The sequence below is a fragment of the Cryobacterium soli genome, assembly GCF_003611035.1.
Classification (GTDB): Bacteria; Actinomycetota; Actinomycetes; order Actinomycetales; family Microbacteriaceae; genus Cryobacterium; species Cryobacterium soli.
On sequence record NZ_CP030033.1, the window covers coordinates 4326252 to 4383922 of the forward strand.

The window sequence follows — 57671 nt, forward strand, 5'->3', positions numbered from 1 at the left end:
TCGGCGCCGGCCTGTACGCCGTGCTCTACGTGGGCGTCATCACCTACCTCGGCACCGACACCACCGACCCGATGATCCAGGCGATCATCCACCTGGCCGAGCACAAGGTGCTGCCGTATGAGGCTGTCGGGGCCGGCGGCATCCTCGTCGTGGTGGTCAAGGCCATGCTCTGCAACTGGATGGTCGCGCTCGGCACGATCATGTTCTACACCTCCACCTCCGCGGCCGGCAAGATCCTCGGCATGTGGCTGCCCGTGCTCACCTTCTTCGGTCTCGGCCTCGAGCACGCGGTCGTGAACATGTTCGTCATCCCGGCCGGCATGCTGCTCGGCGCGAACATCAGCTTCGGCGAATGGTGGGGCTGGAACACCGGTCCCGTTCTGATCGGCAACTTCCTGGGTGCCGTGCTCTTCACCGCCCTGCCGCTGTACTTCTCGCACCGCAAGACCGTCAACCGGGCCGCCTCCGCGCACGACGAGGACACCCAGGCCGCGCCGGAGCTCACCGGCGCCCACTCGTAGACTGGCTCCTATGCGCATCGACATCGTCAGTATTTTTCCGGAATTCTTCGGTGTGCTGGACATCTCCCTCCTCGGCCGCGCCCGGCAGGCCGGTTTGATCGATCTCTCCGTGCACAATCTGCGCGACTTCACCCACGACCGGCACAACACCGTCGACGACACCCCTTATGGCGGCGGCGCCGGAATGGTGATGAAGCCGGAGCCGTGGGGGGAGGCGCTGGACAGCATCCTGGCCCAGTCACCGCTGAGCGCTGCGGGTGCCGTAGACGCCGAGTCGACGGATGCGCCGGCCGGCGACACCGGCCCTGTCCTCATCTTCCCGTCGCCGGCGGGGGAGCAGTTCACCCAGGCGATGGCCCGCGAGCTCGCGTTCGAACCGCACCTGGTCTTCGGCTGCGGCCGGTACGAGGGCATCGACCAGCGCGTGGTGGACCACTTCGCCACTCGCGGCCGGGTGCGGCTGGTGAGCCTGGGCGACTACGTGCTCAACGGGGGAGAGGTGGCCGTGATGGCCATGATCGAGGCGATCGGCCGCCTGATCCCCGGCGTCGTCGGCAACCCGGAGAGCCTCGTCGAAGAATCCCACGAGGACGGCCTGCTCGAGTACCCCAGCTACACCAAGCCGTCCAGCTGGCGCGGGCTGGACGTGCCCCCTGTGCTGCTCAGCGGCAACCACGGCGCGATCGCGGCCTGGCGCCGGGAGCAACAGATCGAGCGCACCCGCCTGGTTCGCCCGGACCTGCTGCCCGACGAGATGACCGCCGACGCCGGGCTTCTGCCCGCAGCGAACTCCAAGGCTCGGCGGGGCTCCCGCGGGTAATCTGGGCACTGTGATTCTCCGCAGGGTCTTCTACTACTGGCAGTTCGTGGCCGTTGTCGCGCTTCCGCTCTGGCTCATGGTCGCCGCATCCATCTTCGGCACCACGGCTTGGCAGGTGCTCGGCGCCACCTTCGGTGCCGTCGCCATCGGGTTCGGCCTGCTCGTGGTGAGCCTGCTCTTCCTGGCCCGACGGGAGGTGCGCCTGGACAAGGCTGTGTCCTGGGCAGACGTGGGCGTGCTCACCGGCTGGCACGTGCTCATCGTGCTGATGGGCGTGTACTCCGTCACCGCGCCCTGGCTCTCGGTCCTCGTTGTGCTGGTCGGCCTGGCCGCGTTCTGGTTCGCGCTCTGGGAGCTCTTCGACGCGGCCCGCAAGCGTGTCCGCGAGGCCCTGGTGTACATCGACGAGACGGCCAGATTCGGCACGGTTCCGACCGGTTCGCCCGCGTTCCCCACCATGACGAATCCGGCGGCGTCACGACCTGACGCGGCACCGGCAGACCCGAGCGTGATCATCATCCAGGAGAAGCACGACGAGCGCTAAGCGCCCAGTACTCGGCAGTGGAGTGACGCTTTTGGCGTGTGGCCCCGTTTAGTGGCAGAATAAGCGTTTGTGCCGCGGCATGTCTCTGCCACAGGGGAGCTGCATTCATATCGGCACGCACACACTCAATTGGTCGCCACCAACTCACAACACGTGAGCGGGCGGGGCGCCACTAAAACGTCCTCGACCTGTGGCGGGTACAGAGAGCGAAGAACATGCATATTCTCGACCAGGTCGACGCGCCTTCACTGCGTTCAGACATCCCCGAGTTCCGCGCGGGCGACACCGTCAAGGTCCACGTCAACATCGTTGAAGGCGCACGCTCGCGTGTCCAGGTCTTCCAGGGTGTTGTCATCGGCCGTTCGGGCGAAGGCGTCCGCGAGACCTTCTGCGTCCGCAAGGTCAGCTTCCAGGTCGGCGTCGAGCGTACCTTCCCGGTGCACTCTCCGGTGATCGACCACATCGAGGTCGTCACCCGCGGTGACGTGCGTCGCGCCAAGCTGTACTACCTGCGTGGCCTGCGTGGCAAGAAGGCCAAGATCAAGGAAAAGCGCGACTAAGCATCCCGCGAACCGGCACTGCCGCGCCGCCAGGTCTCAACCCTGAGCGTTTTCGCAGGACGCTGGATTTCCCCCTGAGCTCCTCCCCGCTAAACTGGGCGAGGAGCTCAGGCGGTTAAATGACAGACAACACTCTGCCCTCGCGATCGCATCGCCTGGAACCAGATTCGCCGCGCAAGAAGCGCGGCGTCGCGATCTTCCTTCGCGACCTCTTGATCATCTTCGTGGTGGCCCTGCTCATCTCGTTCCTGATCAAGACTTTCCTCGTGCGCTCGTTCTACATCCCCTCGGGGTCGATGGAGAGCACACTGCTGGTGAACGACCGCATCATCGTGAACCAGCTCGAACCAGGCCTCATCCCGGTGTCTCGCGGTGACGTCGTGGTCTTCCGGGACCCGGGCGGATGGCTGCCGCCCCAGGCGCCCATCGAGCAGAACCCCATCGTGGCCGCTCTCGACTGGACCCTCTCGGTAGTCGGCCTGTCCGCACCCGACAGCAACGACCATTTGATCAAGCGCGTCATCGGCCTGCCGGGCGACCACGTCGTCTGCTGCAACACGCTGGGGCAGATGAGCGTCAACGACGTTCCCCTGATCGAACCGTACGTGCTGCTGCCAGTCGGCCAGACGAGCGTCTCCAAGGACGCCTTCGATGTGGTCGTGCCGGAGAACTCGCTCTGGGTGATGGGCGACAACCGTTACGACTCGCTCGACTCGCGGTATCACCCCACCACCCCGGGGAAAGGCTTCGTGCCGCTGGACAACGTCGTGGGTCGCGCCCTCGTGATCAGCTGGCCGCTGAACCGGTGGAGCTGGCTGGACGACTATCCCGAGGTGTTCCGCGGGGTCGAGGACGCCGAAGAGTGACGCGTCGGTGATGATGGCCGTGGTTGAGCCCACCCTCGAGGTCGAGATGGCCATGCTGGCCGCCGGAGCGACCTGCGTCATCGGATGTGACGAGGTGGGCCGGGGCGCCCTCGCCGGTCCCGTGGCCGTCGGCGTGGCCGTCGTCACGGCCGATGTGGGCGCCTTCCCCGTGGGCCTGCGCGACTCCAAACTGCTCAGCGAACCCCGCCGGGAGCTGCTCGCGCCGCTGGCCGCGGCGTGGGTGCGGCACAGCGCCGTCGGGCTCGCCTCTGCCCAGGAGGTCGACGCCCACGGCATCATCGCCGCCCTCGGGCTGGCCGGCAAGCGGGCCCTCGCGCAGCTGCACGCCGCCGGCGTCGACATCGTCGGCGGGGTGGTCCTGCTCGACGGCAACGACGATTGGTTGAACAAAGCACTCGCCACCCCGTTGTCGGTCGTGACACGCGTCAAGGCCGACCAGGATTGTGCGTCCGTGTCGGCAGCATCCGTGATCGCCAAGGTGCACCGCGACAGGCTCATGATCGCGGCCGACCTCGGCACCCCCGGCTACGGCTGGTCAGGAAACAAGGGCTACGGCAGCGCCCAACACATGGCCGCCCTCGGCACGCTCGGCGCAAGCGAGCACCACCGGCTGAGCTGGCTCAAAATCGCGGGGTAGCTTCAGCGCGTAGGATTGTCTCACCATGGAAGAAGACGAATTCGAGGACTACGACCGCGAGGTCGAGTTGGCCCTATACCGCGAGTATCGAGACGTTGTGGGGCAGTTCCAGTACGTCGTCGAAACCGAGCGCCGGTTCTACCTGGCCAACGAAGTCGAGTTGGTGCGGCGCGATACCGAACATGACTTCTATTTCGAGCTGACCATGAAGGATGTCTGGGTCTGGGACGTCTACCGTTCCGACCGGTTCGTGAAATCGGTGCGGGTGCTCACGTTCAAGGACGTCAACGTGGAAGAACTCGCGTCGAAGGAATTCGAGCTGCCCAAGGAACTCGCACTCGACGAGTAGCCACCCCGGCCGGTCGCCCGGCTGCTAGCGTGTGCGGATGAACGCGCGCAGCACCCCACCGAGCACCCCCGCCCACAGTGTTTCCGGCGTCGAGGCCCAGGCCGCCGTGGACGCGGCCCTCGAACTTGCTCCACTCATCGACGGGCACAACGACTGGGCCTGGGAATGCCGCGAGAACCGCGGGTACTCCGTCGAAGGCCTGGACACGAAGCTGGACACCGACACCGACATCGACCGGTTGCGCGCCGGCCGGGTGGCCGGCCAGTTCTGGTCGGTGTACGTGGAGGACACCCTGGAGGGCCCCTCCGCCGTGCAAGGCACTCTGGAGCAGATCGACTGGGTGTACCGGCTCGCCGCCCGGTACCCGGACACCTTCGCGATCGTCACGAGCGCGGCCGGCGTGGAGGCAGCCCGGGCCGACGGGCGTATCGCCTCCCTGCTCGGCGCCGAGGGCGCCCATTGCCTGAACGATTCACCGGGTGTGCTGCGGATGCTCGCCCGACTCGGCGTGCGGTACCTCACCCTCACTCATGTACACAACACCAGCTGGGCCGACTCCGGCACCGACGAGCCGGTGCACGGCGGGCTGACCGCCCGTGGCGTGGAGTACATCCGGGAGCTGAACCGCCTGGGCATGCTCGTCGACCTCTCGCATGTGTCCCCGGCCACCGCGCATGCCGCGCTGGATGTGTCGAGCGCCCCGGTGATCTTCAGCCACAGCTGCTGCCATGGTGTCACGGCGCATCCGCGCAACGTGCCCGACGACGTGCTCGCCCGGTTGGCCGGCAACGATGGCGTGCTCATGGTCACGTTCGTGCCCCAGTTCGTCTCGGCGGAGTACGCCGCCTGGTTCGACGGCGATCAGGGCGGCCCGGCGCCGAGGGTGACGCTCGCCCAGGTGGCCGACCACGTGGAGCATGCCCGGGTGGTGGCCGGCATCCGCCACATCGGGCTCGGCGGTGACTTCGACGGTACCGACGAGTTTCCCGAGCAGTTGGAGGGCGTGGACGGCTACCCGGCCCTGCTTGTCGAACTGGCCGGTCGAGGCTGGAGCGCCGCCGACCTCGCGGCCTTGGCCGGCGCGAACGTCCTCCGGGTGCTGCGCGCCACGGACGTGGCCTTCGCCGGGGGAGGGTCGACGACCACCGGCCTCACCGTCTGAGCGGGCCGCACCCGTTCACGGCGTGCGCGGCTCGCAGATGACGACGGGGATGTCGCGGCTGGTCTTGCGCTGGTAGCCGGCGTAGCCGGGGTTGGCTCGCACGATGAGGGGCCACAGCTGCGCCTTTTCGGCCTCGCCGGCGGTGCGCGCCCGCATCGGGCGGGTCACCCCGTTCTCGGTGAGTTCCACGTTCGGGTCGGCGACCAGGTTGAGGTACCAGTACGGATGCCGCTCGTCGCCGCCCTTGGACGCGATCAACACCACCTTGCCCGGTTGGTAGACCGGCGCCGTGAGCATGGTGGATCTGCGGGCGCCGCTCTTCCGGCCCGTGGTGTGGAGTTCCACGACCGGCATGGGGCCGATCTTCCAGCCCAACCGGCCGCCGGAGAGCACCACCAGCGACCGGTGGGCGGCGTTCATCACGCGCATCATCAGATCGGTCGAACGGTGGGCCAGAGTCCTCGTCATGCGAACAGCCTACGACCGCAGGCGGTTGACACCCGGGCGGGGGGTGAGTAGCTTCCGCATCGAGCGCTGAGCGGACGCCCAGACCAGGCGGCCCGTCCGCGCCCGAACCAACCAGCCGCCCCCTACGAGCAAGGAGTTCCCATGTCTGACGATTCCGTCTTCCTCTACCTCGGCGTCTACCCCGACACGGCCACGGCCGAGGCCGATCTCGAGGTGGTGCGCGAGCTGCACTCCGACAAGGTCATCGGCACCTATGACGCCGCCGTGGCGACCAAGGAGGCCGACGGCACCGTGCAGGTGCGCCGCAAGACCAGTAAGCACGCCGGGTGGACCGGTGTGGCCGCGGGCGCCGTCCTCGGGCTCCTCTTCCCGCCGTCGATCATCGGTACGGCCATCGTGGGCGGCGCGGCCGGCAGCATCGTCGGACACTTCTGGCGGAGCCTGGACCGTGGAGACCTCAAGGAACTCGGTGAGATGCTCGACTCCGGTGAGGCCGCGCTCATCGTCGTGGGCAAGGACCGCCTGGAGGAAGAGTTCCGCAAAGCCGGTCTCGTGGCCCAGAAGCACATCCAGAAGGAGCTCAAGGTGGACGCCAAGGAGCTGGACAAGGAACTGGACCAGGCGTCGGCCGAGTTGCAGAAGCAGGCCCGCAACGACACCTACTGACCGGCCTGACCGGCGACCCGCGCCCGTCCTCCACAGGTAGCTCCGCCGCTCTAGTTCTGCACACCCTGCGCCCCGGCACCGCCGGCCGGCTGGGCACCTGTGCACCCTGGTGGCGGAGGTGCTCGTGGCACGCAAAGACGAAGTGGGCCGGCGCGGTGAGGACTGCGCGGCGGAATACCTGGCGCGGGCGGGCTACACGCTGCTGGAGCGCAACTGGCGGTGCAGCCAGGGCGAGATCGACCTCGTGGTGGCCAAGGACGGCGACATCGTGTTCGTCGAGGTCAAGACGCGTTCGGGCACCGGCTACGGGCATCCATTCGAGGCGATCACGGTCGCCAAGCTGGCGCGGTTGCGGCGGTTGGCCGGAGCCTGGTGCGAGCAGTCCGGGCTACGGGCCCGCCGGATCCGCATCGACGTCATCGCCGTCATCGCCCCGACTGGCCACGAACCCGTCGTGGAACACCTCGAGGGCGTCTTCTGATGGGGCTGGCCCGCACCCGGTCCGTCGCGTTGATCGGGCTGGCCGGCTCGATCGTCGAGGTGGAAGCCGATATCTCCAGCCAGCTGCCGGGCCTGCGCCTCATCGGGCTGCCCGACGCGGCGCTGGCCGAAGCCGCGGAGCGGGTGCGGGCGGCGGCCAAGAACTCCGGTTGCGCGCTCAACCCGCACAAGCTCACGGTGAACCTGTCTCCGGCCGCGCTGCGCAAACACGGTTCGGGGTTCGACCTCGCCATTGCCCTGGCCTGCCTCGCCGCGGATGGCGTCGTGCCGGCCGAGTCCGTTGGCGCCGTGCTGCACATCGGCGAGCTGGCCCTGGACGGCAGGCTCCGGCCCACCCCGGGGATGCTGCCCGCCGTGATCGCGGCGGCCCGTTGGGGTTACCGCACCGTGATGGTGCCGGCCGGAAACGCCGACGAGGCGGCGCTCGTTCCGGGCATCCGGGTGATCGGCGTCGCGTCCCTCCGGGACGCCCTGATCTGGCACGGAGCGCGGCTGGAGCCGATCACCGTGGACGTGCTGACGGCCCCGGCCGAGGAGGACAGCGTCGACGAGACCCTGGACCTCATCGACGTGGTGGGCAACGACGAAGCAATCCTCGCCCTGCAGGTGGCCGCCGCGGGCGGTCACCATGTGTTCATGCTCGGCCCGCCCGGTGCCGGAAAGACCATGCTCGCGGCCCGGCTGCCGGGGCTGTTACCTGATCTGGGACCCGCCGCCTCCCTCGAGGTGAGCTCACTGCGATCGTTGAGCGGCCGTCCGGTCGGGCGGTCCCTGATCACCCGACCCCCGTTGGAGGCGCCGCATCACACCATCACCGCTGCGGCCATGGTGGGCGGTGGCAGCGGCCAGATCCGGCCGGGCGCCGCGGCGCGGGCCTCGCACGGGGTGCTCTTCCTCGACGAGGCTCCCGAATTCGCCGCGGCCGTGCTCGATGCGCTGCGGCAGCCGCTGGAATCCGGCCGGATCAGCATCCACCGCGCCAATGCGGTCGCGCATTTCCCGGCCCGGTTCCAGCTGGTGCTCGCGGCCAACCCGTGCCCCTGCGGCCAGTACGGCACCGGGGACGACTGCAGCTGCGCTCCGAACTCGCGGCGGCGCTATCTCGCCCGCCTCTCCGGGCCCCTTCTGGACCGTATCGACATCCAGCTCGCCGTGAAGCGGGTGAGCGCGGCGGAACTCCGCCTGTCCGCCGATGGCGGGCGGCTGTCCAGCGCCGTCGCACGGGAGCGGGTGCTCGCCGCACGGGCCGCTGCGGCTGAAAGGCTGAAGGACACGCCCTGGACCCTCAACTCCGAGACGACGGGTCCGTGGTTGCGGGGACGTCAGACACGCTTGGCCGGCTCCGTCACGGCGCTGCTCGACCGGGCCCTGGAGCGCGGCGGCATCACCATGCGCGGCTACGACCGGGTGCTGCGGGTCGCATGGTCGATAGCCGATTTGACCGGAGTCTCCCGGCCGGGTGCGGACGAAGTGGGGCAGGCGCTCTACCTGCGGAAGGGAATGGCGTCATGAACCTGTTCGGCCTTGAGGAGAAACTCGTGCGGTCCTTGGCCGGCGGCGTGCGCCCCGGGGGTGCCCCAGTCGGCGGCGCGCCGAGCGGCGACGCCCGTGAACGTCCGGACGGTCATGACCAGGTGGACGGACCGGACCCGGCCGCACCGATCGAACTGGCTGCTGATGCGGAACTCTTCGCCCGGGCGGCGTGGACCACCATCGCCGAGCCCGGCGACGGCGTGGCCGGGGCCGTCGTCGAGCGGCTCGGGGCGGTGCGGGCGCTGACCGCCGTCGTGGAGGGCTGGTCGCCTGAGCGGCTGTCGGCGAGTCTTAACGTTGGCGTCGACGAGAACGGGGCTGGAGACCCGGCCGGCCTGCTCGGGGAGCTGTCGCAGGCGTTGTCCCGATGGCGCCCCCGGTTGTCGTCCGCCGAGGTGATCCGGTCCCTGCAGCAAGCCCGCCGCACACACACGGCGCTGCTGCTGCCGGGTGACCCGCTCTGGCCCGACGGCGTCGACGACCTGGGCCGGCACGCCCCGCTGGCCCTGTGGTGGCGCGGACGCCCAGAGGCCCTGGCCGCGCTTCGCCATTCGATCGCCCTGGTCGGCGCTCGGGCGGCCACCGGGTACGGCGAACACGTGGCCATGGAGGCCTCCGCCGGTCTGGTCGACCGCGGCCTGGCCATCGTCTCGGGCGCCGCCTATGGCATCGACGGCATGGCGCACCGCTCGGCTCTGGCCAGCAACGGAACCACTGTGGCGTTCCTGGCCGGGGGAGTGGACCGCTTCTATCCAAGCGGGCACGATGCCCTGCTCACCCGCATCGTGGAGGCCGGCGCGGTGATGAGTGAGCTGCCGTGCGGTGCGGCCCCGACAAAATGGAGGTTCCTGCACCAGAAATGCAAATCGTATGCGTGGGCTAGTGCGCTAGCTGCTCTCGAATGGATCGAGGGCTTCAGCCGCGCCGTGTCGGGGGCAAATCCAGACGACCATGATGCGCTCCGCGGCGATTGGCTCGGGATCAAGGATGGAGCCGCACTCGGGACACCGGGGCGCGGGAGGGAAGCCGTCCTCGTCGACCTCGGCGTCCATGGTCTAGAAGCCGAACTGGATCGCATCGTCGATATTGGCGTCTGTCCAGAACTCGGTGCGCAGAGCCGCGCGCTCGGGCACGGTGGACTCCGGGGCGAATCTCACAATGAACGCGGCTCGTTCGTCCTCGGGGTAACACAGAGTGCTCATGGCCATGAGGGTAGCGGCTTAGTGCCGAGGGGCAAGGTGTTTTCATGTTCGGCGAGCCGCCAGATTTCGCGCGCGTTAGTTTGGAAGGCATGCGTGACGCAAGGGGAGCGGTAGCGTCAGGGTGTGAACAATGACTGGGCGCTGTCGAAATTAGATGAGTTTCTCGCACTGAGTGAAATGGTGTGGAGAACACAAAGTGGTAGCTCGTTTCCGGAGGTTGCCGGAGGCGTTACGGCGGTTACCCAGTCCGCTCAGGTGGTTGAGAAGATCTTGGATCGCGTGACGCCCGCTTGGCGCAAAAGTCTTGTCAACGATGACTATGAACCATGGCAGCCCACTCGGCTCGCGGTTATGAGAGCGCAGTCTGAAATTAGGAACTCGGCCGAGGTCGCTCAAATGCTTGGCGAAGACGCACCCGCGATGAGGGCGGACGCGATGCACAGGTGGGCATGGGACGCTGCTCGCTCGCTCTGGCAGAGCGGCCATTTCGGCGAGGCAGTTCGGGCAGCCACAGTGAAGCTGAACGCGGAAATGCAGAACAAAGTTGGTCGCCGCGATGTAAGTGAAACGGCATTGTTTCAGCAGGCGTTCAGTGCTGATGCGCCTTCGCAAGGATCGGCGAGGCTTCGCCCAGTGGGGGATGACGGCGGCAAGACGGCGCTCAGCGTCCGCAGGGGCATCGTCTCCCTGGCGGAGGGCTTGTTTGCGGCAGTTCGAAACCCCGCAAGCCATGATGTCTCAGAGGGCATTCTGAGCGAACAAATTGCATTGGAGCAACTTGCGCTGGTGAGTCTCCTGGCCCGCTGGGTCGAGGGTTGCACGGTGGTTCGCGAGTAGCTACGTAGGGGTTTGTTCGGGTGGATCACCCACACTAGGACGCCAGCACAGAGCAACGGGACGAGTCCCGCCTCCAATGCCTGTAGATTGCGTAACGACAAGGGAGTGCCATGGGGGTTATCGAACACGAAGTCAATTCAACGACTGAATTGGTAGATTTTGTGTTGAAGTTGGGTCAAACAGACGACGGCCTCCGTACGCTGTGGCATCGCGGCCACAGGTCCGAGAATTATTCCTTGGTGCCCAGCCTCGTCAGGAAGCTGACGGAAGAAGAACAAATCTTCCCAATGGAGCGCAGATTGATTACGCGATTCCGTCAGCGTAGCCTCCCGTTTTGGCCTGCGGGATATCCGCAAAACGTGTGGGAGCACCTTTTCGCCATGCAGCATTTCGGAATCCCGACTCGGATGCTGGACTGGTCAGAGAGTCTTCTTGTAGCCCTCTACTTCGCTGCCACACCCGGCACTGGCCCGGTAGTTGAAGACGAAGAAACGCCTGCAATCTGGACACTTGATCCAGTGAAGTGGAATCGGTCAGCAGCCCAGTTCAAGGACGTCGAAGACGCAATTGAGATTCTGACAACAGATTCAGATGATTTGGCCGCTTACACTCCCAGCAGTAGCCCGAGTGAAGACTTGGTCCGGCGGTACAAAGTACCCCTTGCCATTTTTGGAACGCACAATTCAGCAAGGATCGTTGCGCAGCGAGGAGCGTTCACCGTCGGTGGGCGAAGCCTCGAGCCCATGGATTCTTTCGTCCCTGCCGATGGCGAGACGCTCTGGAAGATCCGGCTGGAATACAGCCGTCAGGAAATGATCGATGATCTGCAAACGCTGGGTTTCGCTGAGAGCATGATCTTCCCCGACTTGGTCGGGCTTAGTAAGGAAATTACCGCTTCGGAGGGATTACTGTGACACAAGAGAGCACGCTGGACGCCGAGATCGGCTCGGCGAGACGCAAGATCTCCACGGAAAGCTACCCCATGAGCATCGGGGAACTTACCAATCTCTACCGCGACGGTGAGCTCGTCATCCGGCCAGCATTCCAACGGCTTTTCCGATGGGACGTCGAGCAAAAGTCGAGGCTCGTTGAGAGCATTCTGCTCGGTATCCCACTGCCCTCGATATTCGTTTCTCAGACTGACGACGGGAAATGGGAGCTAATCGACGGGCTCCAACGAGTGTCGACGATGTTGCAAATGCAGGGGCTCCTACCCGACTACGAGCCGCTTGAGCTCCAGCCGACGAAATACTTGCCGAATTTGGGTGGCTTAGTCTGGGACGGAGCCGCGGGCAAGGCGCTGTCAGATGCACAGAAGTTGGATTTCAAGCGTTCGAAGATTGACATCAAAATTGTGCGCCGCGAATCCGACGTAACTACCAAATATGACTTGTTCCAGCGCCTAAATAGCTACGGTTCTCCGCTCACGGCACAGGAGATGCGACATGCGCTCTTGGTTGGTGTGAACGCAGACTTCGCATCCTGGCTGGAAGTTATAGCGCAACAGCCTTCATATCTGAATGCCATTTCGTTGCCAGACAAGATGCTGACGGAAAAGTACGCTGAGGAATTGGTCTTGAGGTTCATCTACCTGCACAAGAACCTGGACATCACGGCGTTCGCCCTGCGCGGTTTCAATCAGAAACTAGATGACGGTGCGGTCGCATTCGCTGAAGCTTTCCCCGGCGTATCTGCCGAGGTGGAAGCGACCTTCTCCAAGACCTTTGACTTGCTCAATGACGCCATCGGTGCTGACGCATTTCGCAAGTGGGATACTGCCAAGGGCCGTTTCGCGGGGGGCTTCCTCAACACCGCCTACGAGGTCATGGCGATGGGGCTTGGCTTCCATATTGCCAACGGCACTCCATATCGAACCGACATCTACGAAGTCGCGAGGGAGCTCTGGGCTCGCCCGGAAATGACCACAAGGTTTGCAACTGGAGTCAGCACTGAGAAGAGATTGAGCACCACGCTACCGCTGGGCCGCGAGCTCTTTCAGCCTAAATTGGCCACCGATTGACGGGAGTCTTTCGGTAGGCAAACCCCCAGACCCGCGCGCACAGGTAGCCGCTATGCCCCTCCGGTATGGGAGGCCCGGGGAGGGGGGAGGGTACCCCCACCCCTTGTCTCCACAAGGGGAGTGCAACCGCGCTCGGACTAGGCGCGGCCCGCGACGTCGCTGCGGCAGCGACAGACAGCATCGTTCGCGATTGCAACGCAGATGCACCCGGATCTGTTGCTCCAGGAAGAGCCTCGCCCCTCAAGTTGCGACAGCTAATTGGTCGCCACTGGAATAGTCGACCTGTCTATCTGGACACCCGTGTACCCGCGCCGGTCTAACAGCGCTGCCGCGACCTTGAGGCCCCTCAGGTCGCTTCCAGGGCCGTACCTTACTGATTTGATCGGCAGCTTCGCCGAAAAGTCCGTGGCCCATTTATTGCTGCCTTCGTTTGATGAAACCGGGACATATGGAACCAGACGTCCCCCTCTCACCCGGTACTCCTCCACGTCGCCCAAGTACGCCTTGCTGCTCAGAAAGCGAACCTCACGCTCGTCAATGAACGCCGGATGCTTCATGAGGGCCGCTGCGGTGAGCAGAAAACTTCGGGCAACCATCAGAGAGCTTCCCCAGTTTGCCCTCAGCTCCTCCGCCGTGTCGGGGCCGGGGGTGGTGTGGATAGTGTCGCTCAGTACGGCGGTGGCTTGTTCGTACTGCTTGGACTCGTCGTAAGTGACTAGCGACCATTGAGGCACGACGAACAAGTGAGATGGAGGCGTCATTGGATCGAATACCCTGACCATTCCAGCGGAGTTCGGCTCGGTGGTGGGAGGCGAGTCCGATGGCGACGACCCAAGCGGGCGTACAACCGAAAGCGGAGTCTCCATGTCGATGCCGACTGCGAAGCCATCATTCCCGGCGTAATTGCGCCACTGACTCAGGAGGTCGCCGTCAAGGCTCGCTGAGATGACAAAAAGGCCGTCGGCGGCAAACTCCTTGAACTTGAAGTCGAGTGCGAGGTCGGTGAACTCAACGCAAGTCTCAGGTATGCGTGACTTCTCCGCGTCCGCCCACAGCTTCTTGATTAGTTGCTCTCCGTACTCGACTTCGGAGGTGTCGTTCAAGGCGAGGGAAGCTGTCGCCCACAGTTGATCGGTTGTGAGCATCCCGAGCAGCCCGTATGCGTCGGTGTAATGGTAGGCAGTGCCCTCGCCGTGCTCCGGAGAGAAATGCATACGACGCCATCTGCCGGTTGCATCCTCCGGATGCCCCTCCTGCGGTCGCATAAGACTTTCAGAGGATAGATCAGGGAATTTCATGTCCAGAGCTTACGCCGAGCCGACTTGGCCGAGGGTAGTCAAGCTGAGTTCATGCCATGGACGTTCACGAGCCGTCGCCGTACGCGCTGGCGAGGACGAGCGAGCCGACGTAGCTGGTTTGCTGGCCGGTCGCCGCCCGCCTGATCTGGCCGATTTCTCGGTTGGTCAGGTACACGCCGGAGGTCTCGGAGAGGCCGACCGAATGGTCGCCCTGTGTCTCCTGATTGACGCCTCGCGGGTTTTCGTACTCGCGCCGGGCTGCCTTGAGAACGACCAGGGCGACGATCTTGGGGGCGTTGGCCTCCCAGGCGTACGCCTTGGCCGGGGAGACCTCGGCGAGAGCGAGCGTGGTGGCATCCTCGAGGGAGGCCTCGGCGCGTGCCTTGTCCTCGTCGGCGAGCGTGCCCGGGGGGAGACCGAGGCGGGCCTCGAGGTCGGTCACGCTGGGAGGTAGGGGGTTCATTCGGGCGCCGAACGCTGGCGCCGTTCAGCCCGTTCAGCCCGCTCATCGGCTCGACGTTGCGCACGAGCACCTAGCGGTGCGGCGCTCACGCGGAGGGCCGTGGTCTCGGCCTTGCGGGCGGCGGCAGAGTTTGGCGTGCGCTTATTCTTGCGGATCGGCATGAGTTAGCTGCCCTCGTATATCTCGAGCGCGATGGCCTTGACGTCGCGTTCCGCCTCGATCTGCGAGAGCACCTCGGCGCGCGCCAACATGAGGAGCGCGAGTGGCGTGAGTCGCTTGCGGTGGGCTTCCTGCTCGAGGTGGACGCGCTGGTCGTCGCTGAGGGTGTCGAGGGTGAGGGGAGACGTGGTGAGGACGCTCTCGACGATGTGGCGGAGGAGTTCGTCTCTATCGGTGAATGCTGCCATTGGGGCGCCTTTCGGAGATGGTGGTCGGGGTGAGGCCCGCTCGCGGTGAGCGAGCGGGCCTCTTGGATACCGCTACGCGGTGACTACGCGGATAACGCCACCGTGCTCGACGAGGTCGACGGTGCCGTCCTCGTTGTCGACGGCGAGCGGCATTGCCTGTACGCCAACGAACGCCGTCAGGAGCGAGGTGTCAGCGGCGATGTTCGGGTCGTAGGCCCGAATCAGGCGGAGGGCGAAGCCCGCTTCCTTGTCCTTGACAGAGGCGCCGTACGGAGCGCCGTCGGGCACGCGCGGGGCGCGCACGACAACGGCGAATGCGTCGCGGACGAACGCGACGATCTCGGTTGCCGCGAGTCGGGTGGACTCGTGCACCTCAATGCCACGCACACTCTTGCCGTCCGCGTCGAATGTTCCCGTGGGGGCGTCGAGGAGGGCCCCGTAAACGCTCGAGCCGACTGCCGCGTGGATTTTCACGTCAGCGGGCACCCCAGCGTCGCGGAGGGCCTTGCGGATCGCCGTGAACGCCTTGGCCGGGGTGGCTGCGGCGTAGGTGATCGTCGATGCGGGCGTTGCCTGCATGGCCGCGACGAGCGAGCGCTCGACGTACCGGGTCAGGGCGCGGGTCTGCGGGAGCAGGACCTGCACGCCGTAGTCCTTGATATCGAGGTCCAGGTCGCCGTCCGAGAGTGGGACGAGCGAGTAAGCCTCGACGTCGAGTGAGACCGCGATGCTCTGCTCGGTGATCGCGTCCTTGGTGAGGGTCGCGAGGGAGTTCACCGGGCGGGTCTGCGCGGGAACGGCGCCAGGGACGCGAACGCGGACGCTCGAGCCGATGGAACCGGCAAACTCGCTGTCGAGGTCGCGGTGTACCAGGGAGGCGAGGCCCAAGGTCCTGTCCGACGAGTGCGGCAGCGGTGGACGCGATGGCGTCCGGGGTGAGGAGGGTGTTGCTCATGGTGTTGTCTCCAGGGGAGTAGATGGCGCCGGGATTGACGCCGATTGAGTGGGGGAGACGCTCTGCGCGACCGTGCGCGCGTCGGCCTTGCCGTGGCGCGTTTGGTCAGGGTTGGGGTGGTGCGGTTGACGGCGCCGGACTACCGGGTTCGTCTGGTGGCGCCGAAGCGCCGGACCGGGCCGTGCGACGGCGAGACCTGCTCGCCTGTCGTGTAAACGGCCACGGAGGATTGTGGGCGCCGCGTTAGGCGGCGAGGGGGAGGTGCATGGCGCCGTTGGTGTGGGCGTCTAGAGCGGCGCGGAGCGCGCTCGTGGCGGAGGCCAAGGTGTCAGCGGCAACGGCCAGAGCAGACTCGGCGCCGTAGATGGAGGCGCGCAGGGCAAGGCGCCGCTCATCGAGGGCGATGTTGGCCGTGGGGTCTGAGATGCGACCTGAGGGGCGGCTCTCGCCGTCTAGGTTCCGGGGGTTCACCCGGGCGGGCGGCTCCCATTGCTGGGCGGAGGCGGTGCTCAAGGTCTTAGCGAGGTCGACCAGAGCGGCGCCATGAGCCTCGAGCGCGGCGGCGGTGGTCGGGGTAGCGGTGGTCATGACGGCGCTCTCGTTCGGGGGAGGACCGGAGGCGGCTGCATCCGGCGGACATAGGTCTGCCCATAGGAGTAGGGCGCCATTGGCCCATGTCGTGCCCAGAATCCCGAAATATTTTCGCCGGGGCGCGCGGCGCTCCCGCGTGTGACGAAGGTGACGAAAGTGACCCCTACTCCCTATCTCTTCTTGAGAGAGAGACCCCTAATAAAAGAAATAGAGAGAGGGTCACTTTCGTCACCTTCGTCACATCCGACTCCGTCGTGCGCCCCGGCGCCGACTTGAAGGAACCGCCGAGGTCGTTTGTGCCCCGCAGTGCGCCCGCCGCGGCGCCGACCGCCTCGTGGCGGCGCTGGCGACGGCAAAACGGATTGTTGGGTGGGTTCAGAATTGGCACCGGCAGAGAGGCGCACAGCGCGTTAGATGGCACCATTAGCTCGCGCACGGGGGCGCATCTGAGTAGCCAGGTTGTGTTCGCATGGGAGTTGCCCTCCCCATGTCCTAGCCGGGTTCCTGCGGCGCTAGAGGCGGCGCGCCCGGCGTGCGATAGCGGAGCGGTTGAGGTCCTCGTCGGCGGCGTCATAGTCGACCACGGGCTCGGACTCGGGGTTGAGGTGCGTGGCGATCTTGTGCCAGATGTGCACGCGGTCAATCGTGCGACCGGAGGCAACCTCGACGTGCAGGAGGGCACGGACGACGTCGCGTTGACGGTCCATGTCGAGGGCGGTGAATCGCTCGCCGACGGTCTGGACCATGGCGGCAAACTCGCCCATGGTCCACTCGCGGGAGTCGCCGACGAGGTCGTGTGCGATTTCGGAGAGAGTCGCGGATGCGGTCTTTTCGGTGCGGGCGCGCTCGAGTTCGGCCTCGATCTTGAGGCGCTCGTCACGGAGGTCGACGAGGCGGGCGCGGGCGACGGAGGAGGAGACAAGGCCCTCGTCGCGGTCTGCCAGGACGTCCGCCGCTGAGGCTTCAATCTTTCGGTGCTGCGCCATGAGGTGCCCAACGCTCGTGCTGCCGGGGGTGCCGAAGCTATCGAGGGGCGTGGTGAGGAATGCGGTGGCGACGGCCTCGACGACGACGGGCTCGAGGATGGGCTTGCGGATAGAAACGTGGGAGGCCGAGGAGCGGCATAGGTACGCTCTCATATAAACGAGGCGGTCGCCGCATGTCCCACAGTGGGCGATGAGAGAGACGATGTGCCGGGGAGCCTGTCCCGTGGTCGTCTTGCGCGAGGGGTCCGAGAGGATGGCGTTGACGTCGGCCCAGAGAGTCGCGTCGACGACCGGGATGACGACGTCGGAGTCGAGGACGCCGCCGAGCCGCTTGATACGGCCCGCATAGTGCGGGTTGGTCAGAATGTCGCGGACCCGCCTATTGCTCCACTCGAGGCCGGGTGCCGGGTCGACGCCGTCGGCCACGAGGCCCCGGGCAAGCGACCGGATTGAGCCCCCGTTCGCGACGTGCTCGAACATGCGGACGACGACCTCCGCCTCGCCCGCCCGGGGGCGGATGCCGTCGACTTCATAGCCGAACCGGCGCCGACCAGGGGCGGGCCGACCGCTCGCGGTGCGGTACTCGTTCGCCCGCTTTTGGCGCTCGCTCTTGCGGCGGACCTCGAACCGCGCGATACCGGCGAGCATGGTGGCCCGGAACTCGCCGTCGGCAGTCGTGAGGTCAATCTCACCGTCGACCGTGAGCACGCGCACGCCCAGGTCGATCAGAGTTCCCATATCCTGAATGCTGCGGACGAGGCGGTCCATGTCGATACCGACCACGACGTCGATACGTCCGGCCTCTACGGCGCGGAGCAGGTCTGCCCAGCGCGAGGACGTGCGGGACTTGGACGCGGACACGTCGTTATCGGCGAAGGTCTCGACGAGGGACCAGCCACGGGCCTCGACGAGGCGCGTGCACCGGGCGAGGGCCCGCTCAATGCCCTCCTTGTGGTTGACGGACTGGCGGACGTAAATGGCGGCACGAGTGTTCACGCATACAAATTACGTTTCTGCCAGCGTAACCGGCTCATCGCCGCGGCGAGCCAGGCCACGGTAGTGCTCGAGGCCGGCTGGCGCTCCGGGTCGCTCAACACGGCCGGGCACGCTGCCGCCCTCGGGCGCCCGCTGGGAGCAGTCCCCGGCCCCGTCACCTCGCCCACCTCGGCGGGCTGTCATCGGCTGTTGCGCGACTACGACGCCATCTGCGTGACCACGGCCGCGGAAATGGCTGAGCTGATCGGAGTGGGTGTGGACCTCGAGCTCGACCAGCCCGGCGCGGGCGGCGTTGTGGGCGGTGCCGTGCCGCGGGAGCGAACGAGCGACCAGATCCGGGTGTTCGACGCGCTGAGCGTCCGGGCGCCTCGCGTGCCGGCCGAGGTCGCCCGGCGGTCCGGGCTCTCGACGGCCGCGGTGCTCGGCGCCCTCGGCGCCCTCGACCTGGAGGGCTCTGTGCGGGAACGCGCCACCGGCTGGGTGCGGGTCACCTGAGCGGCCTGTCAGCTTTCCGCTCAGTGGCTGGGGCTCGTCCGGACACGTGGTTCCGGCACATCGGGACCAGATGTCCGGATCGGGTCCAGTTGCGGTTGCCGGGTGAGGTCGGTGGGGGCGCTTAGGGTGATGGGGAGAGACCGTGGCGCGACACGCGCCGGGTCAACCGAAGCGAGGGGCCAGCCGATGACGGACATCACACCGACCAACGCGCAGAAGTCAGCGTCGTCACGCACGCAGACCGGGACGAGCCCTGCCGGGACGAGCCCTGCCGGGACGAGCCCTGCCGGGCCGTCACCCGCGGATGCCACCGAGCGCGACGAGAGTCCCGGCATGCAACTGGGACAGTACCCGGCCGCCACCCACCTCATCGCCCACCTCAGCGACACCCATTTCCTCGGCACCGCGTCCGACGGCTCTGGACGGTTGCTCTACGACGCCGTCGACACCGACAGCACGGTGCACCGGGCGATGGCACAGCTGGAGGCCTCCGGCCTGCCCATCGACGCGCTGGTCTTCACGGGCGACATCGCCGACCGCGGCGAACCGGATGCCTACCGCCGCGTGCGCGACATCGTCGAGGCGTCAACCGCGAGGATGGGCGCCGAACTGGTCTGGGTGATGGGCAACCACGACGAGCGCCACGCGTTCCGCACCGAGCTGCTTCGGGTCGAGGGCCACGACGCTCCCGTCGATGCGGTGGTCGACCTCAACGGCCTGAGAATGATCACCTTGGACACGACGGTGCCCGGGTACCACCACGGCGAGATCACCGCCGGGCAGCTCGACTGGCTGGCGGAGGTGCTGAGCCAGCCCGCCGAGCACGGGTCCCTGCTCGCGCTGCACCACCCGCCGGTGCCCACGACGCTGCCTCTGATGACGATCCTGGAGCTCCGCGAACAGGCCGCCCTCGCCCAGGTCCTGGCGGGCACCGACGTGCGCGCGATCTTGGGCGGCCACCTGCACTACGCCACCACCGGGCTGTTCGCCGGGATCCCGGTCTCGGTCGCGGCAGCCACCTGTTACACGATCGACGTTGCCGCCCCACCCCGCCAGCTCACCGGCGTGGACGGCGGGCAGTCGATCAATCTCGTGCACGTCTATGCCGACCAGGTGGTGCACTCGACGGTTCCGCTAGGCGCGTTCGACGTGGTCACCCGTTTCGATCCCGCCTACCTGGCCCGGATGGAGGCGCTCAGCGCACCCGACCGCGTCGAGGCGTTCTCCCGGCACACGATCTGACCCCGATCGGATATGCGCCGTGGATTCCCGCGTCGCTGCCGCGATCCGGGGCTGGGCAGGGGATGCTGGAAGCATGAACCTGGACCGGGCGATCGATGCCTTCGCTCGCCACCTCACGATGGAGCGGGGGTTCTCCGCCAACACCGTGCGCGCCTATGGCGCGGACCTGGCCGGGCTGGCGACCTTCGCCGAGGAGCGCGGGGCGACCGAGGTGGGCGACCTCGGCCTCGAGCTGCTGCGCGACTGGCTGTGGACCGGAACCGAGGCGGGGTTGGCCCGCGCCACGATCGCCCGGCGCTCAGCCTCCGCCCGCGGATTCACCGCCTGGCTGACCAGGGAGGGCACCCTGCCCAGCGACCCTGCGGTGCGGCTGCGTTCACCGAAACCCGGCCGCACCCTGCCTCGGGTGATCAACCGCACCCAGATGCAGGAGCTCCTGGACCGGCTCCAGCTGGCCGCGGACACCGCTGACCCGGCCGCGATCCGGGACTTGGCCGTCATCGAGCTGCTCTACGCCTCGGCGCTCCGGGTGTCCGAACTGGTCGGGCTGGACGTGGCCGATGTGGACCTGTCCCGTCTGACCGTGCGCGTGACGGGTAAGGGAAGCAAGGAGCGCGTCGTGCCATTCGGGGTGCCGGCACAGAAAGCCCTGGTGCACTACCTGAACGCCGCGCGGCCGGCCCTCGCCGCTGCCACTGCTCCGGCCGGAACCGGGCCGACCACGGCGCTGTTCCTCGGCCGGCACCAGCAGCGCCTGGGAGTGCGTGCGGTGTACCGGACCGTCGCCGCACTGCTCGAGTCGATGCCCGGCACCGGACCGGCCGGCCCGCACGCCCTGCGGCACACGGCGGCCACCCACCTGCTCGACGGTGGCGCCGACCTGCGCGCCGTGCAGGAGATGCTCGGGCACGCGAGCCTTGGCACCACCCAGATCTACACGCACGTCTCGGCGGAGCGCCTGCAGCAGAGCTACCGTCTGGCCCACCCTCGAGCCTGACCCGCAGCGGGGGTGGAGGGTCAGCGGGACGGGTGGGGTACAGGGCCGGTCGGCGGCAGCGGGAGGAGGACGGCCCGCGCGAGTCCGCCGAGGAACAGCACCGGCGAGATGTACTGACCGTGCCGGCGTACCCCGAAGTGCACGCAGCGATCCGAACAGTGCGCCCCCGTCGCCACAATGCCCACCACCTGCCCTGCCCGCACTCGCTCGCCCGTGGATACGGTGGCCGTCACCGGTTCGAAGCTCGAGATCAGGTCGTCGCCGTGCAGGATCGACAGCACCGGCCGGTCGACCACCGTGCCGGCGAAGGAGACGACGCCGTCGGCGGGGGCGCGCACCGGCGACCCGGCCTGGGCCACCAGATCGATACCGCGGTGCCCGGCGGCGAATCGGCTGCTCGGTGCTTCGAAGGGCCGGAGCTGATCGTGCGGCGGCCCGACCGGCCAGGTCCACACCACGAGGGGCGCGGTAGCAGTTGCCGCTGCGGAGGCGGGGATAGCTGCGGGCGCGGTGGCGGCTGTCCGTGGCTCGGATGCGGGTGCCGGCTCCGGCAGGGACGGGCCGAGCAAGAGGGTCAGAGCGGCCGCGGCTGTCAGCACCATGCGGCAGATGCGCGGGGGTGTCAGCATGGAGGATGTCATGCACCGAGACTGGGCGCGGCCGAGCGCCGGCGGGTCACCGCAGCTGGACCTGTGCACACGGCAGTGGCGAACTCGACTGTGGAGGGGCTGACCGGTCCGCGGACGGGGCCGGGCTGGTGCTAGAGTTCTCTGAGCAGCGCTTTGTGCGCTGACTACGCGTGCCCATTCGGCCAACACTCCCATTCGGTCCTGACTTCGCAAGAAGACGGGCGGGTTGTGCGCCGGGCACCAGGAGTAGTGGTCATCCGATCACGACACAAACCGATGGGCGTTTTCTGCTGCGCAGATTCGTCAGATAAGGAGTACGGCTCATGGCCGTCGTAACCATTCGCCAGCTGCTCGACAGCGGCGTGCACTTCGGGCACCAGACCCGCCGTTGGAACCCGAAGATGAAGCGATTCATCTTCACCGAGCGTTCCGGCATCTACATCATCGACCTGCAGCAGTCGCTCGGGTTCGTTGACAAGGCCTATGACTTCGTCAAGGAGACCGTCGCCCACGGCGGCACCATCCTCTTCGTCGGCACCAAGAAGCAGGCGCAGGAATCGATTTCGGAGCAGGCGACGCGTGTCGGCCAGCCCTACGTCAACCAGCGCTGGCTCGGTGGCCTCCTCACCAACTTCCAGACGGTTTCCAAGCGTCTGGCTCGCATGAAGGAGCTCGAAGAGCTCGACTTCGAGGACACCGCCAAGAGCGGTTTCACGAAGAAGGAAATGCTCATCAAGAAGCGCGAGCTCGTCAAGCTGCACAAGAGCCTCGGCGGAATCCGCAACCTGACCAAGACGCCGTCCGCGCTCTGGGTTGTCGACACGAACAAGGAGCACCTCGCCATCGACGAGGCGCGCAAGCTCGGCATCCCCGTCATCGCGATCCTCGACACCAACTGCGACCCCGACGACGTGCAGTACCCGATCCCGGGTAACGACGACGCCATCCGCTCCGTGGGCCTCTTGACCCGCATCATCGCGGACGCCGCTGCCGAGGGCCTCATCCAGCGTCACCAGAAGCCGGAAGAGGGCGCCGAAGTCGAGCCCCTCGCCGCCTGGGAAGCCGAGCTGCTCGCAGCTCCGGCCGAGACCACGCCCGAGCAGTCCTCCGCTGACACCGAGAAGGTCGCCGACGAAACCGTCGCCACCGAGCAGGTTGCAGAAGAGGCGCCCGTCGCTGAGACCGAAGCAGCAGAGCCCGCAGCGGCCGAAGCCGCAACCGAAGAGGTTGCAGCCGACGCTCCCGTAGCCGACACCAAGTAAGGACAACAGGTATGGCAAACTTCAACCTCGAATCCGTCAAGATCCTGCGCCGAGCGCCTCGGCACCGGCATGGTCGACACCAAGAACGCACTCGTCGAAGCCGATGGCGACATCGAGCGCGCGGTCGAGATCCTGCGTCTCAAGGGTGCAAAGGGCAACGCCAAGCGCGCTGACCGCTCCACCTCTGAGGGCCTCGTCGCCGCCAAGGTGATCGGCAACACCGCGTACCTGCTGGAGCTCGCCTGCGAGACCGACTTCGTCGCCAAGGGCGAGAAGTTCGGCGCTCTCTCCGAGAAGGTCCTGGATGCGGTTTCCGCAGCCGGGCGCCACGAACGTCACCGAGGCGCTTGCCGCTCCGGCCGACGGCCAGACCGTGGGAGACCTCATCAACGGCGAAGCCGCGATCATCGGCGAGAAGTTCGAACTTTCGCCGCGTCGCAGCCGTCACCGGTGAGAACTTCGAGATCTACCTGCACAAGACCAGCAAGGACCTGCCCCCGCAGGTCGGCGTGGTCCTGGGCTACGCCGGTGAGGATGCCGCGACCGCTCGCAGCATCGCCCAGCACATCTCGTTCGCGAACCCGGAGTACCTGGCTCGCGAGGACGTTCCCGCAGAAGCCGTCGAGGCCGAGCGTGCGCATCGTCACCCCGAGATCAGCGAGAACGAGGGCAAGCCGGCCGCCGCGCCGCCCAAGATCGTCGAAGGTCGCATCAACGCCTACTTCAAGCAGGTCGCCCTGCTCGAGCAGGACTACGCCAAGGACAACAAGCTGTCCGTGGCCAAGGTCGTCGCTGACGCGGGCCTGACCATATCGGGCTTCGCCCGTTTCAAGGTCGGCGCGTAACCAGCACACGCACCACGTAGCACCACGAGGAGGAGATCGGGTCGCCCAGGCAATCCGGTCTCCTTTTCTGTGTCTACGGCACACCCCGCCCGCTCGGCGGCGTGTGGCCCCCAACCGGGCTGGTACCGGTAGTTTTAGAAGCACGTCAAACGGAAGGACGCTCACGGGCATGTCAGACACGGGTAAGAAGCGCAGGGTCCCCCTCAAAGCTATCGGGCGAAGCATTCGGGGCAGGGAGCCTCGGCGTCAACCCCGACGTCATCAGCGCGCCTGGCCCGCGAGATCGCCGAGGCGGCACAGACCGTCGAGATCGCCATCGTGGTCGGCGGCGGCAACTTCTTCCGGCCGCGCCGAGCTCTCGCAGCGCGGCATGGACCGCGCGGCCGCGCCGACTACATGGGCATGCTCGGCGCACCGTCATGAAACGCCCTGGCGCTGCAGGACTTCCTCAGAGCAGGCCGGCGCTGAGACCCGCGTTCAATCCGCCATCGCCATGACCCAGGTCGCCGAGCCGTACATTCCGCGCCGCGCGGAGCGTCACCTCGAGAAGGGCCGGGTCGTCATCGTTCGGCGCCGGCGCCGGACTGCCCTACTTCTCCACCGACACCGTGGCCGCCCAGCGTGCCCTGGAAATCGGCGCCGAGGTCGTGCTTCGTCGCCAAGAACGGTGTCGTCGACGGGGTCTACTTCCGACGACCCGCGCACGAACCCCGACGCGCAACAAGATCCACAGCATCACCCTACCAGGATGCGCTCCAGCGCGGACTCAAGGTCGTCGACTCGACGGCCTTTCAGCCTCTGCATGGACAACAGCATGCCCATGCGGGTATTCGGAATGGCGCCGCACGGCAACGTGACCGCCGCCATCCTGGGCGCCGAACTGGGAACCCTCGTCTCCAACTAGGATTATTGAAGCCACCGAAGAAGGAGTCACCGTGATTACGGATGTCCTGTCCGACACCACTCAGCGCATGACCAAGGCGGTCGAGTCCGCGAAAGAGGACTTCGCCACCGTGCGAACGGGTCGCGCAACACCCCCAGATGTTCCAGAAGATCCTGGTCGACTACTACGGCACCCCGACCCCGCTGGGTCAGCTCGCGTCGCTGCAGAACCAGGAAGCTCGCACGCTCCTGATCACGCCGTACGACAAAAGTGCTCTGCGCGACATCGAGAACGCCATCCGGGACACCCCGAACCTGGGCGCCAACCTCGGCAACGACGGTATCGTCATCCGGGCGTCGCTGCCCGAGCTGACGAATGACCGCCGCAAGGAGTACGTCAAGATCGTCAAGACCAAGGGCGAGGACGCCAAGGTGTCCGTGCGGAACCTCCGCCGCAAGGCCAAGGATGACCTCGATGCGCTCAAGAGCGAGGTCGGCGACGACGACGTGGCCCGCGCCGAGAAGGAACTCGAGCAGATCACCAAGGCACACATCGACCAGATCGACGAGGCTCTCAAGCGCAAGGAAGCCGAGCTCCTCGCCATCTAGGGGAGGGCAGCGTGATGACGGACGATCCAGGGCCCACCAAGCCACCTCACCGTGGACGCGGCGCATCCCGGGCCGAGTTCCGGGCGCAGGTGCAGTCCACCAAGGCCGACATCGAGCGGCAGGTGCAGGCGACCAAGGCCCAGCTCGACGCGACGAATGAGCGCATCGAAGCCCGAACCGGGCGCAACCTGATCCTCGCGACCCTGATCGGGCTCGTGCTGGGCGGGTCGATGCTGGTGAGTCTGATCTTCATCAAAGAACTCTTCATGATCGTCGCCTTCGTCATCGTGGGCTTCACCTCGTTCGAGCTGGCCCAGGCCCTCCGGCACGGCGGCCGCAACGTCCCGCGCATCCCGGTGCTCATCTCGGCGGTCGCCGTGGTGCCCGCTGCGTTCTACGGGGATGCCGCCGGGCAGTGGCTGGCCACGCTGGGCGGCATCGTGTTCATCGCGTTGTGGCGCGTGGGCATGCTGGTCCTTCCGGCGCACCGGGCGCCCGCCAAGATCGTCCTCGGCGATATCGGCGGCGGATTCCTGATCCAGGTCTATGTGGTCTTCCTGGCCAGCTTCGCGGTGCTCCTGGTCACCCAGGAGGGCGGCCAGTGGTGGACCCTCGCGTTCCTTCTCCTGGTGATCTCGGCCGACACCGCCGCGTACGCGGCCGGCCTGTCCTTCGGCAAGCACCGCATGGTGCCCACCATCAGCCCGAAGAAGACCTGGGAAGGTTTTGCCGGCGCGGCGATAGTCTGCATGGTCGTCGGCATCCTCCTGGCCATTTTCATGCTCGACGAACCCTGGTGGTTCGGTCCGATCTTCGGCACCGTCATCCTGATCACCGCGACTTTCGGCGACCTCGCCGAATCGCTCATCAAACGGGACCTGGGCATCAAGGACATGAGCTCGTGGTTGCCCGGACACGGCGGCTTCCTCGACCGCCTCGACTCGATCCTTCCGTCCGCCGCCGCGGCCTATGCCCTTTACCTGATTTTCGCGTGACCGGGTCGTTTTCGACAGTCGGCCCCTCGTGAGGCAGAATGAGGCGGTGAGCACAACGTTTCCGCGATCCAGCAAGAAGGCCCCTGGCTACAACCTCAAGCAGGTTGAAGAGTTCCTCGAGTCGACCCGCCAGGCCTACGACGCCGCGGACGGCCCGGAGCAGCTGACCAGCGCCGACATCCGCCACACCGCGTTCCGCATGCAGAAGGGCGGGTACTCACCCGAACACGTCGACGCCGCGTTGGAGCGCCTTGAAGACGCCTTCGCGCTCCGGGAACGCGAACGGGCCACCAGCCTCTCAGGCGCGCAGGCGTGGCTCGACGACGCGCGCAGCACCGCCCAGGTGCTCATCAACCGGCTCGGCCGGCCGGACGGTCACCGATTCGCGCGCACCAGCATCCTGAGCACGGGGTACAACCGGGCGGATGTCGACAAGCTCTCCGCCAAGCTCGTCAGCTACTTCCAGGACGGGACGACAGTCACCGTCGACGACGTTCGCACGGCCGTGTTCCGGCCCCAGCGTGCCGGCTACCGCGAGGCGCAGGTGGACCTGGTTCTGGACAGCGTCGTCGACGTCATGCTCGCCGTTCGGTGACCCGCAGCGTGTCGTTACCTGGCCGTTACACAAGAAGTGGGCTAGGGTCGAATAATCGTGGGTAGACATCTCAGTATTTCCGCGCCCGAATCGGGCGCTTCTCCGGTGAGCACACCGGCCGTCAGCGTACGCCGTGCGCCCTTTGTCCCGGCGCCGCTGAGCGCTACGTCCAGGCCCCCTCAGCGCGCGCTGGCCCGGCCTCGGTCCCGAGGCCACGCCGCCCTGTCCTTGTTCGCGTTCTCCGCGGCCGCGGCGTTCGTTCTCGTGACGGTCGTGGACCCGTACTCCGGTGCCACCGCGTCGCCCTACTTCCAGGTACCCGGCGCGGCCTCGGACCGCTACCAGGGCGCTGCCGCGCAGTCGCTCCTCGTCGCGAGCAGCGTGGAGAACACGGTGATCGTTGACGGGTACACCGTCACCGAGCCCGAGCCCGAGCCGGCTCCCGTCGTGATCGCGCCGGCGTCATCTGCTTCATCCTCTTCCTCGTCGTACTCCGCCGCGGCCGCGGCGGTGCCCGACCCTGGATCCGCCCAGGCCTACGCCTACGGTGCCGTCGCGTCTCGCGGCTGGGGCGAGGACCAGTACAACTGCCTCGTCTCGCTCTGGAACAAAGAATCCGGCTGGCGAGTGAATGCCGCCAACCCGAGCGGCGCCTACGGTATCCCGCAGGCCCTGCCCGGTTCGAAGATGTCTTCCGCAGGCTCCGACTGGGAGACCAGCGCCGCAACGCAGATCGAATGGGGTCTGGGCTACATCAGCGGGCGCTACGGCACCCCCTGCGGCGCCTGGGGCCACTCGGTCGACGTCGGCTGGTACTAGAGCAGATCGGCCGGCCCTTCCCGACCGGCAGAATCAGCCCCGGGTAGACTTTCCTCATGCCGCGCAGCAACCGCCCTCACGGCCGCAAGAGCGGCGCCGGCGATGACGACGACGGATTCGCCCGCCTGCAGGCAGGGTGGCGCCGCACCGAAGTGAAGCGCGACGGAACCTGGAACGTGCAGCCGATCAGCGCTGTCGCGGCCGCGAAAACCTACCTGTGCCCTGGCTGTCGGCTCGACATCGCGCCGGGCGTGGCGCATGTCGTCACCTGGCGCGGCGACGGTGTGATGGGCGACGCCGCCGATCTCGCCGCCCGGCGGCACTGGCATCTGCACTGCTGGAAGCTCAAGTAGCGGAAGGCGGCGTCCTGCTCAGCACCCTCCGGGAGCCCGGGAGATTCTGAAGACCCCTGCACCACCCGCGGCAGCCGTGCCGTGAACCCGATGAGGAGAATGTTATGGCCGGACCGGTCGAGATCCGCGGCGGTATCGAACTACCCGCCGTGCGGGAACACATCGAGTTGCACACCGCCGACGGGTTGACCCTCGTCGGGGAACTCGCGACCCCGCTCGACCGACCGGCCGTGGCGACTCTTGTGACGCTGCATCCGCTGCCGACCAGCGGTGGATTCATGGACTCGCACATCCTGCGGAAGGCCGCCGGCCGGCTGCCCGCCCTCGCCGACCTCGCTGTGCTGAGGTTCAACACGCGTGGTACCACGTCCCCCGCGGCACCAGCGAGGGCGACTTCGGGCACGGTCAGACCGAGCGTGACGACGTGGCCGCCGCCATGGCCTTCGTGGCGGAACGGGGCCTGCCCAATCCGTGGCTCGTCGGTTGGTCGTTCGGCACCGAGTTGGCCCTCAAGTACGGCCTGGAGCACCCCATCGTCGGTGCGATCCTCCTGTCTCCGCCCCTGCACCGGGCGACGGATGCCGAGGTGGCCGCCTGGGCGGGAAACCCGCGGAAGCTCGTGGTCCTGGTTCCTGAACTCGACGATTACCTGCGCCCGGATGAGGCCCGGGCCCGTTTCGCGAGCGTCCCGGACGCCCGGTTGATCGCGGTGGACGGCGGCAAGCACCTGTGGGTGGGGGAGACTCAGACCCGGCGGGTGCTCAACGAGATCGTGTCCGTGGTCAACCCGGCCAAGGCGCCGTTGCCCGTGGAATGGGCCGGGGAGCTCTAAGGCTCTCGGCCCGGTCGTGAACGGCCTCAGAGCTCGTTCTGGCGGGGGATGACGACCTGCTTGATGATCATGATGACCGACGCGGCCACCGGGATGGCGATGAGCGCGCCCAGGATGCCGAGCAACGAACCGCCGGCGAGGGCGGCGACGACCACGACGGCACCGGGAACGGCGACCGCCCGGTTCATGATGTTGGGGCTCAGCACGTACGCTTCCACCTGCATGTAGACCAGGTAGTAGATGCCGGCCACGAGCACGGTGAGCCAGGAACTGCCGATGCCGGGGATCATGCAGGTCGCCACGATCAGGACCGAGCCCGTGATGGTGCCCACGAGGGGGATCAGGGAGAACAGGAACGCGATCACGGCGAGCAGCGCGGGGAACGGGGCGCCGATGATGGACAGGAAGATGAAACTCAGCACGCCGTTGCAGGCTGCCAGGGCCCCTTGCCCCACGATGAAGCGGCCGACGGCCGTGGTGATCTGCTCGCTGAGGTCGGCGAAGCGCTCACGCTTCGAGGCGGGGACCAGCTGGTAGGTGGCCCGCTTGATGCTGTTGAGCGACGCCGTGAAGTACAGCGTGAGGATCAGGATGATCAGCCCGCCGAACAGGCCGGTCACGATGGCGACCCCCGAGGCAACGATCGCGCCCGTGATGGTGGTGAGATTGCCGCCGAGGTAGTCGGTGACCGATTCGGTGAGTTTCTGCACGTCCAGGGCGGGGAACTGCTTCTGCACATCGTCGAGGAAGGTCGACGTGTTCACCGAGGTGATCAGGTCCGGAATCCGCTCGGACAGCTTGGCGACCTGGTCGACGATGATCGGTACGATCGCGAAGATCACGCCGGTGAGAACGCCCAGCACGGCCACCAACACCGTGAGGATGGCCGCCCAGCGCGGGAACTTCTTCTTCTCCAGCCACGACACGGCCGGGTCAAGGCCCAGAGCCAGGAACAGCGCGGCGCCCACGTAGGTGATGATCGTCTGCAGGGATACGACGGAACTGAGGATCAGCACGCCGACTCCGACACCCAGGGTGCCGACCAGGCCCAAACGGAAGGCGTTTTGGATCTTCACAGTTGTCTCCACTAGTTCCGGTGCGGGCCGAGCCAGCCGCGCGAGACGAACCGGAGAAGCCGGGGGTATTACTGGTCCTGGTCGGAATTCACTTTCTCCGCCTGGGACAGGACGCTGCGCAGGCTCTCGAAATATCCGGCGACCGAGTCGCGCTCAATCCTAATCTGCGCCAGACGGTCTTCAGCGTCGGTGACGAGGTCACGCGTTCGTGTCTCCGCATCACTGATGAGCGCCGCAGCCCGTTCTTCGGCGTCACGCACGATGCGCTCGGCGGCGTCATCGGCCTTCGCCTTCTGTGCCTTGGCCTCGGCGCGGGCGCCGGCATCCAGCTGTTCGTTCAGGGTGCGCAGCTCAACCGTCCGGGCGTTCGTCCCGGCCAGCTGGGCGGCGGAGTCGTCGAGGTACTTCTGGGTCTGCGCCACGGCAGCCTGGTGCCGGGCGAGGTGATCCTGCTCGGCCTCGTCCCGGCGGGCCTTGAGCTCCACCTCGAGGTCCGCGCGAATCTGGTCGATCTCCCTGCGGAGCTTGGCCGCCTCGTGCTCGCCGCGCTTGCGGGTGGCCGTGAGGTGGTTGTCCAGGTCGATGCGGGCCTGCTCGCTGTCGGCGTCGAAGTCGGCCTTGGTCTGTTCGAGTTCTCGCGCCAGATCGGCCCTGGCCTGCTCCACCTCGGCGGCGAGGTCGGCGTGCGCCTTGTCCAGGTCCCGCACCACGGCGGCGCGGTCCCTGTCCAGTTCGCGGTCGAGGTCGGTATGCGCCTGCTCGCCCTCGATGGCCAGCGCGGTGCGCGCCTGCTCGATCTCCCTGGCCAGGTCGGTGCGGCCCTGTTCGATCTCCACGGACAGGTCGGCCCTGGCCTGCTCCGTCTCGTGGGCGAGGTCGATGCGGGCCTGCTCGGTCTCCCGCGCCAGGTCGATGCGATCCTGTTCCGTTTCGGCGGCGAGGTCGATGCGGGCCTGCTCGGTCTCCCGCGCGAGGTCGGCGCGCTGCTGGTCGAGCTCGTGGGCGACCTCGGCGCGGGTCAGCTCGGTCTCGCGGGTGAGACCGGCCGCGATCTCACGGGCCTCCGTCGCCTCACGCTGGGCTACGACGCGCACTTCGGCGGCCTCCCGCTCGGCTTCGGAGCGGATGGCGGCGACCTCACGCTTGACCGTGGCCCGGAGCTCTGCGGCTTCTGTGGCCACGGCGCCGCGGATGGCGGCGGCTTCCTGCAGGGCGTCCTGGGTGACCTGGTCCGCGGTCTCGGCGGCCCGGCTGAGCAGGTCGTCGGCCTCGGTCTGCGCGTCGGTCAGGAGCCGGCCGGCCTTCACCGTGGCATCCGAGACCGACCGTTCGGCGTGTTCGGCGGCCTGGCGCTTCATGGCCTCGACCTCGGCGGAGGCAGACGCTCGCAGTTTCTCGGCATCGATGTCGGCCTGGGCGATGACGCGGGTGGACTGTTCCTCGGCCACCCGGAGGGTGTTCTCGAGTTTGGTGCCGAGGCCAGAGAAGGTGGGACTGCCGACCTCTTCGATTTCGGCGTTGAGGTCGTCGATGCGCTGGGCGAGGCGCTTGACCTCCTTGGCCGATTCCGTGCTCTGCGCGTTCGCCTGGATCAGGTCGCGTCGCAGACCCTGGATGGCCTTGTCGACCTCGTCCTTGTCGTACCCCCGGAACACCTGGGTGAAGTCAGCCTCTTCGGTCGCCACGATCTCTCCTCGTTAATGGGCGCTCACCCCGCCTATGCACTGGCGGAGCGGCCCGTCTGATTTTAGTGCCTCCGGCCCTCGCCTCACCGACCCATCTGTGACCAGGGTTGCCCCTGTTCAGGGGCCGATTCCGGATGCTGGAAGCCGGTACGCTGCGATGAAAAAGCGCTATTAGGCACCTCTCAGGAGCGTCCACTATCGTAGAACGTCCGTGTCTGTTGCTTTCCGGCCCCGGCACACGGTGGCGCACGCTTCAAGGTGCAGCCATCGGCAGGCAACACAGGAGGGTTTTACGTGCGTTTCGTCTTCGCCATTCTGGCATTCGTTCTCGCAGCGTTGATGATCGCATTCGGCATCGCGCAGCGAACAATATTTCTTGAACCGGCTTCCCAGAGCCTCAGTACGACCATCGGCGACGGTTCGCCCTACGCGGTGATCGAGGGCAGCGCGCTGACCGCGTTCCCCGGCAGCCAGACCGTCACGGTGGGCGGAGCCGACACCGTGTTCGTGGCCTACGGCCGCACGAGTGACGTCACCGCGTGGATCGGGTCCGACGACTACGCCGATGTGGCCTTCGACGCCGGCTCCAACGCCCTCGATGTGACCACGGTCGCCGGAACAGCGACGGAGCCTTCCGCCGGCAGCGCCGAGAGCGCCGAAGCGGAGGCCCCGGCCCTGCCGACCAACCCGGCCGGATCGGATCTCTGGCTTCAGGAGTTCTCCGCCGAGGGGTCGCTGACGACCACGCTCACCGTTCCGGAGGGTATTTCGGTCATCATCGCCTCGGACGGCACGGCTCCGGCGCCGACAGACATCACCATCGCCTGGCCGCTGGACAACTCCACACCGTGGGCGGGTCCGCTCATCGTCGGGGGAGCGCTGATGGCCCTGATCGGCTTCGTGGTCTACCTCCTCGGCCTGCTGCACTTCCGCCGTTCCCGTCGCCCGCGCCGCAACGTGCCGCGCGGCCCGCGTATGCCCAAGCTGCCCCGGGTGCCGCGGCCCAAGACGATCAAGGCCAGTGAGATCACCGGCCCGCGCCGCTCGATCGGACGCTCCATGATCGCCGTGCCCCTGCTCCTGGTCTCCGGGCTCGTGCTCAGCGGATGCTCGCCGGAGTTCTGGCCGACGTCCGCGCCGGAACCGACCGGAACGGCCACCGCCACTCCGTCCGCCACCGCGGAGGGCACAGAGGCACCCGCACCCGCCGAGGTGAAGGCCCCGGCCGTGACCACGCCGCAGCTCGAGCGCATCGTCGGCGACATCGTCTCGCTGACCGCGGCCGCGGACGCGGGTCTGGACGCTGACAGCATCGCGACCCGCTTCACCGGGCCCGCACTCGAACAGCGTCTGGCCAACTACAAGATCCGCACGGCGGACGGCTCCTTCGCCCCCACCACGGCCCTGCCGGACTCCCCGATGACCCTCACCTTGCCGCAGCAGACCGACACCTGGCCGCGCGTGGTCATGACCGTGCTGCAATCCGAGGACGAGTCGACGGTACCCACCATGGCGCTGATCCTCAAGCAGGAGTCGCCGCGGGAGAATTATCTCGTGGAGTACGCCATCCAGCTCGAGGCCTCCGCCAAGGTGCCCGGCGTCGCGCCGGCGACCATCGGGGCCTCCCTCGTCCCGCCGGACAGCAAGCTGATCTCCATGGCCCCAGAAGCCGTTGGACCGGCATACGCCGACATCCTCCTGAACGGCGACGCGAGCGCGTCCTTCCCGCTGTTCCAGGCGGAAGGCGACTCCGCGCGCACCCTGCTCGGCGTCGACAGCAAGCAGAAGCAGAAGGACGCCCTGGAGGACACTGCCGCGATGGAGTTCACCAACGCCGCGGGCAGCGGCGACGTGGTGGCCCTGTCCACCAACGATTCCGGCAGTATTGTGGCCGTCAGCGTCAACGAGATCACCACCGTGACCTCGGTGAACGGTAAGGCGACCATCGAACCGACCTCCGGTCCGAGCAAGGCTTTGTCCGGGATCACCAAGACCACCAAGGGCATCCAGAACACCTACAGCGAGCAATTGCTCTTCCATGTGCCCGCTGCCGGGTCGACCGACAAAATCGTTCTCCTTGGCTTCAGCCAGGGACTGATCTCATCCGTGGAGCTTCCATGACCGTCATCCCCCCAGCCGGCGCCAATCTGCGCGGCGCCGTCGACCTGTCCTCGCTCGTGAACCGTCCGCCGGCGCCGGCCGCCGGAGCGGCCGGTGCCCCCGGTGCGCCGGCCGGCCCGGCCGGTCCGGTGCCTGTTCCGAGCCTCGTGCTCGAAGGAACCGACACCAACTTCGCCGAGCTGCTGGAGCTGTCCAAGTTCGTCCCGGTGATCGTGGACCTGTGGGCACAGTGGAGCGAACCAGCCACGCAGCTGACCCCCGTGATCGAGAACCTGATCCGGGAGTACAACGGCCGGTTCGTGCTCGCCACGGTGGACATCGACAGCAACCCCCAGCTCGCGCAGGCGTTCCAGGCCACCTCGGTGCCCACCCTCGCCGCCGTGATCAACGGCCAACCTGTGCAGCTGTTCGACGGTGTCCTTCCCGTTGTGCAGATCCGCGAGGTCCTCGAGCGGGTGCTCGAGCTGGCGGCCCAGCACGGGGTGACCGGTGTCGCCGACGCCGCAGAGGCTCCGGCCGGGGAGCCCGTCGCCCCGGTCGAACCCGAACTGCCGCCGCACCACCGCGAGGCCTACGAGGCCATCGAGCGCGGCGACTACGCGGCCGCCATCGACATCTACAAGCTGGCCCTGGCCCGCGACCCCCGCGACGCCATGGCCACGGCAGGCCTCGCCCAGGTGAGCCTGCTCGGCCGCCTGCAGGGCAAGACCATCGCCGAGGTGCGTTCGGCCGCGGCCGACAACCCCGCTGACCTCGACGCGCAGTTGCTCGTGGCCGACCTGGACCTCTCCGGCGGTCACATCGAGGACGCCTTCGACCGGCTGCTCGGACTGTTCCCCGCGCAGGACGCGGCGGGTAAGAACCTGGTGCGGCAGCGCATGCTCGAACTGTTCGAGGTCGTCGGCACCGACGATCCCCGCGTGCCGCCGGCGCGCAAACGCCTGACCGCGCTGCTCTACTAGCCGAGCTCGCCTACGTGCGGCGACCCGCGCGCGGGTTGAGCTTGTCGAAACCTGGTGAGGCAGTCTGGAGATCGGCTCACGGGGTCTCGACACGCTCGACCGGCGACGACACGCTCGACCGGCGACGTCGTCGCGTGGCGCTGGAGGGTTAGCGGCGCAAACGCAGCCAGAGGGCGCCGAGCGGCGGCAGGGTGAGGGTCGCGGATGCCGGGCGTCCGGCCCACGGCTCCGCGAAAGCGTGCACCTCGCCGAGGTTGCCCACGCCGGAGCCGCCGAAGTTCTCGGCATCCGTGTTGAGGATCTCCTCCCACACGCCGGCCTGCGGCAGCCCCACCCGGTACCCCGTGTGCGGGGAGCCGGAGAAGTTGAACAGGCAGGCGACCGGAGTGCCGTCGTTGTCCCAGCGGACGAAGGTGATCACGTTCTCCGCCGCGGCCCCGCCGTCGAGCAACTCGAAGCCGCCCGGATCATTGTCCCTGGCCCAGAGGCTCGGCGTGGCCCGGTAGACCCGGTTGAGCTGGCCGACGAGGTTGAACAGGCCGCGGTGACCGGGCTGGTCGAGCATCCACCAGTCCAGCCCGCGCTCCTCGCTCCACTCGGAGCGCTGGCCGAATTCCTGGCCCATGAACAAGAGCTGCTTGCCGGGGTGCGCCCACATGAAGGCCAGGTATACCCGGACGTTCGCGAGTTGCTGCCAGGAGTCGCCCGGCATCTTCGCGATGAGCGAGCCCTTGCCGTGCACGACCTCGTCGTGGCTGATGGGCAGGAGGAAGTTCTCGCTGAAGGCGTAGACGAACGAGAAGGTCATCTCGTTGTGGTGATACGCCCGGTACATCGGGTCTTCGCTCATGTACTCGAGCGAGTCGTGCATCCAGCCCATGTTCCATTTGAGGCCGAAGCCCAGGCCGCCGCCGGAGGTGGCCGCCGTGACGCCGCCCCAGTTGGTGGACTCCTCAGCGATCATGATGGTGCCCGGGTTGCGCTTGTACGCCGTCGCGGTGACCTCCTGCAGCAGGCTGATCGCCTCCAGGTTCTCCCGGCCGCCGAACTTGTTGGGCTCCCACTCGCCGTCTTTCCGCGAGTAGTCCAGGTACAGCATCGACGCCACGGCGTCGACCCTGAGCGCGTCGATGTGGAACTCCTCGAGCCAGTAGAGGGCGTTCGCGACGAGGAAGTTGCGCACCTGCTTCTGGCCGAAGTCGAACACGTAGGTGCCCCAGTCCATCTGTTCTCCGCGGCGCGGGTCCGGGTGCTCGTAGAGCGCCTGGCCGTCGAAACGCGCCAGGGCGAAGTCGTCCTTAGGGAAGTGGCCCGGCACCCAGTCCATGATCACGCCGATACCGGCCTGGTGCAGCCGGTCGATGAGGTAGCGCAGGTCGTCAGGGTGTCCGAAGCGGCTGGTCGGGGCGAAGTAGCCGGTGACCTGGTAACCCCAGGAACCGCCGAACGGATGCTCGGACAGCGGCATGAATTCGACGTGGGTGTACGCGAGCTCGCCGAGGTAGGCGATGAGTTCGTCGGCCAGGGCCCGGTAGCCCAACCCGGGGCGCCACGAGGCGACGTGCATCTCGTAGACGCTCATCGGGCGGTCGTGCGGGTCGGTGGCGCTGCGGTCGGCCAGCCAGTCGGCATCCTGCCAGACGTAGTCGGTCTGGCCGATGACCGACGCCGTGAGCGGCGGTACCTCGGTGTACCGGGCCATCGGGTCGGCCTTCTGCACCCAGGCGCCGGACTGGGTGAGGATCTCGAACTTGTAGTTGGACCCTGCGGTGAGGCCGGGCACGAAAAGCTCCCAGACGCCCGTGCTGCCCATGTTGCGCATGGCGTGCAGGGTGCCCGACCAGCTGTTGAAGTCTCCGATGACTCGAACGGCGCGTGCATGCGGGGCCCAGACCGAGAAGGAGGTGCCGTCGACGGCGGTGATGACCCCGGTGAATCGGCGCACGTGCGCGCCCAGGACATCCCAGAGCTGTTCGTGCCGGCCCTCGCCGATGAGGTGCAGGTCCAGTTCGCCCAGGGTGGGCAGGTAGCGGTACGGGTCGTCGGCGAGCCAGGCCGGGCCGCCCTCGTAGTGCGCTTCGACCTGGTAGTCCTGCGGGCCGATGGTGCTCACGCCCTGCCAGATGCCGAAACCCAGGTGGGCCAGCTCGATGCGGGCGCCCGTGGCGAGCACCGCGACGACCTCTGTGGCCAGCGGGCGCAGCGTGCGGATGACCGTGAGCGGGTCCGTGATTCCGGGCAGATCGAGCAGGTGCTGGCCGAGCACCTCGTGCGGGTTGTAGTACGAGCCGACCGAGACGGTCTCCAGGACGTGCGCGGAGATCTCGGGGAGTTCGTCGGCGGGGCTGCCGATGGCGTGTTTCATTCGGAGCGTCCGTTCTGGGTCTGCAGGGTGGCCGGAACCCGCACGTGCAGGATGTGCACGGGCTCGGTGAAGGCGTCGAGGCGCACGAAGTTGTCGGCCGACCAGGTCCACACGGAGCCGGTCACGAGGTCCTCGACCTCGAAGTGCGAGCCGAGCGGCAGGCCGAATCGGGTCACGTCCAGGTGCACCACGGTCTCGCGCACCGAGTGCGGGTCGACGTTGGCGACGACGATCAGCGCATCCGCCCGGCCGTCGTCGGTGAACTCGCCGGCCAGGTACTTGCTGTAGACCAGGATCGAATCGTCGTCGCTCGAGTGGATGTCCAGGTTGCGCAGCTGCCGGAGTGCCGGGTGCGCGGCACGGATGCGGCCGAGCAGGCCGAGGAACGGTGACAGCGACCGGCCCAGGGCCTCGGCCTTGGCGAAGTCACGCGGCCGGTACTCGTACTTCTCGTTGTCGATGTTCTCCTCGGCGCCCGGGCGGGCGACGCTCTCGTAGAGCTCGAAACCCGCGTACACGCCCCAGGTGGGCGCGGCCGTCGCGGCGAGGGCCGCGCGGATCTTGAACGCCGCCGGGCCGCCGAACTGCAGGTACTCGGTGAGGATGTCCGGGGTGTTGACGAACAGGTTCGGGCGTAGGAAGTCCGCGGTGTCGTGGGCGAGGCCGTCGAAGAACTCCTCGAGCTCCTCCTTGGTGTTGCGCCAGGTGAAGTACGTGTAGGACTGCTGGAAGCCGACTTTGGCCAGGCCCTGCAGCAGCGCCGGCCGGGTGAACGCCTCGGCCAGGAACACCACGTCGGGCGACTCCCGGTTGATCGTGCCGATCAGCCACTCCCAGAAGTCCAGCGGCTTGGTGTGCGGGTTGTCCACCCGGAAGATGTTGACGCCAACGCCGATCCAGTAGCGCACCAGGCGCAGCACCTCGGCGCGGATGCCCGCCGGGTCGTTGTCGAAGTTGATCGGGTAGATGTCCTGGTACTTCTTGGGCGGGTTCTCGGCGTACGCGATCGTGCCGTCCGGCAGGGTGGTGAACCACTCCGGGTGTTCTTTCACCCAGGGGTGATCGGGGGAGGCCTGCAGGGCCAGGTCGATGGCCACCTCGATACCCTCGGCACGGGCGGCGTCCAGGAAGAAACCGAAGTCGTCGATGGTGCCCAGGTCGGGGTGGATGGCGTCATGGCCGCCGTCCGCCGAGCCGATAGCCCAGGGTGAGCCCGGATCGTTCTCGCCGGCGTCGAGCGTGTTGTTCGGTCCCTTGCGGAACGCACGGCCGATGGGGTGGATCGGGGGCAGGTAGAGCACGTCGAACCCCATGGCGGCGACCGCGGGAAGCCGGTCGGCGGCGGTGCGGAAGGTGCCGCTCTGCCAGCTGCCGTCCTCGCGTCGGACGGCGCCCTCCGACCGGGGGAAGAACTCGTACCAGGAGCCGACGCCGGCCCGGGTGCGTTCGACCCGTACTGTGCGTTCGGCCGAGAAGGAGTCCAGGCTCGCGAGGGGGCGCACGGCGGCCGCGGCGGCCAGGGCCGGGTCGGTGACGACTGCCAGCCGGGTCTCGAGGGGAAGCTTGGTGTTGGCCAACGTCTTGGCGGCCGCCGCGAACAGGCGGCGTTCGGCGACGGGACGACCGAGGTCCTTGCCGGCCGGCGCGAGCAGGGTCGACCCGATCAGGAACATCAGCTCGACATCGATGCCGGCCGGGATCTTGATGGCTGCGTTGTGCACCCAGGTGGCGAAGTCGTCGGCGTAGGCGCGCACCCGGTAGCTGTAGGAGCCCTGCAGGTCCAGGCGCACCTGGGTCTCGTACCGGTCGGTGCCGGGCACGGTCAGGCGCATTGGATGCCGGGTGAGGGTGCCGTCCGGCGCGGTGAGGTGCAGCATCACGCCGATGGCGTCGTGCCCCTCCCTGAAGGCCGTGGCGCGGAACGGGACGACCTCGCCGGCGAAGGCCTTCGCCGGCCAGAGATTGTCGTTCAGCTGCGGGGCAAGGTCGAGGACCGGGATTCGGCCGACTTTCGTCGGGGCGTCCGTCGTGCTCGGCGTTGAAGGGGCGGTACCGGTTCGTTTTGCTGTCTTAGCCACATAACGACCGTAGCGCGAACGGGGGCGGAATCGGTGGTTGCACACGCGCGCGATCGTTACCTGTTGGACACCTCGCGCCCGTAAAGTGAGGTTCGTGAAGGCGATCCGTAAATTTACCGTCCGTGCCGTCCTGCCCGAGTCGCTGGCCGCGCTCGACGAGCTGGCGGGGAACCTGCGCTGGTCGTGGCACGAACCCACCCGGCAGCTGTTCGAGCACATCGCGCCCGAGCTCTGGCGCCGCATCGGCGGCGACCCCGTCGCGCTGCTGGGCGCGGTGGACCCGGCCCGGCTGCAGGAGCTCGCGCACGACCATGACTACGTCTCCGGGGTCAACCTGGTGCGCGACGATCTCCGGAACTACCTGGAACAGCCCCGCTGGTATCAGGAACTCGAGGGGGCCAAGCCCGCGTCGATCGCCTACTTCTCGCCCGAGTTCGGTATCGCTGCCGCGTTGCCGCAGTACTCGGGCGGCCTGGGCATCCTGGCCGGAGATCACCTGAAGAGCGCCTCCGACCTGGGGGTGCCTCTGGTGGGTGTTGGCCTGTTCTACAAGGCCGGATATTTCAGCCAGGCGATCTCCTCCGACGGCTGGCAGCTGGAGAGTTACCCGCTCCTGGACCCGGACGGCCTGCCCCTGTCGGTACTGCGCCGCGCCGACGGCTCGCCCGTGCAGGTGTCGCTCGCGTTGCCGGAGGACCGCACCCTGCACGCCAGGGTCTGGGAGGCCAGGGTCGGCCGCATCCGCCTCCTGATGCTCGACACCGACATCCCCGAGAACACCGACGACCTGCGCCAGGTGACCGACCGCCTCTATGGCGGCGGCGGCGAGCACCGGCTGCTTCAGGAACTGCTGCTGGGCATCGGCGGGGCCAGGGCCGTGCGGCTATGGAGCACTCTCAACGACCGGCCGGAACCGGAGGTGTTCCACACCAACGAGGGACACGCCGGGTTCCTCGGCCTCGAGCGCATCTCCAGCCTCATCGGCGACGGCCTCAGCTTCGCCGAGGCGCTACAGGTGGCCCGTGCCGGCACCGTCTTCACGACCCACACGCCGGTGGCCGCTGGAATCGACCGATTCGACAGCTCGCTGGTGCGCCGGTACTTCGAAACCGACCTGCTGCCCGGCGTGGCCGTCGACGATCTGCTCGGCCTTGGCGCGGAGAGCTACCCGGGTGGCTCGCCCGACGTGTTCAACATGGCCATCATGGGCCTGCGGCTGGGCCAGCATGCCAACGGAGTGTCCAAGCTGCACGGCGAGGTGAGCCGGCGGATGTTCAGCGGCCTCTGGCCCGGGTTCGACGCCAGCGAGGTGCCGATCACGTCGATCACCAACGGGGTGCATGCGCCCACCTGGACCGACCCTGCGCTCAAGGCCTTGGCCGCGATCCGGTTGGGCACCACCGACACCTCCACCGCGGACTGGGCCTCGCCCGTGGTGAGCGATCAGGACCTCTGGGACGTGCGCGGCGACATGCGCCGCCAGTTCGTCGACGACGCCCGCCGCCGCATCGGCGCCGCCTGGCTCGTACAGAACCCGGGCGGCCTGATCCCGGCGTGGATCAACCAGGTCTTCGACCCCGACGTGCTCACCATCGGGTTCGCCCGCCGGGTGCCCACCTACAAGCGGCTCACCCTGATGCTCCACGACCCCGAGCGGCTCCGCGCCCTGCTGCTGCACCCTGAGCACCCTGTGCAGATCGTCATCGCCGGCAAGTCGCACCCGGCCGACGAGGAGGGCAAGCGGCTGATCCAGAAGATCGTGCAGTTCGCCGCCGACCCCGAGCTGCGCACGCGGATCGCGTTCCTGCCCGATTACAACATCGGCATGGCCCAGCTGATGTACCCGGGCACCGATGTGTGGCTGAACAACCCGCTCCGCCCACTCGAGGCCTGTGGGACGTCGGGCATGAAGGCCGCCCTGAACGGCGCGCTCAACCTGTCGATCCTGGACGGCTGGTGGCCGGAGTACTTCGACGGGCAGAACGGCTGGGCGATCCCGTCTGCGGACGCGGCCACCAACTCCGCCGAACGCGACCGCATCGAGGCCGAGGCGCTGTACGAGCTCATCGAACACCAGGTGGCGCCGCCCTTCTACGAGCGGAACGCCGACGGGGTGCCGGAACGCTGGGTGGCGAACATCCGCCAGACCCTCGCCGGACTCTCGCCCGAGCTCAACGCCGGGCGGATGGTGCGCGAGTACGTGGAGAAGCTCTACCGGCCCGCAGGGGCGTCCGAGGCGCGCCTCTCGGCGAACGACTACCGGGCGGCACGCGAGCTCGCCGCGTGGAAGAGCCGCATCACGGCCGCGTGGCCAGGGGTGGGCGTCGCGCACGTGGAATCCGGCGGCGTCGCCACCGTTCCGCAGGTGGGCGACGAACTGCACCTGCGTGCCCACGTGCAGCTGAACGGGCTGGCGCCCGACGACGTGACGGTGCAGGTGGTCTACGGGCGGAGTCTGGGCGGGGACGACCTGACCGACGTGAACACCCAGGCGCTCGAGCCGATCGACGACGTGCTGGGCCAGGACGCGCTCGCGGATGCGACAGGCAGCCCCGCGCTCGGCACGCCGACGCTGTTCACCGGCACCGTGGAACTCGACCGGGCCGGCGGGTTCGGCTACACCGTGCGGGTCGTGCCTCGCAATGAGCTGCTGATCAGCCCGGCCGAGATGGGCCTGGTCGCCGTCGCGAGCTGAGCCGGCCCGGGCGACCCCGGTACGGCCTGGCTGGCCCTACCGGCCGATCGGGGCCAGTGTCGCCCCCGTGACGCTGAGCAGGTCGGCGGGGGACAGCTCGAGGTCGAGCCCTCGGCGCCCACCGGAGACGAAGACGGTGTCGAACAGCTCGGCCGTCTCGTCGATCACTGTGCGGAGGCTGGTCTTCTGTCCGATCGGGCTGATGCCGCCCAGCACGTAGCCGGTCTTGCGCTCGGCGGTCTTCGGATCCGCCATGACGGCCCGCTTCGCGCCGACCGCCGCGGCCAGCGCTTTGAGGTCGAGCTGGCCGGAGACGGGGACGACCGCCACCACCAGCGCGCCGTCCGCGTCGGCGACCAGCGTCTTGAAGACCTGGTCGGGGTCGAGTCTGAGCTTCTCCGCCGCCTCGAGCCCAAAGCCGGATGCGGCGGGGTCGTGTGCGTACTGGTGCGCGGTGAACCGGAGACCCAGCTGCAGCAGCAGGGCAGTGGCCGGTGTGCCGGCGGCATCCGGTCTGGTCATGCCTGAGCGCCCTCGGCTCTCAGCAGCAGCATCGAGGTGCCGCCCACGGTGAGCCGGGCGCCCGGAGCGTAGGAGCTCACCACCTCGCGGATATCGTCGTGGCTGGAGTCCCAGAGCACGGTGTAGCCGGAGACACCGGTGTGCAGGGGCAGTGTCACCTCGACAGGGGTCTCAAGGCCGTGCACGATGAGCAGGATCCGGTTGAAGGCCTCGTGCTCCGGGGTGCTCGCCGCGAGATACTGCAGGGTGCGCTCACGGGGCGAGTTCCAGTCGCTCTCCGACATCGACGCCCCTGCGGCGTTGTACCAGTCCATCTGGCTGGCACTCGGGGTGGTCTGGCCGGTGCGGCCGAACCGCACGGGGCGCAGAGCCGGGTTCTCCCGGCGGAGGGCGAGGAGCTGCCGGGTGACCCGGTGCAGGTCCTGCTGCCAGTCGTCGAAGTCCCAGTCCAGCCAGGTGAGCTCACTGTCGTGACAGTAGGCGTTGTTGTTGCCGCGCTGGCTGCGGCCGAACTCGTCGCCGGCGGTGAGCATCGGCACCCCGGCGGAGAGCAGCAGGGTGCCGAGCAGGTTGCGCATCGCGCGACGCCGGGTGGCGAGCACCGTGACGTCCCTGGTCGGGCCCTCGACGCCGTGGTTGAAGGAGTTGTTGTCGTTGGTGCCGTCGCGGTTGGACTCACCGTTGCCCACGTTGTGCTTGACGTCGTACGCGGTGAGGTCGGCCATGGTGAAGCCGTCGTGTGCGGTGATGAAGTTGAGCGAGGCGAGCGGGCCGCGCTCCAGGGAGAAGGTGTTGGCCGACCCGGCAAGCCGGGAGGCGAAGCGGCCGATACCGCTGTCCGAGGTCGCATTGCGCCGGACGGCGGCGACATCGGTCAGCCAGAAGGAACGCATCCGGTCCCGGTAGCGGTCGTTCCACTCCGACCACCCGGACGGGAAGTTGCCGGTCTGCCAGCCACCCATGCCGACGTCCCAGGGTTCGGCGATGAGCTTCACGCCGGCCAGCGCCGGGTCGTCCCTGATGGCGGTCAGCAGGGGGTGGTCAGGCGTGTAGTGCACGTCCCCGTTGCGACCGAGGGTTGCGGCCAGATCGAACCTGAAGCCGTCGATCTGCACCTCGTTGGCCCAGTAGCGCAGCGAGTCCAGCACCAGCCGCATCGGCACCTCGTGGCCGAAGTTGACGGTGTTGCCGCACCCGGTGACGTCGATGTAGTGGCCCTGGGCGTTCTGGCGGTAGTACGTGGCGTTGTCGATGCCCCGCAGGCTGGAGACCGGACCCGCCGGTCCCTCCTCCGCGGTGTGGTTGTAGACCACGTCGAGGATGACCTCGAGGCCGGCCTCGTGCAGCAGCTTGACCATTCCCTTGAATTCCCGCAGCACGGCCTCAGGGCCCTCGGACTGCGACGCCTGCGTGGCGTAGTCGGCGTGCGGGGTGAAGAAGTTGAAGGTGTTGTAGCCCCAGTAGTTGGACAGGCCCTGCTTGATCAGGCGCTGCTCGGACACGAACGACTGCACGGGTAGCAGCTCGACGGCCGTGACGCCGAGGTTCTTGAGGTACGCGATGGTGCTCTCGTGGGCCAGGCCCGCGTAGGTGCCGCGTAGCTCGGCGGGCATCGCCGGGCTGAGCTTGCTGAGCCCGCGCACGTGGGCCTCGTAGACCACGGTGTGATCCAGCGGTGTGTTCGGCTTCACAGCGCCGGCCCAGTCGAAGCCGCCGTCGACCATGGTGGACTGCCACTGGTCGGGGCCGACCCGGGCCAGGCCCCGCGCGTAGGGGTCGATCAGGGTCTTCTCGGGGTGGAACGCGTGGGTGGGCCCGGCCGGTCCCGTGACCCGGATGCCGTAGCGCCGCCCCGGCGTGAGAGTGCGGGTGCGACCCACCCACACGTTGTGGCTGTCGCGCACCATGGCCACCGTGCGCACGATCCAGTTGGGGTCGGTGTGGTCGAAGATGCACAACTCGATGGATTCGGCGTGTTCGGACCAGACGCGGAGTTCGCCGCCGTTGCTCGTAGCGCGGACGCCCAGGTTGCGGAGGGAGTCTGCTGGAGTCATGAGTTCTAGAGTAATGAGTGCGGGCAGTCAGTTCAGACCAGCCCGCATGCCCGGCTCAGGGCCCGACGACCCGTAGGGAGGCCACCACATGTCCGTCTATCTCGACCACGCCGCGACGGCTCCCATGCTCCCCGCCGCCATCACCGCCTACGCCGAGGCCATGGCCGTCGTGGGCAACCCCGCATCGATCCACAGCCAGGGCCAGAACGCCAAGCGGATGCTCGAGGAGGCCCGCGAGCAGGTCGCGGCGAGTGTGCGCTCCGACCCCATCGAGGTGGTCTTCACCGGTAGCGGCACCGAAGCGGTCAACCTCGGCATCAAGGGGCTGTACTGGGCCCGCGCCCCGCGCACCCGCATCCTCGTGCCCGGGGGAGAGCACCACGCCACCGTCGACACCGTGGACTGGCTCGTGCAGCAGGAGGGCGCACGCGTGGAGTGGATCCCGCTGGACACCCTCGGCCGCATCGACCTCACTGCCCTCGCCGCCGCCATCGCAACGAACCCCGAGGACGTGGCCCTAGTCACCCTTCTCGCGGCCAACAACGAGGTGGGCACGCTGCAGCCGGTCGAGGAGGTGGCGGCGCTCGCCGCGGCCCACGGCATCCCGGTGCACGTCGACGCGATCTCCGCCTACGGGCACGTTTCGATCGACTTCGCCGCCCTGCACGCCACCGGGGTCTCCGCGCTCAGCGTCTCGGCGCACAAGATCGGCGGCCCCGTCGGCATCGGCGCCCTCGTACTCTCCCGCACAGCCACTGTCGTGCCCCTCATCCACGGCGGCGGCCAGCAACGCCAGGTGCGCAGCGGCACTCAGGACGTGGCGGCCGCCGTGTCCTTCGCCGTGGCGGCCACGGCCATGACCGGAGAACTCGCCGCCGAGAACCGCCGTCTGACCGCGCTGCGCGACAGGGTCATCGCCGGTGTGCTCGAGGCCGTGCCCTCCGCCGTCTACAACGGAGACCCCGACCCCACGGGCCGGCTTCCCGGCAACGCGCACTTCACCTTCCCCGGCTGCGAGGGCGACTCCCTGCTCTTCCTGCTCGACGTCGCCGGGGTGTCGGTGTCCACCGGCTCGGCCTGCCAGGCAGGCATCCCTGAGCCCTCGCACGTGCTGCGCGCCATGGGCCGCACCGAGGCCGAGGCCCGCAGCGCCCTGCGGATCACCCTGGGCCGCACGTCGACGCAGGCCGACGTCGACGCCCTGCTGGCGGCGCTGCCCGCAGCCTGGTCGCAGGCGATCGGCGCGGGAATGGCCGACTCGGCGCCGCGTGCGTACACTTAACCAGTGAAGATTCTGGCAGCAATGAGTGGTGGGGTGGATTCCGCCGTCGCCGCAGCCCGCGCGGTCGAGGCAGGGCACGAGGTGGTCGGGGTGCACCTGGCCCTCAGCCGGATGCCCGGCACGCTCCGCACCGGCAGCCGCGGCTGCTGCACCGTCGAGGACTCGATGGACGCGCAACGCGCGGCGAACATCATCGGCATCCCGTACTACGTGTGGGACTTCTCGGAGCGGTTCAAGCTCGACGTGGTCGACGATTTCATCAGCGAGTACGCCGCCGGCCGCACGCCGAACCCCTGCATGCGCTGCAACGAGAAGATCAAGTTCGCCGCGCTGCTCGAAAAGGCCATCGCGCTCGGCTTCGACGCCGTCTGCACCGGCCACTACGCGTCGATCGTGACGGATGCCGACGGCAACCGTGAACTCCACCGCGCCAGCGCCTGGGCCAAGGACCAGTCCTACGTGCTCGGTGTGCTGACCAAGGAACAGCTCGCGCACTCGATGTTCCCGCTGGGCGCCACGCCGTCCAAGGCCGAGGTGCGCGCCGAGGCCGCCGAACGCGGCTTCTCGGTGGCGAATAAGCCCGACTCCTACGACATCTGCTTCATCCCCGACGGCGACACCCGCGGCTGGCTCGGCGAGCGGGTCGCCCCGGCGACCGGCGACATCCTGGACCGCGAGGGCAACAAGCTCGGCCAGCACGAGGGCGCCGTGGCGTTCACCGTGGGCCAGCGGAAGGGCCTGTCGATCGGCACACCCGCCGCAGACGGCAAGCCGCGCTTCGTGCTCGAGGTGCGCCCGATCACGAACACCGTCGTCGTGGGACCCAAGGAAGCCCTGGCCATCAAGGAGATCGCCGGCACCAAGTTCACCTGGGCCGGGCGGGCGCCCGAGCACCCCGAGATCGAATTCGCCTGCGACGTGCAGATCCGCGCCCACGCCGACCCCGAGCCCGCGGTGGCCCAGGTGATCAGCGTGCCGGCCGACCCCGCCGCGACCCCGCCGGTCGAGGCGCACACCGAGCTGCGCATCCTGCCCACCCTGCCGCTGACGGGCGTGGCCCCGGGCCAGACCGCCGTCGTCTACGTGGGCACCCGGGTGCTCGGCCAGTGCACGATCGACCGCACCGTCAGCGCCGTGCCGGTCGCAGCAAGCGACGCCGTTGCAGGCACGGTTCCCGCCGACTCCGCTTCGGTCGATGCCTGACGCCACCGGAGCGTCACCCGCGGCCGCGCTGGCTGCTGCCGGCCAGGAGGCGGCGAGCCTGACCACCCGCATCCTCGAGGCGCGCGACGCCTACTACGAGCGCGACGAGGTGGTCATCTCCGACGCCGAGTACGACGGCCTGATTCACCGCCTCGAAGAACTCGAACGGCTCTTCCCCGAACTCGCCAGCCAGGACAGCCCCACCCAGACCGTGGGAGGCCGCGCCGAGACCACCCTGTTCGACCCGGTGGAGCACGCCGAGCGGATGCTCAGCCTCGACAATGTGTTCTCCCTTGAGGAATTCGAGGCCTGGGCGGCCAAGGTGGAGCGCGACGCCGGACGCCGGGTGCACTACCTCTGCGAACTCAAGATCGACGGCCTGGCCATCAACCTCCGCTACGAGAATGGGGTGCTCGTCAGCGCCGCCACCCGCGGCGACGGGGTGGTCGGCGAGGACGTCACCGAGAACATCCGCCTCGTGCCGGGCATCCCGGCACGCCTGAGCGGCACCGGGCACCCACCGCTGATGGAGGTGCGCGGCGAGGTCTTCTTCCCCGTCGAGTCGTTCCGTGAGCTCAACGCCGCCCAGAGCGCCGCCGGCGAGCGTGTCTTCGCCAACCCCAGGAACGCCGCCAGCGGGTCGCTCCGCCAGAAGGCCGAGAGCAAGAACGCCGACCAGCTCGCCCTGATGAAGGCCCGCCTCGGCCGGCTGCGGATGCTCGTGCACGGCATCGGCGCCTGGCAGCAGCCCGGCGCGGACTCCCAATCCGGGGTCTATGCCCTGCTCGCCGGCTGGGGCCTGCCCACCAGCCCCCACTTCACGGTCGTCGCCGAGGCGGGCGAGGCATCCGCTTTCATCGAGTACTTCGGCGAACACCGTGGCAGCGTCGAGCACGAGATCGACGGCATTGTCATCAAGGTCGACGAGCTCGCGCTGCACGACGAACTCGGCGCCACCAACCGGGCTCCGCGCTGGGCGATCGCCTACAAGTACCCGCCGGAGCAGGTGAACACCAAACTGCTCGACATCGTCGTGAGCGTCGGCCGCACCGGCCGGGCCACCCCGTTCGCAGTGATGGAACCCGTGCGGGTCGCCGGGTCCGTGGTACGCCAGGCCACCCTGCACAACCAGGACGTCGTCAAGGCCAAGGGTGTCCTCATCGGTGACACCGTCGTGCTGCGGAAGGCCGGCGACGTGATCCCCGAGGTCCTCGGCCCGGTGGTGGAACTGCGTGACGGCACCGAACGCGAGTTCGTGATGCCCACAGAGTGCCCGGTCTGCGGCACCCCGCTCAGGGCTGCCAAGGAAGGCGACATCGACCTGCGCTGCCCCAACGCGCGCAGCTGTCCCGCCCAGGTGCGAGGCCGGGTCGAGCACATCGGGTCCCGCGGCGCTCTCGACATCGAGGTGCTCGGTGAGGTCACCGCGGCCGCGCTCACCCAGCCGACCGTGCCGGAGACCCCGCCGCTGGACACCGAGGCGGGCCTGTTCGAACTCACCATCGACGATCTGCTGCCCATCAGCGTGGTCGTGCGCGACGCCGAGACCGGTCTGCCCCGCGAAGACGAGGACGGCACGGCGCGCCAGCGCACCCCATTCCGCCGCAACCCCACGGCGGCCGAGAAGAAGGCCGGCCTTGAGGGTCCGCAGCCGTCGTCCAATGCCGTGAAGCTCATCGCCGAGATCGAGCTGGCCAAGACCAAACCGTTGGCTCGGATCCTGGTGGCGCTGAACATCCGGCACGTCGGACCGGTGGCCGCCCGGGCCCTTGCCACGCATTTCGGGTCGCTGGACGCCATCCGCGCCGCCAGCCGGGAGGAACTCGCCGAGGTCGACGGGGTGGGCGGAATCATCGCCGACGCCGTGATCGACTGGTTCGAGGTGGACTGGCACCGCGAGATCGTGGAACGGTGGGCCGCGGCGGGCGTGCAGTTCGCGACTCCCGGGCATCCGGGCCCAGGCGCGGCAGCCGCGGCCGGGGGAGTGCTCACCGGGCTGACCGTCGTCGCCACCGGGTCGCTCGAGGGCTTCACCCGCGAGGGCGCCTCAGAGGCGATCATCGCCGCCGGAGGCAAAAACGCGTCGAGCGTGTCGAAGAAGACCGACTTCGTGGCCGCGGGCCCAGGTGCCGGCTCCAAGCTGGCCAAGGCCGAGGCGCTCGGGGTGCGCATCATCGACGCCGACGAGTTCCGGATCCTGCTCGAACAGGGCCCGGCCGGACTGCCGGAACCGGTAGCTGCCGTGACCGAACCGGAGGCCGACGCCGGCTAGCCCGGACAAAGTGCACAACAAGCATTGCGCAAGAAGTCTTGTTGATATAACGTCGGGGCATGACACCCCGTGACGACCGGCGCACAACGCTCACCTCAGCCGCCTCGATGCGCGTGCTCGCGCATCCCACCAGGCTGCGGCTGCTGGGGTTGCTGCGGGAACGCGGCGCTCAGACCGCCGCCCAGCTCGGCGACGTGATCGACGAGGCGCCAGGCACCATCAGCTACCACCTGGGCAAACTCGCCTCGAGCGGCCTGATCGAGCCCGCCGAGGCGCAGAGCACAGACCAGCGCGAACGCTGGTGGCAGGCGACGACGCCGCTGACGAGCTGGGAGCCGGCGGACCTCCTGGGCGACCCCGACACCCTCGCCGCGTCGTCCGCGCTGCAGAAGTCGATCGCGCAGGCCTATGCGGCCCGCTTCACCGAGTACATCGACACGGCGGCCACCCTGCCCAGGGAGTGGGTGGCAGCCGGCGCAAGCGGCGACCGCAGCCTGCGGCTCACCGCCGGCGAAATGGCGACCATGCGCGGCGAACTCGAGGAGTTCGTGGACCGATGGCTGGACACGAGCGCCGCCCACGACCCGGCGGCCGACGATGGCGCCGAGCCCGTGGTGCTGGTGTATCAGGCCTACCGGCGCCCCTGAGGGGCCGCCGTGACCTTCACAGGCGCCCCGGCCCGAGGCCGTGGCGCGAGGCGCTCGCTTGTCGCGCTGCTGGCCGCGCACGCGATCTCCCAGACCGGCAACGTGGTCACCGCGTTCGCCGTGCCGTTCTATGTGCTGGGCCGGGGCGGATCGGGCGTGGAGGTGGGCCTTGCTGCCTTCTTCGCCACCGCCCCTGTCGTCGCCGGCGGGGTCCTCGGCGGGGTCGTCGTCGACAGGGTCGGTCACCGCAGGGCCGCGATCGCCGCGGACCTGGCCAGCGGCGTCACCGTGTTGGCCATCCCGGTGCTGGCCCTCACCGTCGGGCTGCCGTTCTGGGCGCTGCTGGCCCTCGTGTTCGCCGCCGGGCTGCTCGACACCCCTGGACAGACCGCCAGGCGGGTGATGCTGCCGGGCCTGTCGATGCGGGCGGGCGCACGGTTGGAGCAGAGCGTGGGGCTGCTGGACGGGTCTGAGCGATTCGCGAAGCTCATCGGGGCGTCCGTCGCCGGGCTCCTCGTGGCGGTGCTGGGCCCGGTCGCCGCCCTCTTCGTGAACGCCGCGACCTTCCTGGTCTCGGCCGTACTGACCTGGGTGGGTGTGGCCCCGCTCCGGGACGTGCCCCTGCCCGGTTCCGACGCTGCCGGGTCCGACGCTGCCGGCTCCGGCCCGGGCGGCGTCCCGCGGCGCACGTCGTACTGGGCTGACCTGGCCGAGGGCTTCCGGTTCGTGGTCGCCGACCCGCTCATGCGGCTGATCGTGGGCTTGGTGTTGGCCACCAACCTTCTGGACGCGGCTCGCGGGTCGACCCTACTGCCCCTGTACGCGAACGACCGGCTCGGCGGCGCGGCCGCGTTGGGGCTGCTGGTGGCTGTGATGGGCGGATGCGCGCTGATCGGCAACATAGCCTTCGGCTTCGTCGCGCACCGGGTGCCCCGCCGGGTGACCTTCGCACTCTGCTTCGCGCTGGCCGGCGGCCCCTCGAGCGCCGCATTCGCGTTCGGGGCGCCGCTGCCGGTACTGGTCGCGCTGACGGCCCTCTCCGGGCTGGCCGCCGGTGCCGTCAACCCGATCCTCGGAACCGTCGAGCTCGAGCGGATTCCGGAGCAGCTCCGCGGCCGGGTCTTCGGGCTGATCAACGCCGGCGCCTGGGCCGGTGTGCCGTTCGGCGCCCTGCTCGGCGGTATCGCGGGGGACACGATCGGCCTGCCGCCGGCCTTCGGCGTCGTCGCGGTGCTCTACACGCTGATCACCCTGAGCCCGCTCGCCGGCGGAACCTGGCGGCAGATGGAACGAGCGGCCGCGCCCGTCGACCGGGCGCCGGCGGCGCTGTGCTGAGCGCGAACAGCGCTTGCCGCGCGGTGGTGGTGTTGGGTTAGCTGGCCGCATGCGATTCCTCATCCTCGGCGGAACGGCCTGGCTCGGTGGCACTGTTGCGACGGCGGCGAGGCATCACGGGCACCGGGTCACCTGCCTGGCCCGGGGCGAGACCGGCAGCGTGCCCGACGGCATCCGGTTCGTGCCCGGCGACCGCACCCGGCCGGACGCCTACGATTCCGTGGCCGCCGAGGACTGGGATGTGGTCGTGGATGTCTCACGGCAGCCTGGCCAGGTCGCCTCCGCGGTCGCCGCGCTGCGGGAGCGGGCCGGCTCGTACACCTTCGTGTCGTCGGGCAACGTCTACGCGGAGACGTCGACGCCTGGCGGGCTCGAGTCGGCCGAACTGGTTGGCGCCCTCGCCGGCGACGTGATGGAGGACATGGAGAGTTACGGCGAAGCCAAGGTTGCGTGCGAGCGGCGCGTGCTCGAAGGTTTCGGCCCCGAACGCTCACTGATCCTCCGCTCCGGCCTGATCGGCGGCCCGGGTGATGTCTCCGACCGGTCCGGCTACTGGCCGGCCCGGTTCGCGCAACCGGCGGCCGACGACGGGAGCGTGCTGGTGCCCGATGTGCCCGGCCTCCTGACTCAGCTGCTCGATGTGCGAGATCTCGCCGAGTGGATCGTGGATGCGGCCGAGGACGGCACCCGCGGGGTGTACAACGTGGCGGGGGAGACCGTGTCGCTCGTCGAGTACCTCGCCGTAGCCCGGTTCGTCGCCGGCCACACCGCACGCGTCGTGGGCGTCGACCCGCACTGGCTCCAGGAGCACGGGGTTGAGCCCTGGTCGGGGCCTAGGTCACTTCCATTGTGGTTGCCCCTGCCCGAGTACGGCGGGTTCAGCGCCCGCGACACCTCCGCCGCGCGGAACGCCGGACTGGTCACCCGGCCATTGGCCGACACCCTGGCCGACACCTTGCGCTGGGAACGACAGCGGGTGCTCAACGGCCCCCGCCGGGCCGGCCTCTCCGACGCCGACGAGGTGGCGCTGTTGGCCGCCCTGGCGGCCTGACCCGCGCTCCGGCGCCGCGCAACCGTTCCCGTTCCGGACGAATGGTCTCGGCACGCCGGGACCATCTGTCCGCATGACGGGCTCCCTTCCTGACCCCTATGTGCGGCCCCTGGACGGCCACGGGCACGGCGAAGACGATCGCCGGAAATGTGCCTGAAATATGGGCGGGCGAATTGTGCATGAATTCGCCCCGATGGCCCTGATTGAGGGGCATGCCGGCCCCCAACCACTCGCTAGGCTGAGATCGCGAGACTCGCCAGTGACGTTGGGTCTGTTTGCTACTAATCGTTCGGGAGGGGACGGGACACGTCGTGCTGTTCGAGGCCGCTGCACTGGTCACTGCCTCGCTCGCCCTTGCCGGGGTGGGCGGGACGGCCGCCGTGCCCGAATACTCCGCGTTCGGCGCCTCCGCACTCGGGTCGTCAGCACTCCGTTCGTCCGAGTTCGGTGCCTCCGACCTCGGCGTCCAGGAGGCCCTCGCCGCACGCCTCTCGGACCATCAAGGCGACGTGGGCTCGGCGCCGTTATGGGCCCAACTCGAGGTGCAGTCCGCCACGTCGGTCGACATCGACCTGACCACCCTGCGCTCGATGACGGGGCCGAACCTGCTCGTCGGCATGTCCCAGTTGCCCCTCGCCGACCTGTCCACCTTCGCGGCCGACTTCCCCACCCACATCGATGCGCTCCTGGCCGCCCCGCCGCAGGCCGCTGTCGTCACGGCATGGTGGACCATGCTGGACTCCAGCCAGCGGGCCACCCTCACTGCCGCGACGCCGCAGTTGGTCGGCAACCTCGACGGCGTGCCCCTCGCGCAACGCAGCCGGGCGAACGAGAGCTTCCTCCGCGACTCGCTGACCGAAGCAGAACGCGCCCTGGACGGCGTCCTGTCCGCAGACGAACGCAGCCGCCTGTCCAGCCGGGTGGCCATGCTCACCCAGGTGGCCGAGGCGCTGCACGCCAGCGAGGACGGGCCCAAGCGCAGCCTGGTCCTGCTCGACACCAGGGGATCCGGCCGGGCCGCCATCGCCTTGGGCAACCCCGACACGGCTGACTACATCGGCTATCTCGTGCCCGGCATGAACTATCAGGTGGAACCCCAGATCGTGAACTGGACCACCGTGGCAGACGACCTCTACCGCGAGCAGGCGGATGTGCTGGCCGACAGCGTGGCCGAGCGTGTCACCCCGGAGCCCACCGCCGTGACGGCATCGGTGCGCCTCGGCGTCGCATCCGCCGCCGCATCCGTCGCCCCTCTCGCCGCGGCGGCCGCCTCGCCCACGATCGCCACGATCGCGTGGATCGGCTACGAGGCGCCCGACCTGTTCTCCGTCGGCGGCCTGGACCGGGCCGAGGCCGGTGCCGACTTCCTCGAAACCTCCTGGGCGGGTGTGCGCGCCACCCGCGGGGGCGATCAGCCGTTCGTATCGGTGTTCGCGCACTCGTACGGGTCGACGGTGGCCCTCCTGGCCCTGGCCAACGGCTCGGTCGAGGTGGACGCCCTCGTCGTGGTCGGCTCCCCGGGCAGCGCGATCCAGTCCGCGGCCAAGCTCAAGGTGACCGGCGACAACGTCTTCGTCGGCAAGGCCGACTGGGACCCGGCCGTGAACTCGGCATTCTTCGGCAGCGACCCCGGGGCCGCGTCCTACGGCGCCCGGGTGCTCGGTGTACGCGGCGGCACGGACGCTCGCACCGGTGCGACGCTCGCCGGATCGCTCGGCCACAACGACTATTTCACGCCCGGCACCGAGTCACTGCACAACATGGCATTGATCGGCACGGACAACGCGGAACTGGCCACCGACGACATTGAATAGAATTGAGACTTCTGCTTCGAATTACTTGGGAGTCTCATGTCTGAAATCACGGCCGAGCAGGTGGCCCATCTGGCCAACCTCGCCCGGATCGACCTCAGCTCGGCCGAAATCGATCGCCTGACGATCGAACTCGGTCAGATCGTCGACTCCGTCGCCAAGGTCGCCCAGGTCGCCACGCCCGACGTGCCGGCGACCAGCCACCCGATGCCCCTGACGAACGTCTTCCGCGACGACGTCGTGGTGCCCTCGCTCACGGTCGACCAGGCGCTGTCCGGAGCCCCCGACCGTGCCGGCGACAAGTTCCGCGTGCCCGCGATCCTGGACGAGGAGTAATAACGTGACCAACCTCATCAACCAGACTGCCGCGACCCTGGCCGGCCTGCTCGCCGACGGCTCGGTCAGCTCCGTCGACGTCACCCGCGCGCACCTCGACCACATCGACGCCGTCGAACCCGATGTGCACGCGTTCCTGCACGTGGCCCGCGACGCCGCCCTGGCCACCGCCGCCCGGGTGGATGCCCGCCGTGCCGCCGGCGAGAAGCTCGGCCCCCTGGCCGGCGTGCCCATCGCCATCAAGGACGTTCTCGCCACCCTCGACATGCCCTCCACAGCCGGATCGAAGATCCTCGAGGGCTGGATCCCGCCGTACGACGCCACTGTCGTCAAGCGCATCCGCGACGCCGACCTCATTCCCCTGGGCAAGACCAACATGGACGAGTTCGCGATGGGCTCCTCCACCGAACACTCCGCCTACGGCCCCACCCACAACCCCTGGGACCTCGACCGGATCCCCGGCGGCTCCGGCGGTGGCTCCGCGGCCGCCGTCGCCGCTTTCGAGGCTCCGCTGGCGCTCGGCAGCGACACCGGCGGGTCTATCCGCCAGCCCGCCGCCGTCACCGGATCCGTCGGCGTCAAGCCCACCTACGGCGGCGTCTCCCGCTACGGCGCGATCGCCCTGGCCTCCTCGCTCGATCAGGTCGGCCCCGTCACCCGCACGGTGCTCGACGCCGCCTTGCTGCACGACGTGATCGGCGGTCACGACCCGCTCGACTCCACCTCCCTCACGGATGCCTGGCCGTCCATGACCGCCGCGGCCCAGGCCGGCCTGAAGGACGGCGCGCTGAAGGGCGTGCGCGTCGGCGTGATCAAGGAACTGAATGGCGCCGGCTTCCAGGCCGGCGTCAAGCAGCGCTTCGAGGAGACCCTGGCGCTGCTCTCCGCCGCCGGCGCCATCGTCAGCGAGGTGAGCGCCCCGAACTTCGAGTACGCGGTCTCGGCCTACTACCTGATCCTGCCGGCCGAGGCGTCCAGCAACCTGGCCCGCTTCGACTCGGTGCGCTTCGGCATCCGCGTCAACCCCGAGGACGGCCCGCTCACCAGCGAGCGCGTCATGGCCGCCACCCGCGACGCCGGTTTCGGCGACGAGGTCAAGCGCCGCATCATCCTGGGTACCTACGCGCTCAGCGCGGGCTACTACGACGCCTACTACGGCAGCGCCCAGAAGGTGCGCACGCTCATCCAGCGCGACTTCGCCGCGGCGTTCGACCAGGTCGACCTGCTCGTCTCACCGACCGCGCCGACCACGGCATTCAAGTTCGGCGAGAAGATGGACGACCCGATGGCGATGTACCTCAACGACATCACCACCATCCCGGCCAACCTCGCCGGCATCCCCGGCATGAGCCTGCCGATGGGCCTCGCGCCCGAAGACGGCCTGCCCGTCGGCCTGCAGGTGATGGCCCCCGCTCGCGCGGACGCCCGCCTGTACACGTTCGGCGCCGCCGTCGAGCAGCTGCTCGAGGCGCACTGGGGGCACACCCTGCTCAGCCAGGCACCCCAGCTGGCCCACACCGAAATGTTCGCAACCGAAGGGGGAGCCGTCTGATGGCCAAGGCCGAATTGATGGACTACGACAAGGCCCTCGAACTGTTCGAGCCGGTGCTCGGCTTCGAGGTGCACGTCGAACTCAACACGAAGACCAAGATGTTCTGCGGCTGCGCCAACGAGTTCGGCTCCGGCGCCAACACCAACACCTGCCCCACCTGCCTGGGCCTGCCCGGCGGGCTGCCGCAGGTGAACCGCCAGGCCATCGAGTCCTCGATCCGCCTGGGGCTGGCGCTCGGCTGCGAGATCGCCGAGACCAGCCGGTTCGCCCGCAAGAACTACTTCTACCCCGACACCGCGAAGAACTTCCAGACCTCGCAGTACGACGAGCCGATCGCGTTCAACGGCCAGCTCACCATCGAACTGGAGAGCGGCCGCCAGGTCACGGTCGACATCGAGCGCGCCCACATGGAGGACGACGCCGGCAAGCTCACCCACATGGGCGGCGCGGCCGGACGCATCCAGGGCGCCGACTACTCGCTGGTGGACTACAACCGCGGCGGCGTGCCGCTGGTGGAGATCGTCACCCAGATGATCGAGGGCGCCGAAGCCGACGCCCCGGAGATCGGCAAGACCTACGTCGCCGCCATCCGTGAGATCGTCAAGGCGCTCGGCGTCTCCAACGCGCGCATGGAAGAGGGCAACGTGCGCTGCGACGCGAACGTGTCGCTCCGCCCGCGCGGCTCGAACATCCTGGGCACCCGCACCGAGACCAAGAACGTCAACTCGCTGCGCAGCGTCGAACGCGCGGTGCGGTACGAGATCCAGCGCCAGGCGGCGCTGCTGACCGCGGGCGGCACCATCACGCAGGAGACCCGGCACTGGCACGAGGACACCGGCGTCACCTCCGCCGGTCGGCCCAAGAGCGACGCCGACGACTACCGCTATTTCCCGGAGCCCGACCTGGTGCCCGTCGCCCCGTCGCGCGCCTGGGTCGAAGAGCTGCGTGCCACCCTGCCCGAGCCGCCCGCGGCCCGTCGCAAGCGCCTGCAGGCCGACTGGGGCTTCGTGAACCTCGAGTTCCAGGACGTCGTCAACTCCGACCTCCTCGACGTTCTGGAGGCCACCATCGCCGCCGGCGCGCCCGCCCAGGCCGCCCGCAAGTGGTGGACCGGCGAGATCGCCCGCCTGGCCAACGCCGCCGGCGTCTCCGCCGAGAGCCTGGTCACGCCCGCGCAGGTCGCCGCGCTGATCGAACTGATCACCGACGGCACTCTCACCGACCGCCTGGCGCGCCAGGTGCTCGAGGGCGTCATCGCGGGGGAGGGCACGCCCAGCGAGGTCGTCGCCAGCCGGGGACTAGCCGTCGTGAGCGATGACGGACCCCTCATCATCGCCATCGACGAGGCGCTCGCCTCGCAGCCCGATGTGCTCGCCAAGATCCGCGACGGCAAGGTTCAGGCCGCCGGCGCCGTCATCGGCGCGGTCATGAAGGCCATGCGCGGCCAGGCGGACGCCGCCCGGGTGCGCGAACTCGTGCTCGAACGAGCCGGGTCGGCCCCGGCCGAGCCCGCACAGGCGGAGCCGGCCGAGTAATGGCCCTCTTCAAGCGCCGCCCGGTGGACGCTCCCGACACGACGGGGGCGGCCGCCGCGTTCGGCGTGGGGATGCAAGTGGTGGTGCGGCTGGACCGCAGCCGTTACCCGGACTCGATGATCGAGGACCCG

The 57671-nt window shown here is 68.3% G+C and carries 51 protein-coding genes and 4 pseudogenes (2 of these 55 cut by a window edge); 41 read left to right on the forward strand and 14 right to left on the reverse strand.

Annotated elements, in window-relative coordinates; genetic code table 11:
- The 8 genes from DOE79_RS20120 to DOE79_RS20155 all read left to right on the forward strand — a co-directional run.
- Nucleotides 1-521, forward strand: partial view of a formate/nitrite transporter family protein gene (locus DOE79_RS20120; RefSeq protein WP_120340018.1) — the 3' portion only. 334 nt of this gene lie to the left of the window's left edge; only the last 521 of its 855 coding nucleotides appear in the window; its start codon lies off the left edge, out of view; the stop codon is at nt 519-521.
- Nucleotides 522-531: 10 nt separating this feature from the next.
- Entirely contained in the window at nt 532-1341 is an 810-nt protein-coding gene (trmD, locus tag DOE79_RS20125) for a tRNA (guanosine(37)-N1)-methyltransferase TrmD (RefSeq protein ID WP_120340019.1), read from the forward strand.
- A gap of 10 nt (nt 1342-1351) precedes the next feature.
- On the forward strand, nt 1352-1885 hold the full coding sequence (locus DOE79_RS20130) for a hypothetical protein (RefSeq protein ID WP_120340020.1): 534 nt from the start codon (nt 1352-1354) through the stop codon (nt 1883-1885).
- A 215-nt stretch (nt 1886-2100) separates the two neighbouring features.
- The gene (gene rplS / locus DOE79_RS20135; RefSeq protein WP_066596200.1) at nt 2101-2445 is read left to right on the forward strand and encodes a 50S ribosomal protein L19; all 345 of its coding nucleotides are present in this window, start codon (nt 2101-2103) and stop codon (nt 2443-2445) included.
- Nucleotides 2446-2564: 119 nt separating this feature from the next.
- Nucleotides 2565-3311, forward strand: coding sequence for a signal peptidase I (gene lepB, locus DOE79_RS20140; protein WP_120340021.1), 747 nt, complete (start codon nt 2565-2567; stop codon nt 3309-3311).
- Between the two features lie 13 nt (nt 3312-3324).
- Complete coding sequence (locus DOE79_RS20145; protein WP_120340462.1) at nt 3325-3969, forward strand: ribonuclease HII; 645 nt, start codon at nt 3325-3327, stop codon at nt 3967-3969.
- Nucleotides 3970-3994: 25 nt separating this feature from the next.
- Entirely contained in the window at nt 3995-4318 is a 324-nt protein-coding gene (locus DOE79_RS20150) for a DUF2469 family protein (protein WP_066596196.1), read from the forward strand.
- A 37-nt stretch (nt 4319-4355) separates the two neighbouring features.
- Nucleotides 4356-5480, forward strand: coding sequence for a dipeptidase (locus DOE79_RS20155; protein WP_120340463.1), 1125 nt, complete (start codon nt 4356-4358; stop codon nt 5478-5480).
- A gap of 15 nt (nt 5481-5495) precedes the next feature.
- On the opposite strand, the gene DOE79_RS20160 is transcribed toward DOE79_RS20155, so the two are convergent.
- The gene (locus tag DOE79_RS20160) at nt 5496-5948 is read right to left on the reverse strand and encodes a nitroreductase/quinone reductase family protein (RefSeq protein ID WP_120340022.1); all 453 of its coding nucleotides are present in this window, start codon (nt 5946-5948) and stop codon (nt 5496-5498) included.
- Nucleotides 5949-6089: 141 nt separating this feature from the next.
- Here DOE79_RS20160 and DOE79_RS20165 point away from each other — a divergent pair, with 141 nt between their 5' ends.
- The 7 genes from DOE79_RS20165 to DOE79_RS20195 all read left to right on the forward strand — a co-directional run bounded on the left by DOE79_RS20165 (nt 6090) and on the right by DOE79_RS20195 (nt 12707).
- On the forward strand, nt 6090-6614 hold the full coding sequence (locus DOE79_RS20165; RefSeq protein ID WP_120340023.1) for a DUF1269 domain-containing protein: 525 nt from the start codon (nt 6090-6092) through the stop codon (nt 6612-6614).
- Nucleotides 6615-6738: 124 nt separating this feature from the next.
- Complete coding sequence (locus DOE79_RS20170) at nt 6739-7095, forward strand: YraN family protein (RefSeq protein ID WP_120340464.1); 357 nt, start codon at nt 6739-6741, stop codon at nt 7093-7095.
- A complete protein-coding gene (locus DOE79_RS20175) occupies nt 7095-8627 on the forward strand; it encodes a YifB family Mg chelatase-like AAA ATPase (protein WP_120340024.1) in 1533 nt (510 codons plus the stop codon). Before DOE79_RS20170 ends, DOE79_RS20175 begins: the two co-directional genes overlap by 1 nt.
- Entirely contained in the window at nt 8624-9964 is a 1341-nt protein-coding gene (locus tag DOE79_RS20180; RefSeq protein WP_120340025.1) for a DNA-processing protein DprA, read from the forward strand. The genes DOE79_RS20175 and DOE79_RS20180 overlap by 4 nt, the downstream gene beginning before the upstream one ends.
- 9 nt (nt 9965-9973) lie before the next feature.
- A complete protein-coding gene (locus DOE79_RS20185; protein ID WP_162942865.1) occupies nt 9974-10687 on the forward strand; it encodes a TIGR02391 family protein in 714 nt (237 codons plus the stop codon).
- 110 nt (nt 10688-10797) lie between these two features.
- The gene (locus tag DOE79_RS20190) at nt 10798-11601 is read left to right on the forward strand and encodes an FRG domain-containing protein (RefSeq protein ID WP_120340027.1); all 804 of its coding nucleotides are present in this window, start codon (nt 10798-10800) and stop codon (nt 11599-11601) included.
- The gene (locus tag DOE79_RS20195; RefSeq protein WP_120340028.1) at nt 11598-12707 is read left to right on the forward strand and encodes a DUF262 domain-containing protein; all 1110 of its coding nucleotides are present in this window, start codon (nt 11598-11600) and stop codon (nt 12705-12707) included. Before DOE79_RS20190 ends, DOE79_RS20195 begins: the two co-directional genes overlap by 4 nt.
- Before the next feature lie 254 nt (nt 12708-12961).
- On the opposite strand, the gene DOE79_RS20200 is transcribed toward DOE79_RS20195, so the two are convergent.
- The 6 genes from DOE79_RS20200 to DOE79_RS20225 all read right to left on the reverse strand — a co-directional run bounded on the left by DOE79_RS20200 (nt 12962) and on the right by DOE79_RS20225 (nt 18403).
- The gene (locus tag DOE79_RS20200; RefSeq protein WP_120340029.1) at nt 12962-14005 is read right to left on the reverse strand and encodes a DUF2971 domain-containing protein; all 1044 of its coding nucleotides are present in this window, start codon (nt 14003-14005) and stop codon (nt 12962-12964) included.
- Between the two features lie 64 nt (nt 14006-14069).
- The gene (locus DOE79_RS20205) at nt 14070-14468 is read right to left on the reverse strand and encodes a hypothetical protein (protein ID WP_162942866.1); all 399 of its coding nucleotides are present in this window, start codon (nt 14466-14468) and stop codon (nt 14070-14072) included.
- Between the two features lie 164 nt (nt 14469-14632).
- The gene (locus tag DOE79_RS20210; protein WP_120340031.1) at nt 14633-14875 is read right to left on the reverse strand and encodes a hypothetical protein; all 243 of its coding nucleotides are present in this window, start codon (nt 14873-14875) and stop codon (nt 14633-14635) included.
- 72 nt (nt 14876-14947) lie between these two features.
- The gene (locus tag DOE79_RS20215; protein WP_162942867.1) at nt 14948-15763 is read right to left on the reverse strand and encodes a P22 phage major capsid protein family protein; all 816 of its coding nucleotides are present in this window, start codon (nt 15761-15763) and stop codon (nt 14948-14950) included.
- A gap of 310 nt (nt 15764-16073) precedes the next feature.
- On the reverse strand, nt 16074-16418 hold the full coding sequence (locus DOE79_RS20220; RefSeq protein ID WP_120340033.1) for a DUF7169 domain-containing protein: 345 nt from the start codon (nt 16416-16418) through the stop codon (nt 16074-16076).
- Nucleotides 16419-16933: 515 nt separating this feature from the next.
- Nucleotides 16934-18403 carry a recombinase family protein gene (locus tag DOE79_RS20225; RefSeq protein WP_120340034.1) on the reverse strand — a complete coding sequence of 490 codons (1470 nt, stop codon included), beginning with the start codon at nt 18401-18403 and terminating at the stop codon, nt 16934-16936.
- Between DOE79_RS20225 and DOE79_RS20710 the strand changes: the two genes are divergently transcribed.
- The 3 genes from DOE79_RS20710 to DOE79_RS20240 all read left to right on the forward strand — a co-directional run bounded on the left by DOE79_RS20710 (nt 18359) and on the right by DOE79_RS20240 (nt 21137).
- On the forward strand, nt 18359-18898 hold the full coding sequence (locus DOE79_RS20710; protein WP_162942868.1) for a DNA-processing protein DprA: 540 nt from the start codon (nt 18359-18361) through the stop codon (nt 18896-18898). The two genes, DOE79_RS20225 and DOE79_RS20710, sit on opposite strands and share 45 nt — an antisense overlap.
- A gap of 333 nt (nt 18899-19231) precedes the next feature.
- A complete protein-coding gene (locus DOE79_RS20235; RefSeq protein WP_120340035.1) occupies nt 19232-20140 on the forward strand; it encodes a metallophosphoesterase in 909 nt (302 codons plus the stop codon).
- Nucleotides 20141-20213: 73 nt separating this feature from the next.
- Entirely contained in the window at nt 20214-21137 is a 924-nt protein-coding gene (locus tag DOE79_RS20240; RefSeq protein WP_120340036.1) for a tyrosine recombinase XerC, read from the forward strand.
- Nucleotides 21138-21157: 20 nt separating this feature from the next.
- On the opposite strand, the gene DOE79_RS20245 is transcribed toward DOE79_RS20240, so the two are convergent.
- On the reverse strand, nt 21158-21778 hold the full coding sequence (locus tag DOE79_RS20245; RefSeq protein WP_245977037.1) for a M23 family metallopeptidase: 621 nt from the start codon (nt 21776-21778) through the stop codon (nt 21158-21160).
- 311 nt (nt 21779-22089) lie between these two features.
- Between DOE79_RS20245 and rpsB the strand changes: the two genes are divergently transcribed.
- The 9 genes and pseudogenes from rpsB (at nt 22090) to DOE79_RS20290 (ending at nt 28958) form a co-directional block, all read left to right on the forward strand.
- Nucleotides 22090-23028, forward strand: coding sequence for a 30S ribosomal protein S2 (gene rpsB, locus DOE79_RS20250; RefSeq protein WP_066596114.1), 939 nt, complete (start codon nt 22090-22092; stop codon nt 23026-23028).
- 11 nt (nt 23029-23039) lie between these two features.
- Nucleotides 23040-23873, forward strand: a pseudogene (tsf, locus tag DOE79_RS20255) (translation elongation factor Ts).
- Between the two features lie 206 nt (nt 23874-24079).
- Nucleotides 24080-24777: pseudogene (locus DOE79_RS20260) on the forward strand (amino acid kinase family protein); the annotation flags it as partial.
- Between the two features lie 31 nt (nt 24778-24808).
- Nucleotides 24809-25364 (forward strand): annotated as a pseudogene (gene frr / locus DOE79_RS20265) (ribosome recycling factor).
- Nucleotides 25365-25378: 14 nt separating this feature from the next.
- Nucleotides 25379-26359: a phosphatidate cytidylyltransferase gene (locus DOE79_RS20270; RefSeq protein WP_120340466.1), complete on the forward strand. Its 981-nt coding sequence runs from the start codon at nt 25379-25381 to the stop codon at nt 26357-26359.
- A 46-nt stretch (nt 26360-26405) separates the two neighbouring features.
- A complete protein-coding gene (locus tag DOE79_RS20275; RefSeq protein WP_120340037.1) occupies nt 26406-26954 on the forward strand; it encodes a DivIVA domain-containing protein in 549 nt (182 codons plus the stop codon).
- A gap of 228 nt (nt 26955-27182) precedes the next feature.
- A complete protein-coding gene (locus DOE79_RS21200; protein WP_425455667.1) occupies nt 27183-27773 on the forward strand; it encodes an aggregation-promoting factor C-terminal-like domain-containing protein in 591 nt (196 codons plus the stop codon).
- A gap of 56 nt (nt 27774-27829) precedes the next feature.
- Nucleotides 27830-28126 (forward strand): hypothetical protein, encoded by a 297-nt coding sequence (locus tag DOE79_RS20285; protein ID WP_120340038.1) that lies wholly within the window; start codon nt 27830-27832, stop codon nt 28124-28126.
- 104 nt (nt 28127-28230) lie between these two features.
- A pseudogene (locus DOE79_RS20290) lies at nt 28231-28958 on the forward strand (alpha/beta hydrolase).
- A 26-nt stretch (nt 28959-28984) separates the two neighbouring features.
- On the opposite strand, the gene DOE79_RS20295 reads toward DOE79_RS20290, so the two are convergent.
- Nucleotides 28985-30034, reverse strand: coding sequence for an AI-2E family transporter (locus DOE79_RS20295; RefSeq protein ID WP_120340039.1), 1050 nt, complete (start codon nt 30032-30034; stop codon nt 28985-28987).
- Nucleotides 30035-30102: 68 nt separating this feature from the next.
- Nucleotides 30103-31719: a coiled-coil domain-containing protein gene (locus DOE79_RS20300; protein WP_120340040.1), complete on the reverse strand. Its 1617-nt coding sequence runs from the start codon at nt 31717-31719 to the stop codon at nt 30103-30105.
- A 294-nt stretch (nt 31720-32013) separates the two neighbouring features.
- Here DOE79_RS20300 and DOE79_RS20305 point away from each other — a divergent pair, with 294 nt between their 5' ends.
- On the forward strand, nt 32014-33840 hold the full coding sequence (locus DOE79_RS20305; protein WP_120340041.1) for a DUF8094 domain-containing protein: 1827 nt from the start codon (nt 32014-32016) through the stop codon (nt 33838-33840).
- Nucleotides 33837-34802, forward strand: coding sequence for a tetratricopeptide repeat protein (locus DOE79_RS20310; RefSeq protein ID WP_120340042.1), 966 nt, complete (start codon nt 33837-33839; stop codon nt 34800-34802). The genes DOE79_RS20305 and DOE79_RS20310 overlap by 4 nt, the downstream gene beginning before the upstream one ends.
- Before the next feature lie 148 nt (nt 34803-34950).
- On the opposite strand, the gene glgB is transcribed toward DOE79_RS20310, so the two are convergent.
- Both glgB and DOE79_RS20320 read right to left on the reverse strand, forming a co-directional pair.
- Nucleotides 34951-37167: a 1,4-alpha-glucan branching protein GlgB gene (gene glgB, locus DOE79_RS20315; RefSeq protein WP_120340043.1), complete on the reverse strand. Its 2217-nt coding sequence runs from the start codon at nt 37165-37167 to the stop codon at nt 34951-34953.
- A complete protein-coding gene (locus DOE79_RS20320) occupies nt 37164-39245 on the reverse strand; it encodes a maltotransferase domain-containing protein (protein WP_181445838.1) in 2082 nt (693 codons plus the stop codon). The genes glgB and DOE79_RS20320 overlap by 4 nt, the downstream gene beginning before the upstream one ends.
- A 94-nt stretch (nt 39246-39339) precedes the next feature.
- Between DOE79_RS20320 and glgP the strand changes: the two genes are divergently transcribed.
- Entirely contained in the window at nt 39340-41940 is a 2601-nt protein-coding gene (glgP, locus tag DOE79_RS20325) for an alpha-glucan family phosphorylase (protein WP_120340044.1), read from the forward strand.
- A gap of 36 nt (nt 41941-41976) precedes the next feature.
- Here glgP and ybaK read toward each other — a convergent pair whose 3' ends face one another.
- Together ybaK and glgX are read right to left on the reverse strand one after the other, a co-directional pair.
- On the reverse strand, nt 41977-42462 hold the full coding sequence (gene ybaK / locus DOE79_RS20330; protein WP_120340045.1) for a Cys-tRNA(Pro) deacylase: 486 nt from the start codon (nt 42460-42462) through the stop codon (nt 41977-41979).
- On the reverse strand, nt 42459-44516 hold the full coding sequence (gene glgX / locus DOE79_RS20335; RefSeq protein ID WP_120340046.1) for a glycogen debranching protein GlgX: 2058 nt from the start codon (nt 44514-44516) through the stop codon (nt 42459-42461). The genes ybaK and glgX overlap by 4 nt, the downstream gene beginning before the upstream one ends.
- A gap of 88 nt (nt 44517-44604) precedes the next feature.
- Between glgX and DOE79_RS20340 the strand changes: the two genes are divergently transcribed.
- From DOE79_RS20340 to DOE79_RS20390, 11 genes are all read left to right on the forward strand, one after another.
- Nucleotides 44605-45798 (forward strand): cysteine desulfurase family protein, encoded by a 1194-nt coding sequence (locus DOE79_RS20340; protein WP_120340047.1) that lies wholly within the window; start codon nt 44605-44607, stop codon nt 45796-45798.
- A gap of 21 nt (nt 45799-45819) precedes the next feature.
- Nucleotides 45820-47001, forward strand: coding sequence for a tRNA 2-thiouridine(34) synthase MnmA (gene mnmA, locus DOE79_RS20345; protein WP_120340048.1), 1182 nt, complete (start codon nt 45820-45822; stop codon nt 46999-47001).
- Entirely contained in the window at nt 46994-49273 is a 2280-nt protein-coding gene (ligA, locus tag DOE79_RS20350; RefSeq protein ID WP_120340049.1) for an NAD-dependent DNA ligase LigA, read from the forward strand. The genes mnmA and ligA overlap by 8 nt, the downstream gene beginning before the upstream one ends.
- A 59-nt stretch (nt 49274-49332) precedes the next feature.
- A complete protein-coding gene (locus tag DOE79_RS20355; protein ID WP_120340050.1) occupies nt 49333-49920 on the forward strand; it encodes a winged helix-turn-helix domain-containing protein in 588 nt (195 codons plus the stop codon).
- Nucleotides 49921-49929: 9 nt separating this feature from the next.
- Nucleotides 49930-51255, forward strand: a complete 1326-nt coding sequence (locus DOE79_RS20360) for an MFS transporter (RefSeq protein ID WP_120340051.1) — start codon at nt 49930-49932, stop codon at nt 51253-51255.
- 49 nt (nt 51256-51304) lie between these two features.
- A complete protein-coding gene (locus tag DOE79_RS20365) occupies nt 51305-52306 on the forward strand; it encodes an NAD-dependent epimerase/dehydratase family protein (protein WP_120340052.1) in 1002 nt (333 codons plus the stop codon).
- Between the two features lie 311 nt (nt 52307-52617).
- Nucleotides 52618-54120, forward strand: coding sequence for an alpha/beta hydrolase (locus tag DOE79_RS20370; RefSeq protein WP_120340053.1), 1503 nt, complete (start codon nt 52618-52620; stop codon nt 54118-54120).
- A gap of 36 nt (nt 54121-54156) precedes the next feature.
- A complete protein-coding gene (gene gatC, locus DOE79_RS20375) occupies nt 54157-54453 on the forward strand; it encodes an Asp-tRNA(Asn)/Glu-tRNA(Gln) amidotransferase subunit GatC (RefSeq protein WP_066596071.1) in 297 nt (98 codons plus the stop codon).
- A gap of 4 nt (nt 54454-54457) precedes the next feature.
- Nucleotides 54458-56005, forward strand: a complete 1548-nt coding sequence (gene gatA, locus DOE79_RS20380; protein ID WP_120340054.1) for an Asp-tRNA(Asn)/Glu-tRNA(Gln) amidotransferase subunit GatA — start codon at nt 54458-54460, stop codon at nt 56003-56005.
- A complete protein-coding gene (gatB, locus tag DOE79_RS20385) occupies nt 56005-57540 on the forward strand; it encodes an Asp-tRNA(Asn)/Glu-tRNA(Gln) amidotransferase subunit GatB (protein WP_120340055.1) in 1536 nt (511 codons plus the stop codon). The genes gatA and gatB overlap by 1 nt, the downstream gene beginning before the upstream one ends.
- Nucleotides 57540-57671, forward strand: partial view of a hypothetical protein gene (locus DOE79_RS20390; RefSeq protein ID WP_120340056.1) — the 5' end (the start) only. Its footprint extends 180 nt past the window's final position; the window shows 132 of its 312 coding nt (coding positions 1-132); the start codon lies at nt 57540-57542; the stop codon falls past the right edge of the window. The genes gatB and DOE79_RS20390 overlap by 1 nt, the downstream gene beginning before the upstream one ends.

Coding starts and splice junctions, on each gene's coding strand:
- trmD (WP_120340019.1), top strand. CDS start 532: ATGCGCATCGACATCGTCAGTATTTTTCCGGAATTCTTCGGTGTGCTG.
- rplS (WP_066596200.1), top strand. CDS start 2,101: ATGCATATTCTCGACCAGGTCGACGCGCCTTCACTGCGTTCAGACATC.
- lepB (WP_120340021.1), top strand. CDS start 2,565: ATGACAGACAACACTCTGCCCTCGCGATCGCATCGCCTGGAACCAGAT.
- DOE79_RS20145 (WP_120340462.1), top strand. CDS start 3,325: ATGGCCGTGGTTGAGCCCACCCTCGAGGTCGAGATGGCCATGCTGGCC.
- DOE79_RS20150 (WP_066596196.1), top strand. CDS start 3,995: ATGGAAGAAGACGAATTCGAGGACTACGACCGCGAGGTCGAGTTGGCC.
- DOE79_RS20155 (WP_120340463.1), top strand. CDS start 4,356: ATGAACGCGCGCAGCACCCCACCGAGCACCCCCGCCCACAGTGTTTCC.
- DOE79_RS20160 (WP_120340022.1), bottom strand. CDS start 5,948: ATGACGAGGACTCTGGCCCACCGTTCGACCGATCTGATGATGCGCGTG.
- DOE79_RS20165 (WP_120340023.1), top strand. CDS start 6,090: ATGTCTGACGATTCCGTCTTCCTCTACCTCGGCGTCTACCCCGACACG.
- DOE79_RS20175 (WP_120340024.1), top strand. CDS start 7,095: ATGGGGCTGGCCCGCACCCGGTCCGTCGCGTTGATCGGGCTGGCCGGC.
- DOE79_RS20180 (WP_120340025.1), top strand. CDS start 8,624: ATGAACCTGTTCGGCCTTGAGGAGAAACTCGTGCGGTCCTTGGCCGGC.
- DOE79_RS20190 (WP_120340027.1), top strand. CDS start 10,798: ATGGGGGTTATCGAACACGAAGTCAATTCAACGACTGAATTGGTAGAT.
- DOE79_RS20200 (WP_120340029.1), bottom strand. CDS start 14,005: ATGAAATTCCCTGATCTATCCTCTGAAAGTCTTATGCGACCGCAGGAG.
- DOE79_RS20205 (WP_162942866.1), bottom strand. CDS start 14,468: ATGAACCCCCTACCTCCCAGCGTGACCGACCTCGAGGCCCGCCTCGGT.
- DOE79_RS20210 (WP_120340031.1), bottom strand. CDS start 14,875: ATGGCAGCATTCACCGATAGAGACGAACTCCTCCGCCACATCGTCGAG.
- DOE79_RS20220 (WP_120340033.1), bottom strand. CDS start 16,418: ATGACCACCGCTACCCCGACCACCGCCGCCGCGCTCGAGGCTCATGGC.
- DOE79_RS20235 (WP_120340035.1), top strand. CDS start 19,232: ATGCAACTGGGACAGTACCCGGCCGCCACCCACCTCATCGCCCACCTC.
- DOE79_RS20240 (WP_120340036.1), top strand. CDS start 20,214: ATGAACCTGGACCGGGCGATCGATGCCTTCGCTCGCCACCTCACGATG.
- DOE79_RS20245 (WP_245977037.1), bottom strand. CDS start 21,778: ATGACATCCTCCATGCTGACACCCCCGCGCATCTGCCGCATGGTGCTG.
- rpsB (WP_066596114.1), top strand. CDS start 22,090: ATGGCCGTCGTAACCATTCGCCAGCTGCTCGACAGCGGCGTGCACTTC.
- DOE79_RS20270 (WP_120340466.1), top strand. CDS start 25,379: ATGACGGACGATCCAGGGCCCACCAAGCCACCTCACCGTGGACGCGGC.
- DOE79_RS20285 (WP_120340038.1), top strand. CDS start 27,830: ATGCCGCGCAGCAACCGCCCTCACGGCCGCAAGAGCGGCGCCGGCGAT.
- DOE79_RS20310 (WP_120340042.1), top strand. CDS start 33,837: ATGACCGTCATCCCCCCAGCCGGCGCCAATCTGCGCGGCGCCGTCGAC.
- glgB (WP_120340043.1), bottom strand. CDS start 37,167: ATGAAACACGCCATCGGCAGCCCCGCCGACGAACTCCCCGAGATCTCC.
- ybaK (WP_120340045.1), bottom strand. CDS start 42,462: ATGACCAGACCGGATGCCGCCGGCACACCGGCCACTGCCCTGCTGCTG.
- glgX (WP_120340046.1), bottom strand. CDS start 44,516: ATGACTCCAGCAGACTCCCTCCGCAACCTGGGCGTCCGCGCTACGAGC.
- DOE79_RS20340 (WP_120340047.1), top strand. CDS start 44,605: ATGTCCGTCTATCTCGACCACGCCGCGACGGCTCCCATGCTCCCCGCC.
- mnmA (WP_120340048.1), top strand. CDS start 45,820: ATGAGTGGTGGGGTGGATTCCGCCGTCGCCGCAGCCCGCGCGGTCGAG.
- ligA (WP_120340049.1), top strand. CDS start 46,994: ATGCCTGACGCCACCGGAGCGTCACCCGCGGCCGCGCTGGCTGCTGCC.
- DOE79_RS20355 (WP_120340050.1), top strand. CDS start 49,333: ATGACACCCCGTGACGACCGGCGCACAACGCTCACCTCAGCCGCCTCG.
- DOE79_RS20365 (WP_120340052.1), top strand. CDS start 51,305: ATGCGATTCCTCATCCTCGGCGGAACGGCCTGGCTCGGTGGCACTGTT.
- gatC (WP_066596071.1), top strand. CDS start 54,157: ATGTCTGAAATCACGGCCGAGCAGGTGGCCCATCTGGCCAACCTCGCC.
- gatB (WP_120340055.1), top strand. CDS start 56,005: ATGGCCAAGGCCGAATTGATGGACTACGACAAGGCCCTCGAACTGTTC.